General features: G+C 62.1%; 54 protein-coding genes and 1 pseudogene (2 of these 55 running past the window's edge). 29 read left to right on the top strand and 26 right to left on the bottom strand.

The genetic code is table 11. The annotated features are described in order from the left end of the window. The 8 genes from NMG46_RS07220 to NMG46_RS07185 form a co-directional block, all read right to left on the bottom strand. Positions 1-594, bottom strand: the beginning of a protein-coding gene (locus NMG46_RS07220) for a Tex family protein (protein ID WP_254817001.1). The gene continues 1,719 nt to the left of window position 1, outside the view; 594 of the gene's 2,313 nt are visible here — the first part of the coding sequence; it begins with the start codon at positions 592-594; its stop codon lies off the left edge, out of view. Positions 595-717: 123 nt separating this feature from the next. Continuing rightward, a complete protein-coding gene (locus tag NMG46_RS07215; protein WP_254817000.1) occupies positions 718-1,899 on the bottom strand; it encodes a serine hydrolase in 1,182 nt (393 codons plus the stop codon). A gap of 31 nt (positions 1,900-1,930) precedes the next feature. Next, entirely contained in the window at positions 1,931-3,127 is a 1,197-nt protein-coding gene (locus NMG46_RS07210; protein ID WP_254816999.1) for a serine hydrolase, read from the bottom strand. Positions 3,128-3,191: 64 nt separating this feature from the next. Further along, on the bottom strand, positions 3,192-4,226 hold the full coding sequence (locus NMG46_RS07205) for an extracellular solute-binding protein (RefSeq protein ID WP_254816998.1): 1,035 nt from the start codon (positions 4,224-4,226) through the stop codon (positions 3,192-3,194). Positions 4,227-4,249: 23 nt separating this feature from the next. Further along, positions 4,250-5,050, bottom strand: coding sequence for an ABC transporter permease (locus NMG46_RS07200; protein ID WP_254816997.1), 801 nt, complete (start codon positions 5,048-5,050; stop codon positions 4,250-4,252). Continuing rightward, positions 5,043-5,957: an ABC transporter permease gene (locus NMG46_RS07195; RefSeq protein WP_254816996.1), complete on the bottom strand. Its 915-nt coding sequence runs from the start codon at positions 5,955-5,957 to the stop codon at positions 5,043-5,045. The genes NMG46_RS07200 and NMG46_RS07195 overlap by 8 nt, the downstream gene beginning before the upstream one ends. Beyond that, entirely contained in the window at positions 5,957-7,051 is a 1,095-nt protein-coding gene (locus NMG46_RS07190; protein ID WP_254816995.1) for an ABC transporter ATP-binding protein, read from the bottom strand. Before NMG46_RS07190 ends, NMG46_RS07195 begins: the two co-directional genes overlap by 1 nt. 139 nt (positions 7,052-7,190) lie before the next feature. Continuing rightward, entirely contained in the window at positions 7,191-8,858 is a 1,668-nt protein-coding gene (locus NMG46_RS07185; protein WP_254816994.1) for an amidohydrolase, read from the bottom strand. 141 nt (positions 8,859-8,999) lie between these two features. Between NMG46_RS07185 and NMG46_RS07180 the strand changes: the two genes are divergently transcribed. The 7 genes from NMG46_RS07180 to NMG46_RS07150 all read left to right on the top strand — a co-directional run bounded on the left by NMG46_RS07180 (position 9,000) and on the right by NMG46_RS07150 (position 20,052). Then, positions 9,000-10,031, top strand: coding sequence for a histone deacetylase family protein (locus NMG46_RS07180; protein ID WP_254816993.1), 1,032 nt, complete (start codon positions 9,000-9,002; stop codon positions 10,029-10,031). A gap of 204 nt (positions 10,032-10,235) precedes the next feature. Continuing rightward, on the top strand, positions 10,236-11,879 hold the full coding sequence (locus NMG46_RS07175; protein ID WP_254816992.1) for an MFS transporter: 1,644 nt from the start codon (positions 10,236-10,238) through the stop codon (positions 11,877-11,879). Positions 11,880-12,016: 137 nt separating this feature from the next. Continuing rightward, positions 12,017-12,877: a xanthine dehydrogenase family protein subunit M gene (locus NMG46_RS07170; protein WP_254816991.1), complete on the top strand. Its 861-nt coding sequence runs from the start codon at positions 12,017-12,019 to the stop codon at positions 12,875-12,877. Then, the gene (locus NMG46_RS07165) at positions 12,877-13,353 is read left to right on the top strand and encodes a (2Fe-2S)-binding protein (RefSeq protein WP_254816990.1); all 477 of its coding nucleotides are present in this window, start codon (positions 12,877-12,879) and stop codon (positions 13,351-13,353) included. The genes NMG46_RS07170 and NMG46_RS07165 overlap by 1 nt, the downstream gene beginning before the upstream one ends. A gap of 16 nt (positions 13,354-13,369) precedes the next feature. Further along, positions 13,370-15,634, top strand: a complete 2,265-nt coding sequence (locus NMG46_RS07160; protein WP_254817077.1) for a xanthine dehydrogenase family protein molybdopterin-binding subunit — start codon at positions 13,370-13,372, stop codon at positions 15,632-15,634. After that, positions 15,634-15,879 (top strand): MoaD/ThiS family protein, encoded by a 246-nt coding sequence (locus NMG46_RS07155; protein WP_023675441.1) that lies wholly within the window; start codon positions 15,634-15,636, stop codon positions 15,877-15,879. The genes NMG46_RS07160 and NMG46_RS07155 overlap by 1 nt, the downstream gene beginning before the upstream one ends. A gap of 465 nt (positions 15,880-16,344) precedes the next feature. Then, positions 16,345-20,052, top strand: coding sequence for an SIR2 family protein (locus tag NMG46_RS07150; RefSeq protein ID WP_254816989.1), 3,708 nt, complete (start codon positions 16,345-16,347; stop codon positions 20,050-20,052). A gap of 254 nt (positions 20,053-20,306) precedes the next feature. Here the strand turns inward: NMG46_RS07150 and NMG46_RS07145 are convergent, their stop codons facing one another. The 4 genes from NMG46_RS07145 to NMG46_RS07130 all read right to left on the bottom strand — a co-directional run bounded on the left by NMG46_RS07145 (position 20,307) and on the right by NMG46_RS07130 (position 24,065). Then, entirely contained in the window at positions 20,307-20,510 is a 204-nt protein-coding gene (locus tag NMG46_RS07145) for a hypothetical protein (RefSeq protein ID WP_254816988.1), read from the bottom strand. Further along, on the bottom strand, positions 20,503-21,585 hold the full coding sequence (locus NMG46_RS07140; RefSeq protein ID WP_254816987.1) for an aminopeptidase: 1,083 nt from the start codon (positions 21,583-21,585) through the stop codon (positions 20,503-20,505). Before NMG46_RS07140 ends, NMG46_RS07145 begins: the two co-directional genes overlap by 8 nt. A gap of 115 nt (positions 21,586-21,700) precedes the next feature. Next, positions 21,701-22,120 carry a DOPA 4,5-dioxygenase family protein gene (locus NMG46_RS07135; RefSeq protein ID WP_254816986.1) on the bottom strand — a complete coding sequence of 140 codons (420 nt, stop codon included), beginning with the start codon at positions 22,118-22,120 and terminating at the stop codon, positions 21,701-21,703. A 148-nt stretch (positions 22,121-22,268) separates the two neighbouring features. After that, positions 22,269-24,065 carry a chloride channel protein gene (locus NMG46_RS07130; RefSeq protein WP_254816985.1) on the bottom strand — a complete coding sequence of 599 codons (1,797 nt, stop codon included), beginning with the start codon at positions 24,063-24,065 and terminating at the stop codon, positions 22,269-22,271. A 259-nt stretch (positions 24,066-24,324) separates the two neighbouring features. Between NMG46_RS07130 and NMG46_RS07125 the strand changes: the two genes are divergently transcribed. Beyond that, positions 24,325-24,609 (top strand): SCP2 sterol-binding domain-containing protein, encoded by a 285-nt coding sequence (locus tag NMG46_RS07125; RefSeq protein ID WP_254816984.1) that lies wholly within the window; start codon positions 24,325-24,327, stop codon positions 24,607-24,609. 60 nt (positions 24,610-24,669) lie between these two features. Here NMG46_RS07125 and NMG46_RS07120 read toward each other — a convergent pair whose 3' ends face one another. Both NMG46_RS07120 and odc2 read right to left on the bottom strand, forming a co-directional pair. Then, complete coding sequence (locus NMG46_RS07120; RefSeq protein WP_254817076.1) at positions 24,670-25,233, bottom strand: GNAT family N-acetyltransferase; 564 nt, start codon at positions 25,231-25,233, stop codon at positions 24,670-24,672. A 264-nt stretch (positions 25,234-25,497) separates the two neighbouring features. Then, the gene (gene odc2, locus NMG46_RS07115) at positions 25,498-26,631 is read right to left on the bottom strand and encodes an ornithine/lysine decarboxylase (RefSeq protein WP_254816983.1); all 1,134 of its coding nucleotides are present in this window, start codon (positions 26,629-26,631) and stop codon (positions 25,498-25,500) included. A gap of 562 nt (positions 26,632-27,193) precedes the next feature. On the opposite strand from odc2, the gene NMG46_RS07110 reads away from it, so the two are divergent. The 4 genes from NMG46_RS07110 to NMG46_RS07095 all read left to right on the top strand — a co-directional run bounded on the left by NMG46_RS07110 (position 27,194) and on the right by NMG46_RS07095 (position 31,200). After that, complete coding sequence (locus NMG46_RS07110; RefSeq protein WP_254816982.1) at positions 27,194-28,393, top strand: amidase; 1,200 nt, start codon at positions 27,194-27,196, stop codon at positions 28,391-28,393. 1 nt (position 28,394) lies between these two features. Beyond that, positions 28,395-29,294, top strand: a complete 900-nt coding sequence (locus NMG46_RS07105) for a LysR family transcriptional regulator (protein WP_254816981.1) — start codon at positions 28,395-28,397, stop codon at positions 29,292-29,294. 86 nt (positions 29,295-29,380) lie between these two features. Then, a complete protein-coding gene (locus NMG46_RS07100) occupies positions 29,381-30,049 on the top strand; it encodes a DUF1007 family protein (protein WP_254816980.1) in 669 nt (222 codons plus the stop codon). Further along, positions 30,046-31,200 carry a nickel/cobalt transporter gene (locus NMG46_RS07095; protein WP_254817075.1) on the top strand — a complete coding sequence of 385 codons (1,155 nt, stop codon included), beginning with the start codon at positions 30,046-30,048 and terminating at the stop codon, positions 31,198-31,200. The genes NMG46_RS07100 and NMG46_RS07095 overlap by 4 nt, the downstream gene beginning before the upstream one ends. Positions 31,201-31,225: 25 nt before the next feature. Here the strand turns inward: NMG46_RS07095 and denD are convergent, their stop codons facing one another. The 4 genes from denD to NMG46_RS07075 form a co-directional block, all read right to left on the bottom strand. Then, on the bottom strand, positions 31,226-32,203 hold the full coding sequence (gene denD / locus NMG46_RS07090) for a D-erythronate dehydrogenase (RefSeq protein WP_254816979.1): 978 nt from the start codon (positions 32,201-32,203) through the stop codon (positions 31,226-31,228). A gap of 1 nt (position 32,204) precedes the next feature. Next, entirely contained in the window at positions 32,205-32,411 is a 207-nt protein-coding gene (locus NMG46_RS07085) for a hypothetical protein (RefSeq protein WP_254816978.1), read from the bottom strand. A gap of 62 nt (positions 32,412-32,473) precedes the next feature. After that, on the bottom strand, positions 32,474-33,457 hold the full coding sequence (locus NMG46_RS07080) for a cation diffusion facilitator family transporter (RefSeq protein ID WP_254816977.1): 984 nt from the start codon (positions 33,455-33,457) through the stop codon (positions 32,474-32,476). Positions 33,458-33,571: 114 nt separating this feature from the next. Continuing rightward, the gene (locus tag NMG46_RS07075) at positions 33,572-34,258 is read right to left on the bottom strand and encodes a GNAT family N-acetyltransferase (RefSeq protein WP_254816976.1); all 687 of its coding nucleotides are present in this window, start codon (positions 34,256-34,258) and stop codon (positions 33,572-33,574) included. Between the two features lie 82 nt (positions 34,259-34,340). Here NMG46_RS07075 and NMG46_RS07070 point away from each other — a divergent pair, with 82 nt between their 5' ends. Then, positions 34,341-35,525 (top strand): pyridoxal phosphate-dependent aminotransferase, encoded by a 1,185-nt coding sequence (locus tag NMG46_RS07070; protein WP_254816975.1) that lies wholly within the window; start codon positions 34,341-34,343, stop codon positions 35,523-35,525. Positions 35,526-35,547: 22 nt separating this feature from the next. Further along, positions 35,548-35,928, top strand: a complete 381-nt coding sequence (locus tag NMG46_RS07065) for a YciI family protein (RefSeq protein WP_254816974.1) — start codon at positions 35,548-35,550, stop codon at positions 35,926-35,928. Positions 35,929-35,951: 23 nt separating this feature from the next. Here NMG46_RS07065 and NMG46_RS07060 read toward each other — a convergent pair whose 3' ends face one another. Together NMG46_RS07060 and NMG46_RS07055 are read right to left on the bottom strand one after the other, a co-directional pair. Beyond that, the gene (locus NMG46_RS07060; protein ID WP_254816973.1) at positions 35,952-36,707 is read right to left on the bottom strand and encodes an SDR family oxidoreductase; all 756 of its coding nucleotides are present in this window, start codon (positions 36,705-36,707) and stop codon (positions 35,952-35,954) included. A gap of 221 nt (positions 36,708-36,928) precedes the next feature. Further along, positions 36,929-37,675: a tellurite resistance TerB family protein gene (locus NMG46_RS07055; protein WP_254816972.1), complete on the bottom strand. Its 747-nt coding sequence runs from the start codon at positions 37,673-37,675 to the stop codon at positions 36,929-36,931. 277 nt (positions 37,676-37,952) lie between these two features. Between NMG46_RS07055 and NMG46_RS07050 the strand changes: the two genes are divergently transcribed. Then, positions 37,953-38,099 carry a hypothetical protein gene (locus NMG46_RS07050; protein WP_254816971.1) on the top strand — a complete coding sequence of 49 codons (147 nt, stop codon included), beginning with the start codon at positions 37,953-37,955 and terminating at the stop codon, positions 38,097-38,099. A gap of 233 nt (positions 38,100-38,332) precedes the next feature. On the opposite strand, the gene NMG46_RS07045 is transcribed toward NMG46_RS07050, so the two are convergent. Then, positions 38,333-39,256, bottom strand: a complete 924-nt coding sequence (locus NMG46_RS07045; RefSeq protein ID WP_254816970.1) for a rhodanese-related sulfurtransferase — start codon at positions 39,254-39,256, stop codon at positions 38,333-38,335. Positions 39,257-39,419: 163 nt separating this feature from the next. Between NMG46_RS07045 and NMG46_RS07040 the strand changes: the two genes are divergently transcribed. The 14 genes and pseudogenes from NMG46_RS07040 (at position 39,420) to gspG (ending at position 54,091) form a co-directional block, all read left to right on the top strand. Beyond that, positions 39,420-40,058, top strand: coding sequence for a 2-dehydro-3-deoxy-phosphogluconate aldolase (locus NMG46_RS07040; RefSeq protein WP_254816969.1), 639 nt, complete (start codon positions 39,420-39,422; stop codon positions 40,056-40,058). Between the two features lie 315 nt (positions 40,059-40,373). Then, positions 40,374-41,858, top strand: a complete 1,485-nt coding sequence (locus NMG46_RS07035) for a site-specific integrase (RefSeq protein WP_254816968.1) — start codon at positions 40,374-40,376, stop codon at positions 41,856-41,858. A 329-nt stretch (positions 41,859-42,187) separates the two neighbouring features. Then, positions 42,188-42,673 carry a hypothetical protein gene (locus tag NMG46_RS07030; RefSeq protein ID WP_254816967.1) on the top strand — a complete coding sequence of 162 codons (486 nt, stop codon included), beginning with the start codon at positions 42,188-42,190 and terminating at the stop codon, positions 42,671-42,673. A 55-nt stretch (positions 42,674-42,728) separates the two neighbouring features. Beyond that, positions 42,729-42,995 carry an AlpA family transcriptional regulator gene (locus tag NMG46_RS07025; protein ID WP_254816966.1) on the top strand — a complete coding sequence of 89 codons (267 nt, stop codon included), beginning with the start codon at positions 42,729-42,731 and terminating at the stop codon, positions 42,993-42,995. Between the two features lie 86 nt (positions 42,996-43,081). Next, positions 43,082-43,381, top strand: coding sequence for a hypothetical protein (locus NMG46_RS07020; protein WP_254816965.1), 300 nt, complete (start codon positions 43,082-43,084; stop codon positions 43,379-43,381). Between the two features lie 243 nt (positions 43,382-43,624). Then, positions 43,625-45,730 carry an AAA family ATPase gene (locus NMG46_RS07015; RefSeq protein ID WP_254816964.1) on the top strand — a complete coding sequence of 702 codons (2,106 nt, stop codon included), beginning with the start codon at positions 43,625-43,627 and terminating at the stop codon, positions 45,728-45,730. A 427-nt stretch (positions 45,731-46,157) separates the two neighbouring features. Next, positions 46,158-46,970: a hypothetical protein gene (locus NMG46_RS07010; RefSeq protein WP_254816963.1), complete on the top strand. Its 813-nt coding sequence runs from the start codon at positions 46,158-46,160 to the stop codon at positions 46,968-46,970. Then, the gene (locus NMG46_RS07005; RefSeq protein ID WP_254816962.1) at positions 46,967-47,314 is read left to right on the top strand and encodes a hypothetical protein; all 348 of its coding nucleotides are present in this window, start codon (positions 46,967-46,969) and stop codon (positions 47,312-47,314) included. The genes NMG46_RS07010 and NMG46_RS07005 overlap by 4 nt, the downstream gene beginning before the upstream one ends. Further along, positions 47,311-48,846 (top strand): hypothetical protein, encoded by a 1,536-nt coding sequence (locus NMG46_RS07000; RefSeq protein WP_254816961.1) that lies wholly within the window; start codon positions 47,311-47,313, stop codon positions 48,844-48,846. The genes NMG46_RS07005 and NMG46_RS07000 overlap by 4 nt, the downstream gene beginning before the upstream one ends. 311 nt (positions 48,847-49,157) lie before the next feature. After that, positions 49,158-49,862: pseudogene (gene istA / locus NMG46_RS06995) on the top strand (IS21 family transposase); the annotation flags it as partial. Positions 49,863-50,127: 265 nt separating this feature from the next. Continuing rightward, positions 50,128-50,376, top strand: a complete 249-nt coding sequence (locus NMG46_RS06990) for a hypothetical protein (RefSeq protein WP_254816960.1) — start codon at positions 50,128-50,130, stop codon at positions 50,374-50,376. A 630-nt stretch (positions 50,377-51,006) separates the two neighbouring features. Further along, on the top strand, positions 51,007-53,136 hold the full coding sequence (gene gspD, locus NMG46_RS06985; protein ID WP_254816959.1) for a type II secretion system secretin GspD: 2,130 nt from the start codon (positions 51,007-51,009) through the stop codon (positions 53,134-53,136). 17 nt (positions 53,137-53,153) lie between these two features. After that, positions 53,154-53,633, top strand: coding sequence for an A24 family peptidase (locus NMG46_RS06980; RefSeq protein ID WP_254816958.1), 480 nt, complete (start codon positions 53,154-53,156; stop codon positions 53,631-53,633). After that, positions 53,633-54,091 (top strand): type II secretion system major pseudopilin GspG, encoded by a 459-nt coding sequence (gene gspG, locus NMG46_RS06975; RefSeq protein ID WP_254816957.1) that lies wholly within the window; start codon positions 53,633-53,635, stop codon positions 54,089-54,091. The genes NMG46_RS06980 and gspG overlap by 1 nt, the downstream gene beginning before the upstream one ends. Positions 54,092-54,115: 24 nt before the next feature. Here the strand turns inward: gspG and NMG46_RS06970 are convergent, their stop codons facing one another. The 5 genes in view from NMG46_RS06970 to NMG46_RS06950 are tightly spaced (each overlapping or abutting the next) and all read right to left on the bottom strand, a layout consistent with a single transcriptional unit that may run on beyond the window. Continuing rightward, on the bottom strand, positions 54,116-54,844 hold the full coding sequence (locus tag NMG46_RS06970) for a general secretion pathway protein GspJ (protein ID WP_254816956.1): 729 nt from the start codon (positions 54,842-54,844) through the stop codon (positions 54,116-54,118). Continuing rightward, entirely contained in the window at positions 54,841-55,209 is a 369-nt protein-coding gene (locus tag NMG46_RS06965) for a type II secretion system protein J (protein WP_254816955.1), read from the bottom strand. Before NMG46_RS06965 ends, NMG46_RS06970 begins: the two co-directional genes overlap by 4 nt. Next, positions 55,206-55,679, bottom strand: a complete 474-nt coding sequence (locus tag NMG46_RS06960; RefSeq protein WP_302894051.1) for a GspH/FimT family pseudopilin — start codon at positions 55,677-55,679, stop codon at positions 55,206-55,208. Before NMG46_RS06960 ends, NMG46_RS06965 begins: the two co-directional genes overlap by 4 nt. Then, positions 55,676-56,893 carry a type II secretion system F family protein gene (locus NMG46_RS06955; RefSeq protein WP_254816954.1) on the bottom strand — a complete coding sequence of 406 codons (1,218 nt, stop codon included), beginning with the start codon at positions 56,891-56,893 and terminating at the stop codon, positions 55,676-55,678. The genes NMG46_RS06960 and NMG46_RS06955 overlap by 4 nt, the downstream gene beginning before the upstream one ends. After that, positions 56,893-56,894: a 2-nt sliver of a GspE/PulE family protein gene (locus NMG46_RS06950; protein WP_254816953.1), read on the bottom strand. 1,642 nt of this gene lie beyond the right edge of the window; only 2 of the gene's 1,644 nt are visible here; its start codon lies beyond the right edge, outside the window — the gene reads right to left on this strand; its stop codon straddles the right edge of the window (only 2 of its three bases are visible, at positions 56,893-56,894). Before NMG46_RS06950 ends, NMG46_RS06955 begins: the two co-directional genes overlap by 1 nt.

The raw sequence follows: 56,894 nt of genomic DNA, 5'->3' as shown, positions 1-56,894 counted from the left end.
CTTGCCGTCGACGACGCGCGACCGCAGGAATGCGCGTTCCTTCATATAAGTCCGCAATCTGCCGACCAGGTCGGCATTCTCGGCGAACTGCTCGGACAGGATGTCGCGCGCACCCTCGAGCGCTGCCTTGGCGTCTGCCACGTCTTCGCTGATGTAGGCCAGCGCCAGCTCGGCGGGCATGGCCGTACGGTCGGCGAGAATAGCTTCCGCCAGCGGGCCCAGCCCACGCTCGCGCGCGATCTCAGCCTTGGTCCGGCGCTTCGGCTTGTAAGGCAGGTAGATATCTTCGAGTTCCGCCTTGGTCACGGCAGCAGCGATTTTCGCTTCAAGCTCCTCGGTCAGCTTGCCCTGCTCGCGGATCGAACCAAGGATGGTGTCGCGGCGCGCGTCGAGTTCGCGCAGATAGGCGAGCCGCTCGGCAAGATCGCGCAGCTGCGTGTCGTCGAGGCCGCCGGTGACCTCCTTGCGGTAACGCGCCACAAACGGGACTGTCGCGCCGTCGTCCAGCAAACCGATCGCCGCCGCAGCCTGTTCGGGCCGCGCGCCGATTTCGGCGGCTATGATGGTTGCGATGCGCTTGATGTCGGATGCCATGTCCTACCTGTCGTTGGTCGAAAAGAGCAGCGACCATAGGCGGAGACGCCCGCTGCGCCAACCGCAGCGTTTTCAACCCGCTGAAAGGTCCACAGGAAAGCTGCATAAGCGGTACGGATCGGATCAGACCATCCGGCTCAGCGCCTCGAAGAAAGAAATCAAATCCAGATCGAGCGGATCGTCGACCGGTACCGGCTGCGACGACATCTTTGCGATCACCATTTCAGCCATCGGATTGACGTAAAGCCACTGGCCGTGGATGCCGATGCCGCAGAAGGCGCCGCTTGCCGCGCCCGTCTGGTACCATTTGTTGCGATAGCGGCCACGCGGAAACAGGGACGCCATCGTACCGCGCCGCCATGCCTCGGCGTCACCGCCGGTTTCGGTCGTGTCGCGCATCCAGGCTTCCGGCACGACGCGGCGGCCATTGGCCACGCCGCCTTGCCGCATCATCTCGCCGACGCGCGCAAGGTCGCGCGGTGTCACCGAAATGCCGCCGGCGGTACGCGCCGTGCCTTCCATGTCGACTGTCACCGAGGCGTCGCCGACGGCGCCGAGCGGCTCCCATAATTTCTCGCGCATCAGATCGGCGAAACGCTGGCCTGACGCGCGTTCGAGCAGGATGCCGAGCAGGTCGGAATTGGGCGAAAGGTAGCGGAACGTCCGGCCATGCGGCTCGGTCAGGCCCTGCAGCGTCGTGAGGAAAGTGGCCAGGCTCTCGGTACCCCCGCCTGGATTCCACAGCATTGCACGGCGATAGCGGGCGAAGGCGCTTTCCGGATCGAGATAGGCCTCTTCGAAATCGAGGCTGACACTCATGTCGAGCACGTGCCGCACACGCGCATGGCCATAGGCCGAGCCGGCGGCTTCGGGCAGGTAGCGGCTTACCGGAGCCTGCGGATCGAAAATCCCCTCGCCTTCCAATATGCCAGCAACAATGGCGGTCAGCGACTTGCTGATCGAAAAGACGATGTGGCGCTCACCGAACTCCATATGCGGTGCAAACCAGTCGCCGACGAATTTGCCGGCTTTCATGATCGTCAGCGCGTCGGTGTCGGAGCGCGCGAGAAACGCCGCGACAGTCTCCGCGCCGCCTGCCAGAGTGACCCTTTCGCCAAGTAGCCCGCCGAAATCCTGCGCCGGCGCCTCGCTGCTGCCCGGCCTTGCCGTCACGGCAGCGCTCGGCACCAGCTCGCCGACATTCTGGAACGACCACCGGCTGAACGGGCTTTCCCGCCAATTGCCGAGCAGCACTTGGTTTCGGGCAAAGCCATACCTGGTCTCGAACGCGGTCTTGCCGGTCATAGCGTTTCCTTCAGTATCTTTTGGCCGAGTTTCAGGCGAGCGCCGCGGCGATGGCGTGCACCGCTTTCAGCGTCGCCACAGAATAGGCGACGTTAGTGAAATCCGGATAGCTCGAAAGCTTGACCACGACCATTTTCGTATCCCAGTCGATGTGGATCAGCTGCCCGAACACGCCACGGCACATCAGCGCCCGCGACCGCGGATCCTCGATCCAGAACTGGTTGCGATAGCTGCCTTCCGGCAGGCTGGGGCTGAAGTCCGGCCCATGCCTGCCATTGCGCGTCGCCTCGATCCACTCGGCCGGCACGACGCCGCCGCCATTGTCGAGGATCAGCTGGCCGAAGCGGCCATAGTCGCGCAGCGTGGCGTTGAAGCCGCCATCGGCAACCGCATAACCGGCGCTATCGACGGTGAAGCAGGCACTTTCATCTGCGCCGAGCTTTTGCCAGAGCTCTTCCGAGACCAGCTGCGCCAGGCGCTTGCCGCTCACCCGTTCCATGATGAAGGCAAGCACGTCGGTCTCGATCGAGCGGTATTCGAAGGCAGCGCCGTGCGGCCGGCTCTTTTCCTTGAGCCCCAGGATCAGTTCGAACATATGCGATGGCCAGCGCAATTCCGGATCGCAGTCCGGCGGCACCGGCTTCCAGCCGGTGGCGACATCGACCTGGCCGATGTCGGAATAGGGGTCGGTGTATTCCTCGGAAAAGCGCACCCCGCTCGTCATGTCGAGCACATGCTGCACGCTGGCGCCCTCCCAGCCGGTCGCTTCCAGCTCCGGCAGATAGGTGGTCACCGGCAAACCCGGATCGATCAGTCCGCGTCCGACCAGAATGCCGAAGACCGATGCGGTGACCGACTTCGCCATCGACTGCGACAGATGCAGCGTGCGCTCGGTCATGCCGTTGAAGTAGCGCTCATAGGCGACCTTGCCGCCCTTCAGCACCAAGAAGCCGTCGGTGTAAGTCTCGTCAAGCAGTCCAGCCAGCGTCGTCGGCTGCCCCATGCTGTCGCCCACCGGCAGCACGTCGAGATCGACCTCGGCTCGCTCCAGCCTGTGGCGATGGCCATTGCCGCGCCAGACCTCGACGGTCGGCAGGATTTCGCGAATATGCTGGAACGCCCAGCGGTTCCATGGCGGCCGGTCCCAGTCGAGCTTCGGCGGCACCATCCGCGGCGGCGAACCCTGCATGATCGGCGGCGCCGGTTCGCTGTTGCGATAAGAAATCATAGGCAGTCCGATCGCCGGGAAAAGGCCCGGCGGCAATTGCCGCCGGGATTCGTCCGGATGTGGATTACTTCTGCAGTTCGGTCCAGATCTTGCTGTAGATGGCCTGCACTTCCTCTGAACACAATTTTTGCAGCTCGCCATGCGCCTTGACGTCTTCCGGGATGATGACTTCCGGCGCATCCTTCATATCGGCTGGCATGTACTTGTCGGAACCGGCAATGCCGTTGGCGTAGCGGTGGAAGGCGGACAGGCCGGCGGCGTTTTCCGGATCCATGATGAAGTTCTGGAACAGCTTGGCGTTCTCGACATTCTTTGCGTCCTTCAGGACCATGACATTGTCGCTCCAGAGGCCAAAACCTTCCTTGGGATAGAAATAGTGGATCTTGGGATTCGCCAGCCGCTGGCGCAGGGCTGAGCCGTTCCAGTCGCTGGTTGCCTTGAAATCGCCGGCGCCCATTTTCTCGATGGTATTGTATTCCATCGCGATCCAGTTCGGCTTGGCGGCAACCAGTGTGTCACGCACCTTTTTCAGCGTTTCCTTGTCGCTGGCGCATTGCGCGCCGCCGACATATTTGGTCGCCGCGAACATGACGTCGTTCATTTCCGGCACGACGTTGACCTTGCCCTTCAATTCGTCGGGTGTGTTGAAGATGATGCCCCAACTGTCCGACGGCCCCTTGTAGACATCGGTGTTCACCACGATGCCCACCGTGCCCCAGGCCCACGGCACGGAATATTTGCGGCCGGGATCGAAATCGGGATTGGCCCATTCTGGCGCCACGTTCTTGAAGTTCTCCATCTTGCCGGGATCGGTCTCCTGCACGAGGCCTTCCTTGATCCAGATCGGCACGAAGGTTTGCGAAGGCACCGCGATGTCGAAGCCGGTGCCGCCCTGGCGAACTTTGGCCAGCGCCGTATCGTTCGAATCGTAATCGGTGATGGTCACCTTGACGTTGTATTTCTGCTCGAACTTCTTGATCACGTCGGGGCTGGTGTAGTTGCCCCAGTTGTAGATGTTGAGCTCACCGTCGGCGCGAGCAAGGCTCGTCGAGGCGAGCAGCGCCAGCCCGATGGCGGTCGCCGTGGTCTTCCAGTTCATGGTCTTAGCTCCCATTTTCATGTCTAGTCCCGTTTCCTGCTGATGAAGAAAAACAACGTCACGATGGCGACCGACAAGAGCAGGAACACGGTCGATATCGCGTTGATCTCCGGCGTTATCCCTCGACGTATCTGGCCAAGCATGTAGGTCGGCAGCGTGTCCTGGCCGCCCGATTTCACGAACTCGGTGATGACAACATCGTCGAGCGAGATGACGAAGGCCAACATCAGTCCCGCCAGAATGCCGGGCCACAGCAGCGGCAACGTGATGCGCCTGAACGTCTGCCACGGCGTCGCATAGAGATCGGCGGCGGCGCGCTCCAGCATCAGGTCCATGTTCTCCAGCCGCGCCCGGATCGGCAGATAGGCAAAGGGAATGCAAAACGCCGTATGCGCGGCGATCAGATAGCCGAGCCCCGAATAGCCGGTGAATATCTTTATGCGCGAAAAAAAGATCAGCAACGCCACGCCAGTGACGATCTCGGGCACCATCAAAGGCTGGTTGATGGCGGCATATTTGAAGGTCAGGCCGGGATAGGGTGGCGTGCGCGTGGTAGCGAGCGCCGCCATGGTGGCGAAGACCGTGGCCAGGATCGCCGCCGTGGCGCCGATCTGAAAGGAGCGCAAGGTGGCGTCTATGACTTGCGTGTTCTGCCACGCCGACTGAAACCATTTGAGCGAAAAGCCGCCCCATTCCGACGTCGAGGTCGCGGCGTTGAAGGCATAGACGACGAGCACGACGATCGGCAGATAAAGCACGACGAAGCAGGTGGCGGCGATCGCGGTGAAGCCGGACTGATGCCTGATGGAGAAGCTGCTAGCCATGACGCATCTCCGATTGTCCGGCATTGCGCACATAGGCAAGCAGCGCCACCATGACGATGACCATCACGGCGATCGACAGCGCCGAGCCGAGCGGCCAGTTGCGGCCTTGCCCGAACTGCAATTCAATCAGGTTGGAAAGCATCATGTTCTTGCCGCCGCCCAATAGGCTCGGCGTGACATAGGCGCCCAGCGCCGGGATGAAGACGAGGATCGAGCCAGCGACGACGCCGGGCTTGACCAGCGGGAAAATGATGCGCCTGAGCACCTGGAAGCGCGTCGCATAAAGATCGTAGCCGGCTTCGACCAGCCGGAAGTCGAGCTTCTCCATGCTGGCATAGATCGGCAGCACCATCAGCGGCAGATAGACATAAGCCATGCCGATAAGGATCGCCGTGTCGGTGAAGAGTATCTGGATCGGCGTAATGCCGATCTTGAGCAGCACCGTGTTGATCAAACCCTCGTTGCGGATGATCTGCAGCACGGCGAAAGTGCGGATCAGCAGGTTGGTCCAGAACGGTATGGTGATCAGGAACAGCCAGAGATCGCGCGTCTTCTCGCTGCGCGTTGCCATGAAATAGGCGGTAGGAAAACCAAGGACGAGGGTCGCGAGCGTGGTCACGATGGCAAGCTTGATCGAGCGCCAAAAGATGGTGACATGGGCAGCGGCGAGCGACAGCGTGTCGTCGAAGATGTCGCGTTCCATGAACACCGAAATCCACGCCTCCGGCGAGAATTGCCACTTCACGTCGCCATAAGGCCCGGGTGTCAGGAACGAATAGACCAACACGATCAGCAATGGGCCGGTCGCTGCCAGGAAGATGATCAGCAGGGCCGGCGCCGACAGCAGCCAGCGGTCGCGGATGTCGCGCCGTTCGGCCGCCTTGGCGACTTCTTCCGCGCTCGCCATCAATCCCTCAGCACTTGCGCGGCGTCGTTGCCGATCGAGACGCCGACCTTGTCGCCCCGCTCGAAACCGCAGCCTGCGCTGCGCGTGTTCTGCTGGCGCACGGTGAAGGGTTCGCCGCTGTCAAGTTGGACATGAATATGCGTGTCGGTACCGAAATAGACGATGTTTTCGACGGTTCCGGAAAGATCGCCCTTGCCGCCGGTCAGCTTTGCGTGTTCCGGCCTGACCACCAGGGTGGCATTCGCCTTCGGCTGGAAGCCCTCGGCCACCGTCGCGTCGATCGTCGCGCCGGACTTTAGTGTCGCGCGCGCCTTGCCGTTGCCGATGCCGGTGATGGCCGCGGTCAGGAAATTGGTTTCGCCGATGAAGTCGGCGACGAAGCGCTCGGCCGGCTTGTCATAGATGTCCCAGGGCGTGCCGATTTGCAGTATCTTGCCGGCCGACATCACGGCGATGCGGTCAGACATGGTCAGCGCTTCTTCCTGGTCGTGGGTGACGAAGATGAAGGTGATGCCGGTCTGGTGCTGCAGCCGTTTCAGTTCGATCTGCATTTCCTTGCGCAGCTTGTAGTCGAGCGCCGACAATGGCTCGTCGAGCAACAGCACTTTTGGCTGCGGCGCCAGCGCGCGCGCCAGTGCCACGCGCTGCTGCTGGCCGCCGGAGATCTGGCTGGTGCGGCGGGCGCTCAGCGCTTCCATCTTGACCAGCTTCAGCATCTCGGCGACGCGCGCCTTGATTTCGGTCTTCGGCTTGCCCAGCATCTCAAGGCCGAAGCCGATATTCTCGGCCACCGTCATGTGCGGGAACAGCGCATAGGACTGGAAGACGGTGTTGACCGGCCGCTTGAACGGCGGCAGCGGCGCGATGTCCTGGCCGTGCAGCAGGATTTCGCCTTCGCTGGGGAAGTCGAAGCCGGCGATCAGCCGCAGCAGCGTTGTCTTTCCGCAGCCCGACGGTCCTAGCAGCGTGAAGAACTCGTTCTCGCGGATCGACACCGAAACCGTGTCGAGGGCGGCGACTTGTGCGTCCCCGATACCGAACACCTTGCGGACGCCGCGAACCTCGATTGCACTCTTACCCGGTTGATCCGGCACGCATTACCCCATTCTCATGTCCGCTCTTGATGGCGGATCCAGTTCCCATTCGATTGTCAGCATATGCCGGTCGGCTTGGCAACCATGCATCTGGGCCTCGGTTCAGAACGCAAGCCCCATGCCACAGTCAGCGCCATCATCAAACCTGATAAGTGATCTTGCCGCCGCAGATGGTGCTGACCGGATGCAGCTTGTGCAGGGAAGCCGGTTCAGTTGCCTCGATATCGGCCGACAGCACCACCAGATCGGCCAGATAGCCTGGTTTCAGCCGGCCCTTACGGTGCTCCATGAATTCGGCATAGGCGCCTTCGACCGTGTAGCCGGCAAGCGCCTCGATCAGCGAGAAGCTCTGGTCGGGGTCGCCTTCTGCCCACGGTTTGCGCAGCATCGCCGCCTGAATGCCCAGGATCGGGTCGACCCGCGACACCGGCCAGTCGGAAGCGAAAACGACATGCGCGCCCGCCTGCTTCAGCGTCCGCCAGGCATAGCTGAGCGGCCATCTTTCGCGGCCGATGCGCGAAAGCGTCGGTTCCAGCGGGAAGTCCATTGCGCCGGGCGGGTGCGGCGGCTGCATCGAGGCGATGACGCCAAGTTCGGCGAAGCGTGGCACGTCGGCGCCGGTGATGACCTCGATGTGCTCGACGCGGTGCCGGCTGTCGCGCCTGCCGTTCTTCCGCCGCGCCGCCTCGTAACCGTCGAGGACCGCGCGCACCGCGCCGTCGCCTATCGAATGCACGGCGATCTGCAGGCCGCGTCGGTCGGCCTCCAGCGCCACCTCGGCGAAATGCTCCGGCGTGAACAGCGGCTCACCGCGCCAGCCCGGCCGGTCGGCATAGTCATCGACCATGACCGCGGTCCAGCCTTCCAGCACGCCGTCGTAAAACATCTTGACCATGCCGGACGACAGCCATTCCGATCGGTAGGCGGAGGCCATCCTCGACGCTTTTTCCAGCCTGTCGAGCGTCATGAAGTTCTTGAAATGAAAAGGTATCTTGGTGCGACAGAGCAGCCGCCCTTCCTGCTCCAAACCGGCAAGCAGCTCGAGCTGGTAGAGGTTGCCGTCCATGTTCTGGATCGAGGTGATGCCGTGGCGGGCGCACCATTCCAGCCCGCGACGCATCAGGTCGCGATCGGCCGCGACTTCGGCGGCGGAAGGATAAGGGTCGGGCTCGCCGCCTGTCGCAAGGCCGAGCCGCACGCGGTTCTGCCCGGAAAGCTCGAGGATCGGCCCGAACGCCTCGCCCTCGCGCAATTCGCCGGCCGCAAGGCCGTCGGCGCCCATGACGATCTCGTTGCCGGGCCCGAGTTGCCTGCCGTGCAGGATGCCGGCCAGCTCCAGCGCCTTGGTATTGGCCCACATCGTGTGGTGATCGGAAGCCGACATCGCGAACGGCCGATCGGGGATGATGCGGTCGAGATGGTGGCGGGTGACCGGCTCTTCCCTGGAAAGGATGGTGTAGTCGACGCCGGCCCCAAGCAGCAGCTTGGCGTACGGTCGTGCCGCCGCGTAGGCGCGGATCGCTTCGCTCAGCGCATCGAAGCCATGCACGCCCTGAAGGTGCAGATTGTCGAGTTCGGCCGCGCCGCCGAAAAGATGCATATGCGCTTCGATGAAGCCCGGCACCACCGACCCGCCTTGCGCATCGATGACCTTCGTGGCCGGCCCTTTCAGCGCCTCGACCGTCCGGCGATCGCCGACCGCCAGGATGTTGCCGTCCTTTATCGCCACCGCCTCGGCCGTCGGATTGCCTTCGTCCATGGTCAGCACACGGGCATTGGTGACGATCAGGTCGGCATTTGAACTCATGATTACCCGCGGTTCGGTTGCGCTGCCGGCAGGCTAGACGACCGGCTGCCGGGCCAGCAAGCCATGGCTGGTTGGCCCAGCGCCTTGTGAAGGGCCATGCGGGACGGTTAGGGTCGCCGAGTCTCACCACGGAACAATTTCATGAAGACTGTTTTTTCGCCTCTCCATGCCGGCCATTCCGGCAATGTCGAATTGATCGCTGGCGCCATTGTGCCCGCATTTGAAAAGCCTTCGCGCGCCGAGTTCATCAGGGCGCGGGTGGAGAGCGAAAAACTCGGTCCGATCCTGCCGCCGGAAATCCACGACCTCGCCGCCGCCAGGAAGGTGCATGCCAGCGACTACATCGATTTCCTGCCGACCGTGTGGCCGCTCTGGGAAGCATCGGGCCGCAGCGGTTCGGCCATTCCCTTCACCTGGCCGACGCGCGGCCTGCGCGGCGACGTGCGCCCGAAAGGCATCGATGCGCTGCTCGGCTTCTACTCTTTCGACGGCGGCGCGACGTTCGTCAAAGGCACATGGGACGCGATCAAGTCGTCCTATGACGTCGCGCTGACCGCCGCCGCGTTGGTCAAGGCCGGTGAGCCTTCCGCCTTCGCGCTCTGCCGCCCGCCGGGGCACCATGCCGGCGCAGCCTTCATGGGCGGCTACTGTTTCATCAACAACGCCGCCGTCGCAGCGCAGTGGTTTCGCGACCATGGCGCCGCGCGCGTGTCGATCCTCGACGTCGATTATCACCACGGCAACGGCACCCAGGAGATCTTCTACCGCCGCGGTGACGTTCAGGTGCTGAACCTGCATGGCGATCCGATGACCGAATATCCCTTCTTCCTCGGCCATGCCGACGAGCGCGGCGAGGGCGACGGCGAAGGCTTCAACGACAATTATCCGATGCCCTTCGGCACCGGCTGGGAGGTGTGGAACGCCTCACTCGAGGACGCCTGCACGAGGCTTTCGGCTTATGCTCCTGACGTCGTCGTGGTTTCGCTCGGCGTCGACACCTTCGAGAAGGACCCGATCAGCCAGTTCAAGCTGAAAACGGGCGACTATCCCAGGATCGGCCGCCGCATCGCCAGGCTCGGCCTGCCGACGCTGTTCGTCATGGAAGGCGGCTACGCCGTCGAGGAGATCGGCATCAACGCCGTCGGCGTGCTGACCGGCTTCGAGGACCGCTAGAGGCGCTGCCGGTGCCCGCAACTCATATGGCGCACTCGGCGCGGCGAGCGCCACGGCGGGCCGGCGCTATCGTGTTGTTGGACCATGATGTTTTTCCAGAATGCGTTCGCCCTTTGCGAAATGATGTTCTATTTTTTGAATCCATGGCTTTGAGGGGCCGAATTCATCGGAAGAACAAACGCATTTGAGCCCGGGAAAGCATTTATGAGGGACGACACACCGGAAAGCGAAAGCGCCTCGGCGCTGGCGCCGTTCCGGCACGGCATCTTCCGGGCGGTGTGGTCCGCCAGCCTCGTCTCCAATTTCGGCGGCCTCATCCAGGGCGTCGGCGCCGCCTGGATGATGACGACGATCGCCACCTCGTCCTACCAGGTGGCATTGGTCCAGGCCTCGACCACCTTGCCGATCATGCTGTTTGCGCTGCTGGCCGGCGCTATCGCCGACAGCTTCAACCGGCGCAAAATCATGCTGATCGCGCAGATCTTCATGCTCGTCGTCTCGGCTCTTCTGACCGTCTTCACCTATCTCGACCTGATGACGCCGTGGACGCTGCTCGCCTTCACCTTCCTGATCGACAGCGGCACCGCGCTCAACAGCCCGTCCTGGCAGGCCTCGGTCGGCGACATGGTGCCTCGCACCAAGGTGCCGGCGGCGATCGCGCTCAACTCGATGGGCTTCAACCTGACGCGCAGCGTCGGCCCGGCGATCGGTGGTATCATCGTTGCCGCGGCAGGTGCCGCCGCAGCCTTCGCCGTCAACACGCTGAGCTATGTCGGCCTCATCGTCGTGCTGGCCCGCTGGAAGCCGGAACTGCCGGCATCGACCTTGCCGCGCGAGACGCTGGGCGCGGCAATGGGCGCCGGCCTGCGCTACGTCGCCATGTCGCCTAACATCGGCAAGGTGCTGGTCAGGAGCTCCGCTTTCGGCTTCAGCGCCGGCGCGGTCCTGGCATTGCTGCCGCTGGTCGCGCGTGACGTCGTCAAGGGTGATGCCCTGAGCTACGGCATCATGCTCGGCGCCTTCGGCATCGGCGCCGTCGGCGGCGCGCTGATCAGCGTCAGGCTGCGGCAGCTGCTGTCCAGCGAAACCATGGTGCGCACGGCATTCGCCGGTTTCGCCGTCTGCGCCTTCAACGCCGCCGTCAGCAATCATGCCTGGCAGACGTCGCTCGGCCTGCTGGTCGGCGGCGCCTGCTGGGTGACGGCGCTGTCGCACTTCAACGTCACCGTACAGATGTCGACGCCACGCTGGGTGGTCGGCCGCGTGCTTTCGGTCTACCAGACCGCGACCTTCGGCGGCATCGCGCTCGGCAGCTGGGTCTGGGGCGTCGTCGCCGACGCGCATGGCGCCGAAGTCGCCCTGATGGCGGCCAGCGTCGCCATGCTGGCGGGAGGTGCCATCGGCCTGCTGCTGCCGCTGCCGCAGCAGGCGGTGCTCAACCTCGATCCGCTCAATCGCTTCCAGGAGCCGCATCTGGCGCTTGATCTCAAGCCGCGCAGCGGTCCAATCGCCATCATGATCGAATATGTCATCCGCAACGAGGACGTGCCGGAATTCCTCGCCACCATGGCCGAGCGCGGCCGCATCCGCCGCCGTGACGGCGCCCGCAACTGGACATTGGCGCGCGATCTCGAAAATCCGTCGATATGGATCGAGCACTACCACACGCCGACCTGGGTCGAATATATCCGCCACAATCGGCGCGCCACCTACGCGGACGCCGTCATCGGCGAGCGTATAAGGGCGCTGCACAGCGGCGACGAGCCGCCGCGCGTCCGCCGCATGATCGAGCGCCCGACGACCGCCGGCACGGCGCTGGTCATGCCGAAGGGGCCGATCGAGCATTAGTGGCTGGCGGTGCGTCCAGTTGGACGAGCAAAATGAAATTGCGGCGCCTGGCCCAATCCGCGAATGCACGAACAGGATGGCCATTGTCGAGAGACGGTTATATCAGTTGATGTGACTATGATCAGCAAGGGGAGACGATGCGTTACATACGTCCGCTTTCAATTGAAGACGCCGCCGGCCTGTTGGCCGACTCAGCCGGCACGGCCGCCATCCTCGCCGGAGGCAGTGACCTCTTGGTGAGAATGAAGGGCGGCTTTATCGAACCCGACCTGATCGTCGACATCAAGGCGATCGACGGGCTTGGCGAGATCAGGGAAACAGCCGAGGGCTTCAGCATCGGCGCGGCGGTCCCCTGCGCCGTGCTGGGCGAGAACACGGCCCTGCAGAAGGCATGGCCCGGCGTCGTCGAAGCGGCCAAGCTGATCGGCTCGAAGCAGGTGCAGGGACGCTGCACCATCGTCGGCAATCTGTGCAACGCCTCGCCGGCCGCCGACAGCGTGCCGGCGCTGGTGGCCGCAGGCGCCAAGGCGGTGGTCGTCGGCCCGAGAACCAGGCGCACGATTGCCGTGGAAGCGGTGCCGACTGGGCCGGGCAAGACGTCGCTGGCCAAGGGCGAGATCATCGAGGCAATCCTGCTCGACAAACGTTTGCCGCGTTCGGGCGATGCCTATCTGCGTTTCATTCCGCGCACCGAGATGGACATCGCGGTGGTGAGCGCCGGCGTGAACCTGACGCTCGACGAGCAAGGTCGCGTCAAATCCGCCCGCCTGGCGCTGGGCGCCGTGGCGCCGACGGTCGTTCTGGTCGAGGAGGCCGCCGAGGTTCTCATCGGCTCCAAGCTGGACGAAGCCACGCTGGAAAGGCTCGCCAAGGTCTGCTCGGGCGCCTGCCGTCCGATTGACGACAAGCGAGGCACTATCGAATTCAGACGGAAAGTTGCGGGTGTGCTGGCCAGACGGGCCGCCACGACCGCCTATGCACGTGCAGGAGGCAAGTGATGGCCGGTGTAGCAGTATCAACGACAATCAACGGCGACAATGTCGAGTTCCTTTGCCAGCCGGACGAGACGCTGCTTGATGTCCTGCGCGATCGCCTGGGACTGACGGGCGCCAAGGAAGGCTGCGGCACCGGCGACTGCGGGGCCTGCAGCATCATCCTCGACGATCGGCTGGTGTGCTCGTGTCTGGTGCTCGGCGCTGAGGCCGAGGGCCGGCACCTCGAGACCATCGAGGGCATGGCGCATGGCGACAGGCTGCATCCGCTGCAGCAGAAATTCCTGGAGCACGCCGCACTTCAATGCGGCGTCTGCACGCCGGGCTTCCTCATGGCGGCCAAGGACCTTTTGGCCAAGAACCCCGATCCGACCGAGGAGGAGATCCGCTTCGGCCTCGCCGGGAACCTCTGCCGCTGCACCGGCTATGACAAGATCGTGCGTGCCGTCCAGGACGCCGCCAGCGTAATGAAACAAGCGTGATGAAGGGAGCATGACGATGAATTTCGATCCGCGTTACTCCGGACGCAATTTCACCTCTGTCGGCACGCGTCCCATTCGTCCCGACGGCGTCGACAAGGTGACGGGCCGCGCACGCTACGGCGCCGACTTCAACATGGCCGGGCAACTGGTCGGGCGCGTTCTCAGAAGCCCCCATGCGCATGCCACGATCAGGAAGATCGACACGTCGAAGGCGGAGAAGCTCGCCGGCGTCAAGGCGGTGATCACCGCGGCCGACCTGCCCGACCTGACCGACGGCGATGCCGCCATGTACGACATCCTCGACAACTGCATGGCGCGCAAGAAAGCGCTCTATGACGGCCATGCCGTGGCCGCGGTCGCTGCGGTCGATGCCCGCACGGCGAAGCAGGCACTGAAGCTGATCGAGGTCGACTACGAGGTGCTGCCGCATGTCACCGACGTCGACGAGGCGATGAAGCACTCCGCACCCCTGATCAACGACGCCATCTTCACCGAGGGCCTCGAGGAAAAGCCCGTCAAGCCTTCAAACGTCACCAAGCGCACCCAGTACGGCCATGGCGACATCCATGAAGGCTTTGGCCAGGCCGATTTCGTCGTCGAACGCTCCTTCAAGACCGAGCAGACGCACCAGGGTTATATCGAGCCGCATGCCTGCGTGGCCAATGTCAGCTCCGACGGCACCGCCGACCTCTGGGTCTGTACGCAGGGCCATTTTGTCTACCGCCAGCACTGTGCCCAGCTGCTTGGCATGGAAGCCTCGAAGCTGCGCGTCACCTCGTCGGAGATCGGCGGCGGTTTCGGTGGCAAGACCCATGTCTGGGCCGAGCCGGTGGCGCTGGCGCTGTCACGCAAGGCCGGGCGGCCGGTCAAGCTGGTCATGACGCGCGACGAGGTGTTCCGCGCCTCCGGCCCGACCAGCGCCACCTCGATCGATGTTCGGATCGGCGCCCGCAAGGACGGCACGATCACGGCGGCCGAGGCGACGCTGCGCTATTCCTGCGGCCCCTATGCCGGCATGTGGGCCGAGATCGGCGCCATGACCGCCTTTGCCTGCTACAAGCTCGAGAACGTCAAGACGGTCGGCTACGAAGTGCTGGTCAACCGGCCCAAGACCGCGGCCTATCGCGCGCCGTCGGCGCCGATGGCGGCGTTTGCGGTGGAAAGCGCGGTCGACGAGCTGGCCAAGGAGATCGGCATGGACCCGGTCGAGTTCCGGATCAGGAACGCGGCGCAGGAAGGCACCAGATCGTCCTACGGCCCGGTATATGGGCCGATCGGCATCGGGCCGACGCTGGAGGCGGCGAAGAACCATCCGCACATGAAGGCGCCGCTCGGCAAGAATCAGGGTCGCGGCATGGCCTGCGGCTTCTGGTTCAACTTCGGTGGCCAGACCTGCACCGACCTCAACATCGGCATGGATGGCTCGGTCTCGCTTGCTGTCGGCACGGTCGATGTGGGTGGTTCCCGCGCGTCGCTGTCGCTGGTGGCGGCGGAGGAGCTTGGTATCCCCTATGAGCAGATCAAGACGGTGGTCGCCGATACCTCCAGCCTCGGCTACAACGATATGACGGACGGCAGCCGCGGCACCTTCTCGTCTTCGATGGCGACGATCTCCGCCGCTCGCAACGCCATCAAGATCCTGCGAGAACGCGCCGCGCAGATGTGGGACATACCCGTCGACGACGTGGTCTGGGAAGAGGGTCACGCTATTGCCAAGGGCGCGACGCACGGCAACCTCTCGCCGCTGTCGCTGAAGGAGATCGCGGCCGCTTCCGGAAAGACAGGCGGACCCATCGCAGGCCATAGCGAGCTCGTCGCCGACGGCGCCGGCGTCTCCTTCGCCACCCATATCTGCGATATCGAGGTGGATCCCGAGACAGGCTCGACCAGGGTGCTGCGCTACACCGTCGTTCAGGACGCCGGCAAGGCGGTGCATCCGACCTATGTGGAGGGGCAGTACCAGGGCGGTGCCGCGCAAGGCATCGGCTGGGCGCTCAACGAGGAGTATATCTACGGCAAGGACGGGCGGCTGCAGAACCCCGGCTTCCTCGACTACCGCATCCCGGTATGCTCGGACTTGCCGATGATCGACACGCAGATCCTCGAAATCCCCAATCCTAACCATCCTTACGGGGTGCGCGGCGTCGGCGAGACCTCGATCGTGCCGCCGCTGGCGGCGATCGCCAATGCGGTGTCGAACGCCGCGGGCGTGCGCATGACGCATATCCCGATGTCGCCGCCGCGCATCCTGGCGGCGATCGAGGCGGAACGGGGAGGCTGATGGTCGAAGTAACGCTCTGGGGGTCGCTCGGCGCGATCGCCGGAGGCAAGAGCAAGGTCGAGATCGAGGCCAAGGATATTCGGGAGCTGTTCAGGAAACTGGCTGAACAGTATCCCGGCCTCGAGCCATACATCGATCGCGGCATCGCCGTCGCCATCGACGGGACGATCTATCGGGATACGTGGTCGAAGGAACTGCCGGAAGGGGCGGAGATTTTTTTGTTGCCGCGGTTGGCTGGGGGGTGAGTGAGGTCGTCGGCATTGCCTAGCATCAAGGTCTCAAACGTCGTTGATGGGGCCGACGGCGGAAGAGCGGCTTTTGGCAAATCGGCCGTGAATAGCGGAAATTGGATAAGGCGTCCCGGACACAAGGCGAGCTAACGGCGGCGCGCGCGTCATGTCCATCTCGCATGGCTACCTCAGCAGACTGCCTGTGTGTTGCGTGCTTCTCGGTGCGTCTTCGACGACGCCAAGCTGTCGCCCCCAATCAAAAACTACGCTTCTCTTGCGCGTACAACCAAACTTGCTGATCGCCAAAGCGCAGATCATGATACCCGAAACGTATAGGGTGGAGACTCGACTTTGCGATTCTTGGCTGACGGACCGTCAATCCCCGATGATCTCCTTTTAGCCCGAGATCAGGGCCGAGTGATCTTCTTCTGCGGAGCAGGAGTGTCGAGAGCGCGAGCGAATCTCCCGGATTTTTTTGGCTTGGCCCGCAGAGTAGTTTCCAAGCTTGGAGTTGATCAAAACAGCCCGGCTTACAAGCTTATCCAAGAAGCTGAGGAAATTGACCGGCGTGTTGGCATTTCAGGCGCCATATCCGCCGACCGCGTTTTCGGTCTTCTGGAAAGAGATTTCGCATCACGTGACATTGAAGAAGCTGTAGCCGCTGCACTGAAGCCGCCTTCACAATGCGATCTGACTGCACACAGGATTTTGCTCGACTTAGCGACCACGCCGGAAGGCGCGGTACAACTGGTTACGACGAACTTCGATAGGCTGTTCGATGACTGCGGGCGCGAACTTCAAGCATGGCAACCGCCAAGATTGCCAGACCCTCTGCGCCCAAATGATATCAATGGAATAGTATACCTGCATGGCCGAGCTACGCCGAATTATACCGGCGCTGAGGGCGACGGCTTTGTTCTCTCAAGTTCCGAATTTGGCCGAGCATACCTGTCGGACGGATGGGCAACAACATTCATTCGGGAAATACTTGGCCAGTATGTAGTCGTATTCGTTGGATATACGGCTGACGATCCGCCTGTTCAATATCTCCTTGAAGCTCTGCGTAGGGCGTCGGGGAAGCTTGAAAACGCTTATGCTTTTCAATCTGGCGACCACAACGACGCTGCTGCACGATGGCGACACAAGGGTGTGGAAGCCATCCCATATAGTGCGGATAATGTGCATGTTGCGCTATGGCAATCTCTTGAGGCCTGGGCCGAGCGTGCGCGCGATCCTGATGCTTGGTGTGCAAAGGTCATTGACGCATCCAAGAAGGGGCCGGCAGCAATTCAGCCGCATGAGCGGGGTCAAGTGGCACATGTCGTTTCCACCTATGAAGGCGTGAAGAAGTTCTGCGTCGGGGAAGTTCTTCCATCTGCTGAATGGCTTTGTGTGTTCGACAAATATCGCCGATTTGCGAAGCCGGGAAATTCAGGTTCGTTTGGTCGCAAAGGACCCTACGTTGACCCGTTCGATCTATACGGCCTCGATTCGGACACCACGCCGACCAAACCAGACCCTGAAGATCATTATGCCAAGCGCGAGGCGCCATCCGATGCGTGGGATGCTTTCGAGCTTAATCGCCTTGATCGATTACCGATCCGAGATGAAAACCTTGCTGCGCTTCGGGGACACTGGGCAAACCACTCCCCGCGTCTTGTCCCGCGAATAGGTCAGCTGGGAGTATGGCTCGCAAAGGTCTGCGACCAGCCGGCCGCTGTGTGGTGGGCTGCTCATCAGCTGTCACTTCACCAGAGCATTCAAGAACACATCTCATGGGAGCTAGAGAGAAGCAATCGATCCATCCATCAGGGCATTCGTAACGCTTGGCGATCGCTGTTTGAAGCTTGGAACTACATCGAAGACTTCCACAGAGATTGGTATGCATTGCAAGCTGTCATTAAGGCAGGCGGGTGGAGTAATGCTGTCGTTCGGCGGTTCGGGGAGGTGCTTCGCCCTCGCTTTTCTGCGGAGCCGGATTTCTGGGGTGGCCCAAAGCCGCCTGAAGCGGAGGCCGATAAGGTGAATGGCAGTCGCTTGCTGCGAATGGACGTCAAATATCCTGAAACGCACGGAGCAGTTACGGTACCGGACGAGTGGTGTGCCGCTGTCGTTAAGGTCCTACGACAGAATCTTGAGCTGGCTCTTGCACTTGAGCACGAAATAGGAGGTTACGGCCTCAGCAATATAAGCCCGATAGTTAAAGACAGCATCGAAGGCGTCGACTATCATCGAACGCACGGCCTTTCTGCTGCGGTTATCCGACTTACGGAGCTTTTTTCGCAACTGCTCAACACCAATGAATCAGCCGCCAAGCACGAATTTTTGTCATGGCCTACGGACGATGACACCATCTTCGCGCGACTACGGATATGGGCGTCAGGGAAACGAAGCATAGTCTCGGATAATGATTTCGGACAAATCATAGCGTCTTTGAGCGATGCCGTATTCTGGAATAGCTATCACCAGCGGGACCTTTTGCTCGTTATTGCGGGGCGATGGAAGAAGCTCAGCGGTACGTCACGCAAATTAATCGAACAAAAGCTGGTGAAGGGCCCGAAGCGATGGCGGCGCGAGAAGGTTGCCGCCTTCGAAAGCAGGCGAGCTCGGTCGATTCTGAACCGCATTCAGTGGCTTCAAAAATCGGGATGCAAGCTTTCTGCCGGCACCCGTGGGCAAGCGAAGCTGCTCCGCGCTGCTCTGCCCGACTGGAAAGAGGATTATGGCGCGAAGGCTGCTGATTCGTTGGAAAGTCGGGCAGGACGGGTTCGGACTAACACCAGTCATGAGGAACTGGCGGAAACGCCCCTTTCACTAGTGCTGCTGCAAGCCAAGGAACGTAGCGGTCGATCAGACGATTTTCTCGTCGAGAATGATCCTTTTGCCGGTCTCGCCGCTCAACGCCCTGAACGCGCTTTTGCTGCTCTGACCTATGCAGCTAAACGAGGTGATTTCCCAGAATGGGCATGGCGACGGTTCCTCAATTCAGAGGCACGGAAGAATGACAAGGCAAGATTAGCCTGGTTGATCGCCGAACGACTAGCTCGTTATCCAAATGAGCAGCTTGCAACGATCCTCCGCCCTGCGGCCGATTGGCTTCAAGATGCCAGTGCGAAACTGAGCATAGAATGCCTTCCTGTTTTCGACCGCATTTTGAGGAAGCTGGTCGGCGTGCTCGGTGAATCGCCGAACGAGGGACGTTCGAGTATCGTGCGCGGTTCCAAGGAACCAGACTGGACTATGGAAGCGATCAATTCTCCTACGGGTAAGATCGCGGAGGCGCTTCTTAACGACCCCCGCAAGGACAATCTGAATCGAAACCAAGGCTTTCCTTCCGAATGGCTTGCTCACGCTGAGGCCCTGTTGGCGCTTCCAAACGACTTGCGCAGACATGCGATTGTGATCTTGTTTCACAACCTCAACTGGTTTTTCGCTGTCGATCCGAAATGGGCAGAGCAACACTTGTTGCCTGCGCTTCATGGTAACGACACGGATGACCGCGATGCAGCATGGTCGGGCTTCTTGTGGGGGGCGATAACTCCAAATCGAGAACTCTATATGCGCCTCAAGAACGACATGCTGGAGTTCGCCGCAAATCCTCTCCCGTCGCGCCGTTCATATGTTGAAATCATCGCAGGTATGATCCTAGCCGGGTGGGGAACTGTCGACGATGACACCGGTGAGCGTTGTATTTCCAATGACGAGATGCGGAGCTTGCTCTTAACGGTCGATGATGAATTTCGATCACGGGTTCTGTGGCAGGCTCAACGATGGTCTGACGAGAAGAACGAAGACACACACGAGCGATGGGAAGGACAGCTTTCTGAACTGCTTCAGATTTGGCCGCGCCAGTTGTCAGCAAGATCGTCCAACACGTCAGCTCGCCTTTGCGAGTTAGCTTTCTCCAGCGGCGAGCAATTTCCCGCCATAGCTGCACTTGTTCTGCCGCTGCTTAGCAGGATCGAGCGTGACCATTTGATGCTGCCAGAGCTTCGGCGATCCGGAGACAGCATAGTGGACCGGTACCCGGAACAAGGCCTGGCGCTTCTTCATGCGGTTCTGCCGGACAACGCGTTGGCATGGCCCTATGGGATCGACGGGATATTGCAGCGCATTGGGGAAGCGGACACCACGTTAAATGCCGATGACAGGCTAATATCCCTTAAGCGCCGCTGGGACGCTAGGTGATGACCTACGAACAGTCCTTCTTGATAGAACCGAATTGTCGTTCGCTTCTAGGCGAACATATAGCCAGACCACGTTCAGTCTGAATGGACGGTCTGGCGTCCCCTATGACAATTGTGTGAGCGGATGACCGCTTTCGGGACGACGAGTGTGCAACCTGAACGACCGGAATTGGGCGCAAAGCGGCCGGTCATGCCAGCCTGAACTGCACTGCAGGCACACGCGATTTCCGACGCCGAACCTCACATGCCGAAGGGCTACCCCGCCCCCCTACGCCCCAGCGTCGGCTGCGTATTCACCTCCAGCGCCTCTTCCGCCTCATCGTCCTCGCCGAGAACCTCGCCGTTCACCCCGCCGGCCGGCCCGATCCAGATCGGGTCGACCAGACGGTCGCGCTTAGGGTTGGTGGTGTTGGCGTGGATGAGGACGTTCAGCCCGCCGTGCCTGTTCCAGTCAATCACAGCTTTTCACCGCCTTCAGCGCTTCGGCGCGGGACGGTTTGTCCGCGATCCGTCGAACGGAAGCGTAGAACCTTGGATAATCGCCGGAACACAGGTCGAACAAGCGGAGAAACGCCGGAACCTGTTCGCTATACACAGAAGTCGCAGCAAGCTTTGCGTTGTTGATCGGCTGTTCAAACCAGGCGTCGTAGCCCCGGTATCCGGCCCAGCGCCTGTCGCGCATGTGCCGGTAGCGCGTCCGCAGCGTGTCGATCGCCGCTGCCTTGGCGGCCGCCATCTGCTGCGGCGTACGGGGACTTCCATAGACCTGGGCCAGCTCGTCGCGCGTTTTCGAAACCAGTTTGAGAAAATCGGCGCTGCGCTTGCGAGCGGCTTCGTAGCGGCGCAATCCGGCCCGATCGCCGGCGGCGCGGAGCCATTTCCTTGTGCCGGTGGTTTCGACGGCAACCGCGAAAGCCTCGTTGAACGCGGAATCGCCCTCCACATAGAGGCGCTGATGGGCCAGTTCATGGAAGACAAGGCTTGCGAGATAGGTGTCGTCCTGACCAAGCATGGTGCTGAGCAGCGGGTCGCTGGACCAGCCCAGCGTGGAATAGGCGGTGATGCCTGTGACGTAGACGTCCAGCCCCTGTCTCTGAAGCGCGACAGCGCTGTCCGTCGCGGATTTCCGGGAGAAGTAACCCCGGTACGGAACGCAGCCGAAAACCGGAAAGCACCATGTTTTCGGCGCGAGCGAGAATTGCGGCGCGGCAAAAACGGCCCAGGTCACAGCGTCCCGGTGGATGTCGACGTAGCTGCGGTAGCTGCTGTTATCAGGCAGAGCCAGTTCATCTGTCGCGAATTGTCTTATGGCGCTCGCCGACGTCAGCTTGCTGCGCAATGCCCTGGGCGTCGAAGGATCACGGATCAGTCTTCCAATATTCTTGCGCGCCGCCATGATCCGTACATGACCCTCCAGCGACTGCGCGTAGTAGGAAATGCTTGTGCAGCCGGCCACTCCGAACGCCATGGTCAGCGCGGCCAGTATTCGAAGAACGCGCCTCACAGTTTGCCCACCGCTTGCTTGTCTGCCCATAGTGCAAATGTCTCGCTCCCCTCTCAAACAGGCATACCAATTTTCGTCAATATCTGCGGGGGCAGCGGATCGGACCTTCGACTTCGGCGGCATTGGCAAATGCGGTCAATCGCCCCTACACGTCCACCGTCGGCTGCGTATTCACCTCCAGCGCCTCCTCCGCCTCATCCTCCTCGCCAAGCACCTCGCCCTTCACTCCCAACGGCCGCCCTATCCAGATCGGGTCGACCAGATGGTCGCGCTTGGGGTTGGTGGTGTTGGGGTGGATGAGGATGCTCAGGCCGCCGTGGTTCAGCATCAGCCATGGAACCAGCGTAGCGAAAATTCCGGTGGCAAACGAGACCTGGTACATGGCCTGCTGATGCGGGCCGACCGGCTCGTCGCGCCAATTGCCCAGGCGCACGCGGAAACGCTCGCCGATGCGCAGGCGCAGCCATTCGGCATGCTGCCGCTCGGCCTGCCCGTCATAGTAGATATGCGCGTGATAGCTGACAATTTCCGAAAGCGGCCTTGGACTGACGGCGTCTTCGTTCACCTTGATGCTCTCCTTCGATGATTACCGGCAGACCCGAAGCATGGAAGGTCGACCTTGTCGAGGCTGCGTTGATGCCGCCTCTTGCAGGGGGAAACCGGGACAACCGTCTCACCACCATTGATGACCAAGACTTGGCCTGTCACGTGCGCTACCCCTCGCCGGACAGATCGCGCCGCGCCTTGTCGAGTTCTTCGGCATAGCGGCGCATCAGATGGCCTTCGGTCAGCAGCCCGACCACCTTGCGGTCGGTGAAATCCTCGACCACCGCCAATTCCTCGGCGCCGGCGCGCTGAAAAGTCTCGGCGGCCGATTGCACGTTCATGCTCGGCACCAGCACCGCGTCCTTGAACTTGGCGAAGGACTTAACCGGCATCTCGTCATCCGACAAATGGCTGTGCAATTCGGCGACGATCAGCACGCCGACATAATGCAGGTCGGCGTCGACCGCGATGACGCGCTGCGAGGCACCGAGCGGCACCTGCTTGCGGAATTGTGCAAGCGTCGTCGAGACGTCGATGGTGCGGACATCCTTGCGCATCATCGAGCCGACAGTCAGGCTGCGCATCCAGCCGACATCATGCGCGCTGCGGATGGTTTCGCCGCGCAGGTGAAAACGCCATGTCGAGAAGGAATAGCCGAAAGTTTCGCGCACCAGGATCGCCGCCATCAGCGAGGACGCCAGGACCACGCCGGTCAGCGTCAGGTCACGGGTCGATTCCAGCGCCAGGAAGGTCATCGTCAACGGGCCGCCGACGACGCCTACGGCGAGCGAGGTCATGCCGACGACGGCGGCGACGGCCGGGTCGATGCCGGTCGCCGGCGAGACGAATGCCATAGCGCCGGCAAACATCTTGCCGAGCAGCGCGCCGAGGAACAGCGAGGCAAAGAACAGGCCGCCTCGGAAGCCGGAGCCGAGCGAGATCGCCGACGCCGCCAGCTTCAGCACAAAGACGCTGGCCACCACGGCCAGCCCGTAATTCATCGCGAATTCGCGGTGCAGCGCGCCATGGCCGCTGGACAGGACCTGTGGGGTGACCAGGCCCATCAGCCCGACCATCACGCCGCCGATGGCTGGGCGCAGCGAGGCGTCGATCGACAGCCGCGCAAAGACGCGCTCGATCATGCTCACCAGATGCATGATGGCGATGGAAGCGCCGCCGCCCAGAAGCCCGAGCAGCATGAACGGCAAATACTGGCTGACGGTGAGCGCCGGCAGACCGGTGAGCTCCAGCGGAAACGGCACGCCGCCGAACACCTCGGCAGTCAGCGAGGCTGAGATCGCGGCGGCCATTACCGGCGCGACATTGGCGACCGAGTAGATGCCGATGACCAGCTCGAAACCGTAGAAGGCGCCGGTCAGCGGCGCGTCGAAGGCGGCGGCGATCGCGCCGGCGGCACCGCAGCCGACCAGGATGCGGACATCGTTGCGGCGCAGCCTGAACAAGCGCGCCAGCCGCGACGCCAGGCCCGAACCCACCTGCGTATAGCCGGCCTCGAGCCCGACCGAAGCGCCGAAGCCGCTCGAGATCATCGTCTGCCCGGCGATGATGAAGGTGTCGGTCAGCGACATGCGGCCGCCGTAAAGCGCATTGGCTTCGATCGGATCGACCGGCGTGCGGAATTTTCGCTTTCTCAGCCAGATCACCGTCAGCCCGAGCAGGATGCCGCCGGCCGCCGGTATCAGCGCCTGCTCCGGCTTTTGCAGCGAAAACATCGCCGAAAGCCGACCGCCGGGCTGAACGCCGAACATAAGCCCATGCAGGACCTGCACCAGTCCGCTCATGCCGGTGACCAGCGCACCCGCCATCATCCCGACCAGGGCCGCCAGAATGACCACGGCAATGCCGCGTGCCTCGAGCAGCGGGATAGATCTGATCAGCACCGCGCGCAACCGGCGGGCATAGACTTGCGGTTCGTTTCTGGGCGGTTCTTTTCTGGAAAGCACCGGGCGGCTCGCCGATATCCAAGGGGGAGTGGTGCCTGATACGCCCGGCAACATCGCATGGCAACATGCCGGCCGCCAAGGTGTCATGCCCGCGTGATGCTGCGGCGATAAACCCCATCTTCATCTCGGGGAGCCGCGTTGACGTAAACGTCAACCCGAAGCTATATGCGCCGGCGACCGTGGCTGCAAAACCAGGCAAGCGGCTTCGCCCAGGTCGAAGCGCCGGCGCGACAAACGCAACGAGACGAGGAGAACCGCCATGAGCGTTCAGGAGATTGCCGACAAGATCAGCGCGCGCGTGGCGAGCGCCGGGTTCGATCGCTCCGTGAAATTCGACACCGGCAGCGACGGCGTCATCGTCATCGACGGCGCCGATGTCTCGACCACCGATGCGCCGGCCGATTGCACCATAAAGCTGTCGCTCGACGATCTGGACTCGCTGATCTCAGGCGATCTCAACCCGACCATGGCTTTCATGTCCGGCAAGATAAAGGTCGAAGGCGACATGAGCGTCGCCATGGCGCTGAGCCAGCTGATCGGCTGATCCACTCCGGTCCGGGATGAAAACAAGCCGCCGTGCAATGGGCGGCTTGTTTCTGCTCCGTCACGCAGCGAGCGGCAGCCGCTGTGCCTTCAGCTTGCGCCCGGCCGCCTTTAGCGTGCCTTGGGCGCCGTCGAGCGCGCCTTCCACCAGTTCCAGCGCCAGCAAGCGGTGCCGTTCGTAAGGTCCAGGCATGGCCAGAGGGCCGGTCTTCGCGGCCGAAAACCCGAAGCGCTCGTAGTAGGGCGCGTCGCCGACCAACAGGATCGCCGCATGGCCAAGGCGCGCGGCCTCAGCGACCGCGTGGTGCATCAGCGCCGAGCCAATCCCGGCATTCTTGAGCGCCGGGTCGACCGCAAGCGGGCCGAGCAGCAACGCTGCCGTGCCGCCTTCGCCCAGCACCACGTCCCACAGCCGTACCGTGCCGGCAACAGTGCCCGACGCGTCGCGCGCGACAAAGGCCAGGCCCTCCGACGGCCGGCGGCCGCGCCGCAGCTTTTCCGACGACTTCTTCCGGCGCTTCGGCCCCATGGCGCGATCGAGCAAAGCCTCGCGCGATGCAATATCTGCCGCAGTTTCGGCGACGATCGCAAAAGCGCCGGTTATCTCCCCCCTTGAGGGGGAGATGTCGCCGCGGGCGACAGAGGGGGTCGGCACGTCCTGACGCGACACTCTATCGTGGACGAAGAACGTCGGCGCTTCACGCGCGGCGACCCCCTCTGGCCACTTCGTAGCCATCTCCCCCTCGAGGGGGGAGATTCCCGCGGCGCCTTCAACGACGAAATCTACAATGTCCATTTCCGCGATCCTTCACGAGCGGAGATCTGTTCCACAGGCGAACCCGGGCGGGCGACAGGCGCCCACCTCGGGGTGATCTGAGGGCCGAAGCCTTCAGATCACGTAGGATCGGAGAGGCTCGAAGCCGTTGAAGGCGACCGAGGCGTAGGTCGTGGTGTAAGCGCCGGTGCCCTCGATCAGCACCTCGTCGCCGATGGTCAGCGACAAGGGCAGCGGATACGGCGTCTTTTCATACATCACGTCGGCCGAATCGCAGGTCGGGCCGGCGAGCACGCAAGGCGCGGTCTCGCTGCCGTCATGCGCGGTGACGATCGGATAGCGGATCGCCTCGTCCATCGTCTCGGCGAGACCGCCGAACTTGCCGATGTCGAGGAACACCCAGCGCACATTGTCGTTGTCGGCCTTCTTCGAGATCAGTACGACCTCCGATTTGATCACTCCGGCATTGCCGACCATGCCGCGGCCCGGCTCGATGATCGTCTCGGGGATGGCGTTGCCGAAATGCTTCCTGAGCGCCGAGAAGATCGCCTGGCCATAGGCCTGCGCCACCGGCACATCCCTGAGATAGCGGGTCGGGAAGCCGCCGCCCATATTGACCATCTTCAGCACGATGCCTTCGTCGGCCAGCGTCGCGAACACCTTCTTGGCATCGGCCAGCGCGCGATCCCAGGCAGTCAGGTCGGTCTGCTGCGAGCCGACATGGAACGACACGCCATGGGCGTCGAGGCCGAGCGCCTTGGCATGGCGCAGCACGTCGACCGCCATCGCCGGCACACAGCCGAACTTGCGCGACAGCGGCCATTCGGCGCCCTCGCCGTCGGTCAGGACGCGGCAGAACACACGGGCGCCGGGAGCAGCGCGTGCGATCTTCTCGACTTCCTCGACGCAGTCCACCGCAAACAGCTTGATGCCGAGCTGGTAGGCGCGCTGGATGTCGCGCTCCTTCTTGATGGTGTTGCCGAAGGAGATGCGGTCCGCCGGCGCACCGGCGTCCATCGCCATCTCGACTTCGGCAACGGAAGCGGTGTCGAAGGACGAGCCCATCGCAGCAAGCAGGCGCAGGATTTCCGGCGCCGGATTTGCTTTCACCGCATAGTAGATCTTGGAATCGGGAAGCGCCTTCTCGAAGGCGCGGAAATTGTCGCGCACGACATCGAGGTCGACGACGAGGCACGGGCCGTTCGGACGTCGGGTGGCGAGAAAGTCAAGGATGCGCTGGGTAGCCATCGGGTCTCTCCATCAGCGCCTTTCGGCGCGCACAAAGGCTTGCGGACGCGGGCTCTCGACCTCGCGAACACGCGTGGACAAAGGCGGGACGTCAAATCCATGGAACCAGCCGGTGGAGACCCCGGAACCATGAAGCGCCGTCTCGCGGCGGTGAACCTTGGCCTTGCCCGGCCTCGGTTCGCTTTGTCTGCCTTGGCTTGGATGGGAGACCCGTCCGCACTGCCGGCAATGAAGGTGTGCCTCTTCAGTAACCCCGGTCTTTGGACGACCGGCAGAACACCAGAAAGGCCCGCACCGTCGTTGCTTCAAGGTGTCCTCGGTTGGCGGTTGGCCGCTAAACCGACTGGAGGGGTTGGCTCCAGTTACCTTACCGATTGCCCTCACCATTCGAGGATCGGCGGACACCCACAGGCACGTGCGACTTTGGGCAAGCGCGATATAAGATCGAAAGATTTCACAATCAATAAAAATCGTATGGCAGGTTGTAAAATTTGTGGCATCGAACAATGCTGCGGCAACCAGAAAAAAAACGCTGCGGCAAGCACATCCGGATATCGAACGCATGACAGGCACTCGCGGCCCGCCGAACGCTTTTCTCGACCTTGATCCAATCCCTGTAGCCAATGCGCAATCCGGCCCGCTTGCCGGCTTGCGGCTGGCCGTCAAGGACATCTTCGACGTCGCCGGCTACCGCACCGGCTGCGGCAATCCGCAGAAATACCGGGACGCTTCACCGGCGATGGCGACCGCGCCGGCCGTCCAGGCGCTGCTTGATTCGGGTGCGCGTTTCGTCGGCAAGACGCAGACCGACGAACTCGCATTTTCCCTGCTGGGGCTGAACGCGCATTTCCCGTCGCCGGTCAACCCGGCAGCACCCGACCGCGTCACCGGCGGCTCGTCCTCCGGTTCTGCCGCGGCAGTTGCCGGCGGGCTGGCCGACATCGCCACCGGATCGGACACCGGCGGCTCGATCCGTGCGCCGGCAAGCTTCTGCGGCCTGATCGGCCTCAGGACGACGCATGGCCGCATCTCGCTCGACGGCGCCATGCCGCTGGCGCCTTCGCTGGACACGTTCGGCTGGTTCGCAAGCGACATCGTCATCTACGAAGAGGTCGGCACGCTGCTGCTCGGCGACGATCCGCATTCCCACGAACTGGCACGCCCGCTTGCCTTCGATGCGCTGGACGGCCTTGTGCTCGGCCCGCACGAGGCCGATGAATATCGCGCCATGGTCCGCGGTGTCGCTTCGGTGCTGGGTGCGCCGCGCACCGTCGGCCCGCTGTCGCATTCCACCGACGATCTCTATTGGTGCTTCCGCAAGCTGCAAGGCTATGAAGCCTGGCAAAGTCACGGCGCCTGGATCGCCGGCGGCGAGCGCATGCTGGGACCCGGGGTCAAGGAGCGTTTCGAGCACGGCGCGACCATCGACGCGGCAATCGCACAACGTGAAACGGAACGTCGCGTTTCGTTTCGCCTCGAGCTTGCCGGCCTACTTGGCGATGACGGCGTTCTTGTGCTGCCGACCGCTCCGGGTGCCGCGCCGCTCAAGGCCGCGTCATTCGACGATTTGCAGGCCTATCGCGAACGCGCGCTGAGATTGCTGTGTCTTTCCGGCCTGTCTGGCTTTCCGCAAATCACGCTGCCGCTCGGCAAGGTCGACGGGGCGCCGTTCGGGCTTTCGCTGCTCGGTCCGAAGAACAGCGACCGGCAGTTGATTGCGCTGGCCGCCCGCATCCTTTCAGCCCACCAAGGAGGCGCATGACATGGATACGCTGACCCGCATGCGCGCCTTCATCGACGTGGTCGAGGCCGAAGGCTTTTCGGCGGCGGCACGCAAGATCGGCCGCTCCAAGGCGCTGCTGTCAAAATATGTGCGCGAGCTGGAGGACGAGCTCGGCGCGCTGCTGCTCAATCGGACCACCAGGCAGTTCTCCCTGACCGAGGCGGGCCACACCTATTACCGGCGCGCCTCGGAGATCGTGCGCGAGGTCGACAGCCTTGCCGATGCGGTGCGCGAATCCTCTGGCGACGTGCGCGGCAGGATCAAGCTGTCGGCGCCGCGCACTTTCGCCGACGCGCCGATCGGCCAGTCGCTGATCGACTTCGCCAAGCAGCATCCCGATATCATACTCGACGTTCAACTCGACGACCGTTTCGTCGATCTGGTCGAGGAGGGCTTCGATCTGGCGGTGCGCATTTCGCGGCTGGAAAATTCCTCGTTGATCGCCAGGCGCCTGGCGCCGTTTTCGGTGCGGCTTTGCGCGTCTCCCGAGCTGATCGCCAAGCACGGCATGCCGGTCAGGCCGCAGGATCTGGCCCGTGTGCCCTGCATTATCGACACCAATGGCCGCTGGCTGACCAACTGGCCTTTCAAGGGCGACAGCGGCGATACGGTGAGCGTTTCGGTCTCCGGCCCGATGGAGGTCAACAGCCCGATGACGGCAAGGGCGGCGGCCGTGGCGGGCTTGGGGTTTTCCATCCTGCCGGATTTCATCGCCGCGCCCGACATCGAAAACGGCAAGCTGGTGACTGCGCTGGATGACCGCATCCTGCCTGGCGGCGGCATTTTCGCCGTCTATCCGCACCGGCGCTATCTGCCTGCGAAAGTTCGCGTTTTCGTCGACTTCCTGGTGCAGTGGTTCAAGGCGCTGGACAATGCATGAGCTTTCAGCCGCCTTGCGGTCCCATTTTCGCCCGCTTTCTGGTAACTGTCGGCAATTCACCGAAGCCGATTGAATCGCGACCGAGAATGCACCTGAAACAGCAAGCCATCATGCTGGCTTCGGCCTTGACCGCGACGTTTGCCGCCGTCGGACCGGCTGAGGTGCACCCCCACGTCTTCGCCGAAGCCCGCCTCGAAGTGGTCCTGGGCCCGGATCACCAAACTGTGAAGGCATTGCGCCATGTCTGGCGGTTCGACGATTTGTTTTCGAGCACGGTGATGATGGAGTTCGACAAGAATTCCGACCTGAAGCTCGACGACAAGGAGCTGAAGGATGTTGCCGACACCGTCCACGCCTCACTTGCCGAATTCAACTACTTCCAGCTCGTCACCGTCGACGGCAAGGACGTGGCAATGACCCCGCCGCCGCATCTGATGGCCAATTTCGATAATGACCAGCTGATCATCCTGTTTGAATCCGAACCGAAGGTGCCGATCAAACTTAGCGGCAAGATAGATATCGGCGTCTACGATCCGACCTTCTACACCGCGATCGATTTCACCGAGGATGCCAATCTGCAGGTCGATGGCTTGCCGCCGGCCTGCACCAGCAAGGTTGTCCGCCCCAACCCGGACGAGGCGATCGCCGAGAACCAGAAGACCCTGACCGAGGCCTTCTTCAACGATCCGACAGGCACCGACATGAGCAAGATCTTTGCCACCAAGCTTGAACTGACCTGTCAGCCGGAAGGATAGATCCAGTGGCGAAACCGTCCCTGCGTTTGGCATTCGGTCTTCTGGCCGCCGCCTTTGTGATGACGCACTTTCTCGGCTCCGCCCACGCCCAGAGTTCGCTGGGCATCGGCACCAATGACGGCATGGCTCCAACCGCCACCGGCCCGTTCGCCCACATCCTGATGTGGATCAATCTGCGCCAGCAGGAATTCTATCATGCGCTTGCCGGCGCGATGAAGGCGATGCGCCAGGATGGCAGCAGGCTGTGGCTGCTCATCGGCCTGTCCTTTGCCTATGGCATTTTCCACGCCGCCGGCCCCGGTCACGGCAAGGCGGTGATCTCGTCCTACATGGTGGCCAATGAGGTGGCGCTCAAGCGCGGCATCATGCTGTCCTTCGTCTCGGCCCTGCTGCAGGCGCTGACCGCGATCGTGGTGATGCTGCTCGCCTATTTCGTGTTGCGCGGCACCGCGATATCGATGACCGACGCCGCATGGTTCCTCGAAATCATGAGCTATGTCTTCGTCACCCTGTTCGGCGCCTGGCTGCTTTGGCGCAAGGCCGGCCCGGCCATCCTTCGCCTGTTCGGCGCAAGCCCCGGCTACAGCCTCTCGGCTGCCCAGGCCGGCCATTCACATGCCGGCCATTCACATTCCGCGCATGCCCATGCGGCACATTCCCACGCGCTTCATGCGCATGACGATCACGACCATGCGCATGACCATCATGACCACGGCGCTCACCACCACGCCCATGCTGCGCACGATCACCACAGCCATGCGGCGGGCGAGGTCTGCGAGACCTGCGGCCACTCGCATGCGCCCGACCCGGCGCTGCTTTCCGGCGATCGCTTCGATTGGCGCACGGCCTGGTCGGCTGTCGCTGCCGTCGGCATCCGCCCCTGCTCCGGCGCGCTGATCGTGCTGAGCTTCGCCTTGCTGAACGGGCTATGGTTCGGCGGCATCCTGTCGGTGCTGGCCATGGCCCTCGGCACCGCAATCACCGTCTCGGCTCTGGCGACGCTTGCGGTGACCGCGAAGAACTGGGCGGTGTATTTTGCCGGCGACGGCCGCATGGGCAACCGCATCCATTCCTTCGTCGAGATCGGCGGCGCCGCCTTCGTCTTCCTGTTCGGACTGCTGCTGCTCTCGGCCAGCCTGACTGGCGCCTGACCTCGTTGCGTCCGATCGGGGCGCTTTAACTACGGATATTGCCCCCCAACTCGTCCTCGATATGGACGCGTATGATCTCGTCGAAGCTCGTTTCGGCGGCAAAGCCAAGCTCCTTCGAGCGCCGCGCCTCGAAGCGGGTCGGCCAGCCCTTGACGATACCCCAGATCGTCTCGTCGGGCTCCTCGCGGATCAGTTTCACCGCCTTGGCGCCGGCGACACGTTCCAGCGCTTCGATCTGCTCGCCGACGCTGACGGCGACGCCCGGCATCGTCAGGTTGCGGCGCGGTCCGACGGGGGCGCCGTCGATCTGAGCCGCATGGATCAGGAAATTCACCGCCGAACGCGGGCTGGCGTGTGTGTGGACGACGGAGCGCGGCACCGGCAGGATCGCTTCATGGCCGCTCAGCGGCTCGCGGATGATGCCGGAGAAGAACCCCGAGGCCGCCTTGTTCGGCTTTCCCGGCCTGACGCAGATGGTCGGCAGCCTGATGCCGATGCCGTCGAAGAAACCGCGCCGCGTATAGTCGGCAAGCAGCGCCTCGCCGATCAGCTTCTGCGTGCCGTAGGAGGTCAGCGGCGTCGGGTGGAACTCGTCCGGAATGACGTCGGGAAACGGTGCGCCGAACACGGCGATCGACGAGGTGAAGACGACGCGCGGCGCAAACCCCGCCAGCCTTATGGCGTCGAACAGCGCCCTTGTGCCGTCGAGATTGACGCGGTAGCCGAGATCGAAATTGGCCTCCGCCTCGCCCGACACCACGCCGGCGAGATGAAAGATCACGTCGGGGCGCAGCGCGACCAGATTTGCGGTCGCTCCCGGTGCGGCAAGGTCGCCGGTGTGGGGGGTAATGCCGACACCTTCGAGCACCGGCGCTTGCGGCGGCACGATATCGTGAAGATCGAGCGCGGCGATCTTGCGGCCGCCGAGCGCCCCGTCCTTGGCCAACCTGGCGATGAGTTTGCGGCCGACCATGCCTGCCGCGCCTGTAATCAGAATGCGCATGTCACTTTCCCTTTTTGCGCTGGCTGCGGCTACGCAGCCAGAACACGACGAAGATTGCCACCATGAAGATCGCCGCGACGACGCCGGCAAGAACCGTCGAGATCTTGCCGACCGCCAGCATCACTGTTGGAAGATTATAGGCTGCGATGCCGAACAGCAGCAAAACCCAGGCGGCGCCGATCGCCGCATTGCGAGTGTCGCGGTCCATCACGCGGCGCCAGGGCGGCGAGAGTTCATGTCGATCGTTGCCAATGCCCGGAACTCCCGAAGTCAGTGATAATGGCCGCGGTGCGGTGCCGTGTCATGCGCATGCTCGTGCTCGTCATCATGCTCATGTCTGTCTGCACATTGACCGAATTCCGGTTCGACCGTGGCATGGGCTATGCCATGTTCCGCCGCAAGCCGCTTCTTGATCGCGCTTACCGCCATATGCGCGTCGACGCCGTCATTGAGGCAGGCATGCAACGTCGCCATGTTGCTGGAGCCGTCGAGCGACCAGACATGCATGTGATGCACCTCGCGCACGCCCTTGATCGAACCTTCGATGTCCCTCGCGATCAGGTCGCGGTCGAGGCTTGCAGGCACGCCTTCGAGCAGGACGTGGGCAGCCTGGCGCATCAGCGACCAGGCCGTGGACAGGATCAGCAGCGAGACCAGGACCGACAGGATCGGATCGATAGGTGTCCAGCCCGTCGCCAGGATCACCAGCGCCGCGACGATCGCCGCCGCCGAGCCAAGCAGGTCGCCGAGCACGTGCAGGATGGCGCCGCGCATATTCAGGCTGCCGCGGTCACCGCCATGCAGCACGTAGAACGAGCCGAGATTGACCAGCAGGCCGGCGATCGCGACGACCAGCATCGGCCCGCCGAGCACCGGAGCCGGCGCTAGCAAGCGGCCCCAAGCCTCGTAGACGATCCACAGCGCAATGGCGAAGATGGCGATGCCGTTGGTGTAGGCGACCAGCGTCTTGACCCGGCCGAAGCCGTAGGTGAGGCGCACGGTAGCCGGCCGGCTCGCAAGATGAAAGGCATACCAGGCCAGGCCGAGCGCGACGCAATCGGCAAGCATATGGCCGGCATCCGCCAGCAGCGCCAATGAGCCGGTGAAGATGGCGCCCAGCGTCTCCGCAACCATGAAGCCGGCGGTCAGGCAAGCAGCGATCAGCACGCGCTTCTTGTCGGTCGAGCCGTGCACATGACCTGCGCCATGGCTGTGATCGTGGCCCTGCGCAGCATGGTCGTGGGTATGCGCCATCTATGAGCTCCTGCTAGAGCCTGATCCATCCCGGCAGACTCGGGACGGAGGCTCTGTCTTCATGTTTGACCATGATCTTATCCGAAAACCGGCGTCTACTTTTCGGGATCATGGTCAGGCGCCGAACTCAGCGCGAAAATCCTCGAGCCGTCGCTTCTGCCGGCCGTCGCCCTCGAAATTGGCCGGATCGAGCCATGCCTCATAGGCTCTGCGCAATGCCGGCCACTCCTTGTCGATGATCGAGTACCACGCGGTATCGCGGTTTTCGCCCTTTACCACAAGATGCTGGCGGAAAATGCCCTCGAACTTGAAGCCGAAACGTTCCGCCGCGCGCTTCGACGGCTCGTTGCGATTGTTGCATTTCCATTCATAGCGGCGATAGCCAAGCTCGTCGAAGACATACTTCATGAACAGGAACTGCGCTTCCGTCGCCGCCGGCTTTCGCGAGATCAACGGGCCCCAATAGATGTTGCCGATCTCGATGACGCCGTAGGCGGCGTCGATGCGCATCAGCGTCTGGCGCCCGGCAACCTTGCCGCTGGCCTTGTCGATGACTGTGAAGAACAGCGGGTCCTCGCTGGCTTCGGCCTTGTCCAGCCATGGCTGGAAGGCGGCGCGGGTCTGCGGCGGGTAGTCGGGCAGCCAGGCGAAGCGGCCATCTATGTCGGGCACCGAAGATGCTTCAAACAAGCCGTCGCCGTGCTTTTCAGCGTTGAGCGGTTCAAGCCTGACAGTTCGTCCCTCCAGCACCTTGCGTTCCGGCCGCGGGCGCGGTTGCCAATTCTTGAGATTTTCCGACACGCGAAGCTCCGATCCGTTGACTTTTTCGGGCGGACGCTCACAAAAACGCACGCTCGCTGAAAGAACCACACGGACGGGAAAAATGCTCCACACGATTTCGGCCTTCGACCGCCTCGGCGAGGAAAATGCGTTCGCGGTGCTGGCGCGCGCCACGGCACTTGCCCATCAAGGCCGCGACATCGTCAATCTCGGCATCGGCCAGCCCGACTTCAAGACGCCGCAGCATATCGTCGAGGCGGCGATCAAGGCGCTGCGCGACGGCCATCACGGCTATACGCCGGCCAACGGCCTGCTGGCGACGCGCGAAGCGGTGGTACGCCGCACACTGGCCACCACCGGCGTCGAAGTCTCGCCGGAAGCGGTGATGATACTGCCCGGCGGCAAGCCGACAATGTTCGCGGCGATCCTGATGTTCGGCGAGCCGGGCGCCGAAATTCTCTATCCTGATCCCGGCTTTCCGATCTACCGCTCGATGATCGAGTTCACTGGCGCTGCCCCCATCCCGGTGCCGATGCGCGAGGAGAACGGCTTTGCCTTTTCGGCTGCGGAGACACTGGCGCTGATCACCCCGAAGACCAGGCTGCTGATCCTCAACTCGCCCGCCAACCCGACCGGCGGCGTCACCCCCCGAGCCGAGATCGAGAAGCTGGTCAGGGGCCTGGAAGCACACCCGGACGTCGCCATCCTCTCCGACGAGATCTACGACGTGATGACCTATGACGGCGAGACGCACTGCTCGCTGCTCACCTTCCCCGAAATCCGTAATCGGCTGATCGTCCTCAACGGCTGGTCGAAGACCTGGGCGATGACCGGCTGGCGCATGGGCTGGTCGATCTGGCCGAACGGCGACAAGGGCGCGCATCTCTATGACAAGGTGCGCAAGCTGGCGGTCAATTGCTGGTCCTGCGTCAACGCGCCGAGCCAGTATGCCGGCATAGCCGCCATTGACGGCCCGCAGGACGACGTCGACAAGATGATGCGCGCCTTCGACCGCCGCAGGAAGGTCGTGGTTGAGGGGTTGAATGCCTTGCCGGGCGTTTCATGCATCACGCCGAAAGGCGCCTTCTATGCCTTCCCTAATGTTTCCAAGACCGGCTGGAAGGCCAAGAAGCTCGCCTCGGCGCTGCTCGAGGATGCCGGCGTGGCGCTGATCGGCGGCCCCGATTTCGGCATTCTCGGCGAAGGCTATGTCAGGCTGTCCTACGCGAATTCCGAAGAGAACATCCTGCGCGCGCTGGAGCGGATCGAGGCGTTCCTGGCGAAGTGAGGACGACGAAAGGAGACGCCAGATGTTCTATGCCATTCTTGCCTATCACGAGGAAGAAGCGATCACGGCGCTGACGCCTGAGCAGGATGCGGCGCTGATGACCGATCTTCTCCAGATCAACGATCGGCTCTACCGTCAAGGCACCCTTGGGCCTGCGGCCCGGCTCGGCGCGACACAAGACGCCTGCACCTTGCGCGGGCCAGGCACCGGAATGGTTATCGACGGCCCCTTCGCCGAGACCAAGGAACAATTGCTGGGACTCTATGTCGTCGACTGCGCCAACCGTGACGCCGCTATCGACATTGCGCGCGACCTTCGCCGCGTCAATCCGACCGCCGTCTACGAAATCCGCCCGATTTCGCTATATTTACCCGGCGTGCCGCTTCCGGTCACCCGGCCCTGATTTAGGACCGGGTCGAGACTAATTTAGCCTCGCCCGACAAATGGCATCTTCGTCGCCATCACGGTCATGAACAGCACGTTGGCGTCGAGCGGCAGGCTGGCCATATGAAGGACCGCATCGGCGACGCGCTCGACATCCATCACCGCTTCGGCGGCAATGGTGCCGTTGGCTTGCGGCACGCCGACCGTCATCGCTTGCGCCATGTCGGTCAGCGCGTTGCCGATGTCGATCTGGCCGCAAGCAATGTCGAAGGGCCTGCCATCCAGCGCCAGCGTCTTGGTCAGCCCGGTGATGGCGTGCTTGGTCGCCGTATAGGGCACCGAGCCCGGCCGTGGCGCATAGGCCGATACCGAGCCGTTGTTGATGATGCGGCCGCCCATCGGCTGCTGCCTACGCATGGCGCCGAACGCGGCGCGAGCACACAGGAACGAGCCGGTGAGATTGACCCCGACGATGTCGTTCCACACTTCGACCGGGATGTCGTCGATCAATGTCGATTTGTAGCTCGTGCCGGCATTGTTGAAGAGCAGGTCGACGCGCCCGAAAGCCGCAGCCACCGTCTCGAACAGATCGTCGACCTGATCGGCCTTTCTGATGTCGCAGGCGAAGGCCAATGCCTTGGCCTGCGTCGGCCCGGCCGCGGCGATCGCATCCTCCAGCACTGGCTTGCGACGACCGCAGAAGACCGTATTCCAGCCGGCCTTGAGCAGCGCTGTGGCGACGCTCTTGCCGATGCCCGTGCCGGCGCCGGTGACGATGGCGGTTTTATAGTCGGTCATGGCTGTACTCCCTGAAAGGGATGAGGCATCGCAAATGACGGGAACCATGGCAAGGCGGCCCAAAGCCTGTGCTCACAAAAAGGGCGGCCGTTGGCGACCGCCCCTGATCCGAACCGGGCCTGGGAGGAGGAAAGCCGATCCGACTGCCTGAAATCATGCGCTTCCTCGGTTAACGAGAAGCTAACGCCAACGGCGCCGAGTTCCAAGGCTTCCTCTTCGAGCTACCAGCGCGAGCCTGCGACCGGCTTGGTTGTGCTGCCCGCTGCCGGCACCTTCGCCGCCGTCACCGTCGCCTCGACATGGTCGACCAGCGCATCCGGCAGGCCGAGACGGCCGGCAAGCAGGTCGAGATAACCGCGTTCGGCCCGCGTGTCCGGATCGATGGCAAGACGCGAGGCGGTGTAGAGTTCCAGCTTTTGCGCATCGGTCTTGGCCCCTGCGATCAGCACATCCAGATCGAGCGGCGCCTCCAGTTCCGACATCAGGAATTTCTCCGCTTCGGCGCCGACGCCGGCGAGGCTGAGCTTGCCGGCGATCTTCTGCCGCTCTTCGTCATCGACGTGGCCGTCGGCCTTCGCCGCCGAGATCATCGCCCTGACCAGCGTCAGCGTGAATTCGTCTTCGCCCTGCGGCGCTTGCGACGGATGGAAGGCGGTATCGGCCGGCGGCGGCAGCAATTCCGGTTCGCCTGCAGCTTGCGTCTCGGCCGGCGCGTTGCCGTTCTTGTAGTTCTGGTAGGCCTTGTAGGCGAGGCCGCCGATCGCAGCCAACCCACCAAGCTTCACCGCCGCACCGGTGACCTGACGGCCTGGGCCGGTTCCGAGCAGCACCGCGGCCAGCGCACCGGCTGCAAGCGGATTGTCCTTGGCCATCTGCACCGCCTGCCCGGCCTTGTCGCGGACGGTCGATCCGGTGCCAGGAATTTGCGAGCCGAGCAGATCATCGAGGAGCTTCTTGGGATCGAACATCTATGCCTCCAGAATTGGCCCGGCCGAAGGTGCGCGGGCAGGTTTGGACGTCGAAGACCTAGGTCCCGCAGTTTGACATTACAATGACGGGTGCATCCTTTTACCCGCTGCCACGCATGACCCCGCACCGACATCTGCTGGGATTTCACGCGGAACTCAAAGTGCTGCAGCCTCCTGCCGCGCCCAAAAAAACACCCGGCGCTGGGGACATGGGATGTGTCGAAACCGCCCTCGACTTCGGGTAGTGTCGCGGCACGTCGCTTGGAAGGAGCCTGGCATGACCGATGAGACAGACCGCCAGCCGGCACGCGACCCCCAGGAACTGGAGCGCCTGCTGATTTCACGGCAATGGATCGGAGACATTGACGGCATGGCGCGCTTTTTGAGCCGCATGCAGTCATCGACAGCGGTGGCGGACAGCTGACGTTCGGCCGCGAAGCCATCCGGGCGCTGTTCGCGGAGATCACCGCAACCGGCCGAAAATTTCAATCCGGAGATCAGCGTCCGGCTGTCATTAATGGCGACCTGGCGCTCACCTCGACCCGGCTTCCCGACGGCACGATCACCACCGAGGTCGCGCGCCGGCAGAACGACGGGACATGGCTGTGGGTCATCGATCGTTTCTCTGTTGCTTGCCGTGAAGTTGCTTCACGTGAGCTAACTTCCGATGTGGCGGTCGCCGCGTGCTTGCGCCAACTCGACCTGGCGCTGGCGCTCGGCGTAACGGGCGCGATCTTCGTCCGAGCGGGCATCGAAGCAATGCGGGCATGAAACGCCGGTAGCATATCTCGGCGACAGCCGGTCTTCTGCGGCTAGCGGATGCCGACAGGAGCGGCAGAGTTCGGCCTCGCCTTCGACCAGCCCGTGCGATACCGAAACGCGCTCGTCGAAGACGAAGCATTCGCCTTGCCAGAGGCTCTGCTCGGCGGGCACGTCCTCGAGATATTTCAGAATACCGCCCTTGAGGTGGAACACATCCTCGAAGCCTAGCGACTTCACATAGGCCGTCGCCTTCTCGCAGCGTATGCCGCCGGTGCAGAACATGGCGATCTTGCGCCCGTCGAGCTCGTGCCGATGCTGCTCGACCCAGGCCGGGAATTCGCGGAAGCTGTTGGTGGCGGGATCGACAGCGCCCTTGAAGGTGCCGAGCGACACCTCGTAGGCGTTGCGCGTGTCGATGACGATGGTACCCGTATCCGAGATCAGTGCATTCCAGTCGGCCGGCGCGACATAGGTGCCTGCACCTGCCGGATCGATATTGCCCACGCCCATGGTGACGATCTCGCGCTTCAAACGCACCTTCATGCGGTGGAACGGCATCGTTGCGGCGCTGCTGAATTTGATCTCGAGGCCGGCGAGACCGTCGATGGATTCGAGATGATCGATGAGCGCGGCGATTGCCGTTTCACTGCCGGCGACCGTGCCGTTGATGCCCTCACGCGCCAACAGCAGCGTGCCTTTGATGCCGCGTGCGCAGCAGAAGGCGGCGAGCGGCGCGCGCAGCGCCTCGAAGGTGTCGAGCCGGGCGAAGCGGTAAAGCGCGGCAACGCGGAAGGCTTGGCTGGGCAGTGTCATCACCAAGCCACTAAACGCTCACGACAGCCGGATCAAGGCAGAGCCTGGAGTGGTCTGACCGCGGAGGTTTCGAACACCACGCGTGACATCGCGACACGCCGCGTTTCGTGGACAGAAAAATCGCCTTCTGCTAACCGGTCGACTTGATCAACAGAGGAGATGAAGACGAATGCCCAGCACGACCGAAAAGCTCCTGTCGCTCCTCAACGGCCAGCCGGTCATACCGGTGCTGAAGATCGCCAATCTTGCCGACGCGGTGCCGCTGGCCCGGGCGCTGGCCCGCGGCGGCCTGCCGGCGATCGAGATTACGCTGCGCACCGCCGACGCGCTGGAGGCGATCCGCCGGGTGGCGGGCGAGGTCGAAGACGCCGTCGTCGGCGCCGGCACCATCCTGGACGCCCGGCAGTTCGGCGAGGCGGCGGCCGCCGGTTCGAAGTTCATCGTCAGCCCCGGCATCACCCGCGAGCTTCTCGCGGCAGCCAAGGACAGCGACGTGCCGTTGCTGCCCGGCGCCATCACGCCGGGAGAGGTCATGGCCGCGCGCGAAGCCGGCCTGCGCTTTCTGAAATTCTTCCCGGCCGAACAGTCGGGCGGCATTGCCTCGCTCAAGGCTTTCGCCTCGCCGCTTGCCGACGTGAAATTCTGCCCGACCGGCGGTATCACCGGCAAGAACGCCGCCGACTATCTCAGCCTGCCCAACGTCATCTGCGTCGGCGGTTCCTGGGTGGCGCCGGACGATCTGGTCAAGGCCGGCAAATGGGACGAGATCGAAGCCTTGGCACGCGCGGCAAGCAAGCTCGGGCGCTAGCATCTTCTGCATCAAAGTCGCCGCCGATTTTTGGCCGATCTGGTTCCCCGGCTGGTTCCCGCTCATGGACTCGAACCACGATTCACGCCTTCAAAGGGCTGGTTTGTCTGCTATTTGACTAACCACCCGTCAGCCCCCCGGCTAGCCCGCATTAGCCGCCACGTGCCCTCGTAAACTATTGAACACCCTAGATAATTTTCCACGCATAGCTCGGCTGGCCTTAGCCGTCCGGTAATAAGGGCTAGCGCTAGCACGCCCCGGCATATTATATTTATATTAAGCGCGGCAGGCGCTGGGCCGAGCTAGGAGATATGAGTGGCAAGGACAGTTCGAGACGCAAAGCTGGAAACGCGGGCTGCGCGCGACCGCCTCAAGGTGGGCGCGCTACACTGCCGTACGCTGGTGCCGGGGAAGCTGGCTCTACTCTACAAGCAGCAGAAGGCGGGCACCCCCGGCGCATGGACCGCGCGGCGTTATGTCGGCAAGTCGGATGAATGTACCAGCGGCTACAAGTTCGAGCGGATCGGTACCGCGGACGACCGTCAGGACGCAAACGGCGTCGACGTGTTCAGCTTCGCACAGGCACAGGCCGCTGCCCATGGTTGGCGGGATGAAGCGAACAAGCCGAAGCGGGTGCATTTGACGCTCACCGTAGCGCAGGCTGTTGAGCCCTATCGTGCCGATCGCAATGCGCGTGACTCGAAGCGCCGGGGGCGTGCTGTCAATTCGGATGCAAGCCGCAGGCTGCGGCGCTACCTCCTGGGGCAACCGGCACGGGGCAAGGGTAAGGCGATTCCGCCTGCGCCGCTGGCCGGGATTGCACTTTCTGCCCTGGAGGAGAAACACCTACGGGCTTGGCGCTCAGCCCTACCGGCAACCTTAAAGACAACCACGGTGCTTCGGTTGGTCAACGATCTTAAAGCGGCGCTTAATGCCGCCTATGAGGACAACCGCGTGGCGCTGCCGGCGTCCTTCGCGGCAGTCGTCAAGCAGGGCCTGAAGACGCCCAAGCATGATGACGACGACGATACCTCCGACCCGGTCGCGCGTGAGAGCCAAATACTTTCGGACCGAGCCATCGGTCATCTGATCCAGATCGCACGCGAAGTCGATGCCGAACAGGGCTGGGAAGGTGATGTATTCCGGATGGTGCTTGTACTGGCGGCAACCGGAGCGCGTTTCAGTCAATTGGCGCGACTCAAGGTAGCCGATTGCCAGATGGCTGCCGGGCGGCTGATGGTGCCGGTTAGCCGCAAGGGTCGAGGCGGCAAGTTCGGCTCAATCCCGGTTCCGGTGGGAGAAGACGTGCTGGACGCACTGAGGCCGGTGGTAAAAGGTCGCCCCGGCGACGCCGCACTGCTGGAGCGCTGGCACCAGAAGCAAATCCCCGGCAGCATTCGGTGGGAGCGCGTTCGGCGTGGGCCATGGCAGGCTTCGAGCGAGTTGCCATGGCAGGAGATTCGCAAGCGCGCCGGAATGCCCGATATTATCCAGTATGCCTTTCGACACTCCAGCATCGTGCGGGGCATCCGGCAGAATTTGCCGATCCGTCTGGTGGCGGCGCTGCATGACACCAGCATCGTGATGATCGAGCAGCACTACAGCCGGTTTATTGTAAGCGGACTAGAGGAAATGGCACGGCAGGCAATCGTGCCTCTTGTCCCGGCTATTAAGGCCGACTCCAAGGTTGTGCCCATCAAGCCAGCCGGTAGCGAGCGCTTTGCCGTCAGCCTGGAGGACGTCGTGCCTCTCGAGCGCGACGAGGAATACATGCCGCCGCAAGTTAAAGGCGGGGCTTAAGCGGGCGCCAACCGGCCCGTAGCGCCGCCTAGCAGTCCCACAGGGTCGGTCGCCGGGCGGCGGCGGGTACTAGCGGCACCCGGCCCCGTGTGCGAACAAGAGGCGACAGGAGGTAGCTTGCAGCGCGGGGTTGGCGATGCTAATCTCGATTCACTCTAGGAGACGGTAAGCCACTTCAGACGGTCATCGACCGTTGTGCCTGAAAAGCACGTGGCCGAGAATCCCGCACGAGCCAGTGGCCCGGGAGCGATCAGCGGAAGTTAACCCGCGCTCGCCCGGCCTTTTTCTTTCAGGTCTGTGACGAGCGCCCACCACCAAGGAGGCTCGTCATGACAAACAAGACTATTCCCCAAATTTACCAAGATACGCCGGATGCGGGTGCTGCTCGCGCCGACGGCTTCAAGCCGAATCTCAACTACGGCCCTCGGAAGTCGACCAAGGGCCGCACGGTCTTCACATGGAAGCATCACGGCCCAGGACGGGTCGCGCTTGTGCTCATTGGTCTGATCGGCGATGCGATGGCGGCCGGAGATTTGGAAAGTGTGCGCAACTTTCAGGCGCACGGTGTCACTGCCGATCACCTTTATAGGGAGCTGTATCGCGTCTTTCCAGAATTTGGCGACTACTATTGTCAGCATCGTGGCGCGATACTTACCCCTTCGATTGTCTATAATCGCTTTATGTTGGTCGAGGATGTGTCTGCACTTCTCAAATCTGGAAAGACCATAACAGTCGCAGAACAGAGAAACTTGTCATCTCCCGTACTCAACGTGCTACTTAGTGTAACTAGCTGTACTTTACTCAAACCGGGTTAAGCGTTATAGTTACTCTATCAATGCGACAGTATAGATGAGATAAGGGAGAGTACAGATGCACAAGAAAATCGATGAGCTACTCGGCGGGTACAGAATCCCCGAAGTATGCCAGACGGTCGGCATCACAACGCCAACCTACTACAAACTTCGGGCACAGGGGCTCGGCCCTCGCGAGATGCGGTTCGGCGCGGCCGTGCGGATAAGCGCCGAGGCGCTGCGCGACTGGATTCGAGAACGCGAGGACTCCACCGGCGAGGAGGCCATGAAGATGCGGGAGATAATGAAAGAGCGGTCGATCCGCGCGACCAGCGCCATGAAATAAAATGAAAAGACCCGCCCCCAAAGATTTCGCCGTCGGAAGGAGCAGGTCTTATCAGGTTCCATCAGTTTAACCAGAAGGAGCAACCAATGTCCGTAAACTTTACCCTGCCGCGAGACGACAGTAAAGCCCCGTCCTCCATCCAGCTGCCTGTGATCGAGAAGATCACCGTCTTGCTGGATTGGTGCTATGAGCCGGGCATCACATGGAAAGTCACGCTTGCCGATCATGGAAGCATTTGCCTGCCTGTGCGTGAGGTTCTGGAATACAGAAAATTTCGTGTCCGCTGTGCCGAAGAACTGCGCGTTGTCTTCGGCGAGATGAAGGCCGACCTTTGGGCCGAGCAGATCAATGCGGCCCTGCCCCTGTCTGAGACTTTGCGATGGTAAAAACGAGGCCGCCATGGAGTAAACATGGGCGGCCCCTCGCAGCGAGGAAGTTCACGCCGAGAGACACAGCAATCTTGGGAAATTGCCATGCATGGCCAGTATAGATTAAAAGTAGAATAAGTAGTTCTGGCCCGCCTAAACCTTGCTGCGGAGAGAGAGAGAGAGAGAGAGAGAGAGAGAGAGTGATTGTTTAATTTCAAACCGCGAGCCGACGACCTCGCTCAGCCCTCAGTGAGGATTGTTATGAACAACATGGAAGCGGACATGGGCCGCGTGCTTCAGGTGGAACGAGATCGGCTGCGCGCGCTATACGCCGGGATGAAGGATTGTCACGGCTGGTACGACCACACGAAGGCCAAGCCGAACCCTGAGAAGAACGGCAAGATCGAGCTCAAGGACATAGCCGAGACGCGAGATAGGCCGCCGACGCCCGACCTATGGGACAGGCACCTGCAGGGCACGTATCCGGTCGGCATTTATCCGAGACGCGACGATGGTATGTGCCTCTGGGGAATGATCGACATCGACCAGTATGGCCCCGGCGCGCTCGTTGCCGAGATCGCCGCCAGAAGGGTCAAGGTTGCCGGGATGCCGCTCGTCGTCTGCCGCTCCAAAAGCGGCGGAGCGCACGTATACCTCTTCCTGACGGACTGGACTCCCTCCATGCAAGTCGGCAAGGCGCTGCGAGTGCTGGCTGAGAAGATCGGTTATCGCGACGTGAAGGAGGTCTATCCGCCCACGACGGGAGGTCAGGGAAACTGGCTGACAATGCCGTACTTTGGGTGTTGGAGCGAGGAAGGGCCGACGCGCTACGGCGTGACTGCCGGGGGCAAGGGTATGATGCTGGGGACCTTTCTGAATATCGCCGAGGCGTCGAGGGTCAATCAGGCTAAGTTGGCCGAACTGCTGCGTGCCCCGGCCCGAACGGAAGACGGACCGACGCAGGACGAGGCGCGACGACAACTCGAATGGCGGGCAGGATTGGTGTGTGGTGCCGCTCCCCTCGACGCCAACAACCAGCTATCGCCGGCAGCATTCGACATGGGCAAATGGTGCCGGGATACCGGCTTGCCGGAGGAGGAAGCGCGAGCCGAAATGCTACGCGCGTGGATGGTCCGCAAGGGGAATGATCGCGGGGCCGAGGCCGAGTTCAATGACGTGTGGCAGCGTCAGTTCAAGGCCGGCCAGAAGATGGGCGAACCGGCGACGCGTGGCGAGAGAAAGCAGAAAAAGATAGCCCTCGTTACGAACCTTGCCGATGTGATCGCGAGAAAGATCGACTGGTGCTGGAAGCCCTATCTGGCTCGCGGGGTGGTAACGATGTTCTCGGGGCCCGGCGGACAAGGCAAGTCGCAGGTGACGCTAGACCTCGCCGCACGGCTGACCAAGGTGGGCGTGTGGCCCGACGGCACTCCGATCCCGCAGGAGCAGATGGGCCGGGTGCTGCTCCTGTCTGCCGAGGACGGCAAGGCCACCACGATCAAGCCGCGCCTTGTCGCAATGGGCGGGGACCCGAGCCGCGTGGACATTCTCGACGGCAAGGAGGACGAGGACGGGAACGAGAAGGATATCGACTTCGACCATGACACGGACGTAGTGGATTGGCAGCTGGCGCAGCACGATGACTACGCGTTGGTGATCGTCGATCCAGTGACCGCATATGCCGGGAAGACCAACACCCACATGACTTCGGTGGTGCGCAGTCTCATCAGGCCGCTGCAGAAGATGGCCGAGAAGCACAACGTGGCGGTCCTGTGCATCGGGCACCCGCCCAAGGGAAGAGGCCGCGCCGCCGCCGACTCATTCTCCGGCAGCAAGGCTTACATCGATGCCGCGCGCGTGGCATGGGTCGCCGACGTAGAGCACAACGAAGTCGAGGACGAGGACGGGAAGATAAGGAACGAAGAGACTGGTCGGGTGTTCTTCGCAATCAGCAAGACAAACATCGGACCGGGTGGGCCGGAGTACACTTGGGCCTTTAGGAAGGAGATTGTGTGTCTCGGTGAGAATGACGAGATCGAAGTGTCGCGCATCGAGTGGCTGGGGAAGGTCCGCCGGACAGCCGACCAGGTGGTCGGTTACCGCGACGAAGTCGGGGAAGCGAGGCCGGGGCCGAAGCCGGACGAGAGGGAGAGGGCTGAGAAGTTCCTGCTGGATATTCTTGCGGACGGGCCGAAGCTCCGGAAGGAAATAGAAGTAGCGGCGAAGGAGGCCAAGATCACGCTACCGACGCTCGCGAATGCGCGAAAGGCACTCGGCAATCGTTTAGTAATAGAGCAGGAAAAGCACGGCGCGCGGAGGTCATGGTGGCGGCGGGAGGACGCGCCGATGCAGGAGGACCTGTTTTAGAGGGTGCCGGGGTATGGGGTGGTTAGCTTAGACTAGCTACGGCGTAAACCGTTGAGGCAACTTTATAAGGTTATACCTAAGATATTTACCTTATATACCTCGTAAACCTTATTAAGCTGCCTCTCCAACCGTATACCCTCCCCGGCAGCAAAAGAGCTTTATAAGGTTTATAAGGATTGTAGGTTTGTTTTACTAAGGGTAACCTTATAAAGCTGCTTGTAGGATTCCTGGCCATCAACGATCTCCGATTCCACGTGCTTTCCGTACAGCGCGACAACCCACAAATACGCCTTACTACAGCGTACCCAATGAGCCCGAGCTAGCCACCATTAGCTAACAAAAATAAGGCGTTAGCTCAACACGCGCGCTATAATAGGACCGCGGCACTTAATATGGCTGAGTATATGGCCCCCCGCTGGAAGTTTAGATGAACCCAGGTTCAAGCTCCAAGATTAAGCCGCTTCTCGACGTCATGCACCGGACTCGCGTGACCAACGGTAAGCAGCTGTTCCCCGGCGTCGACCACCGAACGCTGTGGCCAATGCGCATGCGTGATGTCCTAGCCCTGTTCGTTTCCGACCTCGGCGGCGCCGAGAACTGCTCCGAGGCCGAGAAGGCGATCCTGCGCCGCGCCGCCGCTCTGGTCGTCGAACTGGAGCGCATCGAGGTCTGGTTCGCCGAGAACGACCGAGGCGAAGGTAAGATCAGCGCTCCGAAGCTCGACCTGTACCAACGCATGAGCAACACCCTCCGCCGCCTGCTGGAGGTGACTGGGCTGGAGCGCCGGACCAAGGACATCACGCCGACACTCACCGGCTATCTAGAAGACATCGTGGACGACCGCAACGATGCAAAGGCCGCTCGCATCGAGGCCTGCGCTGGCGACGATGCCGACGCCGACATGGAGATGGAGGCAGCCGCAGCCGCAAGCGGCGTCGGTCGTCTGTCCCCTGTCGCTCGGCTCCGGTTCGTCCCTGAGTGCCCCAAGCGTAAGGGCACCGTCAGCTACATCCGCTGGACTCAGTACTCCAAGGCTCGCACTGTTCGCGACTTCTACACTCTCGGCGGGACGACACCCGACCTAAGATGGGACATCCGTCGCGGCTACGCAAAGCTGCTCCTGCCCGATCCTGCGGATGTCGCCCGCGAGGAAGGTCGACGCTATCAGCACGTCCGCACCACCGAGCGCACCCGGCGTGCGCGCTACCGGCAGGATGAGCATCAGGAGACCGGCCCATGAAACCAATCGGCACATCCGTCATCCCTCCGAGCTACGCGTTCAGCGGCATCGTCACCGCCATCAGGGGCGCGCCCGCGGAACGCCACGTCGTGACCACCATCGCCATCCTCCCGCAGACGACGTTCAGCGAGAATGAACTGGTCTTGCAGGGGTCTCCGTACCCTGTGCCGGTGGGCAGCAGCGCCTACACTTACGCCCAGCCCTGCACCGTGCTGGGCAACTGCTTCCTCCCCGACACATACCAGCTACAGGCCGACCTCGTGCTGCCTTCCGGGGTCGGTATCACCCACCCCGCCGTCCCGGCTCATCATGTCTACCTCTGGAACACGAAGCGGAAGCGATGAGCATCACCAGCAAGATGAGCATCCTCCAGGCCTGTGCCGACCCCAACCTGTTCAGTCAATGGTTCCGGAAACGCGATAGTTGGGCCGCTTGGTTCGACGCTCTAGCCGCCATCTTCGCGCTGCCCATGACTGACGACCAGCTGGCCACCTACCGCCGACACACGGGTCGCGCCGACCCACCAACCAACCCCGCGCGGGAAGTCTGGCTCATCTGCGGGAGACGAGCTGGCAAGTCCTTTGTGCTGGCCTTGATCGCTGTCTATCTTGCTGCCTTCCATGACTACCGCCGCCACCTGCAACCGGGCGAGCGCGCCACGATCCTCATCGTCGCCCACGACCAGCGGCAGGCTCGTGTCATTTTCCGCTATATCCGCGGATTCTTGACCTACATCCCCCTGCTCAAGGGAATGGTCGAACGCGAAATGCAGACCAGCTTCGATCTGAACAACGCCACGACTATCGAAATTAGCACGGCTTCTTACCGCACCGTGCGCGGCTACACTCTGGTGGCCGTTCTGGCCGACGAGATTGCCTTCTGGCCAACCGACGATGCTGCCGAGCCCGACCACGAAATCTTGAATGCTGTGCGGCCAGGTATGGCAACTATACCCAACTCCATCTTGCTCTGCGCAAGCTCGCCATACGCCCGCCGAGGTGAGTTGTGGGAGGCCCACCGCAAGCACTTTGGGCAACCCGGGAACGTGCTGGTGTGGAAGGCCACAACGCGGGAGATGAACCCGTCCGTTCCGCAGTCATTCATCGACACAGAACTGGAACGCGACCCAGCCGCAGCAGCAGCCGAGTACCTAGCCGAATTCCGCACAGACGTGGAATCCTACATCAGCCGTGAAGCCATCGACGCCACCACAGCCGATGCCCGCGAACGCCCCCCGGTGCCCGGGGTGGGCTACACGGCCTTTGTCGATCCGTCAGGGGGTGCAGCAGACTCCTTCACGCTCGCCATCAGTCATCGTGAGCCTGACCGCACCATCCTCGACGCCATCCGCGAGGTGACCCCGCCCTTCAGCCCGGAGGGTGTGGTGGCGGAGTACGCCGCCCTGCTGCACCGATACGGCATCCGCAAGGTCGTAGGTGACCGCTATGCGGGTGAATGGCCACGCGAGCAGTTCCGCAAATACGGCGTCCTGTACGAGCCCAGCGCTAGGACGAAGTCTGATCTCTACAGAGACCTGCTGCCGGCCATCAATTCCGGTGAGGTCGAACTGTTGCAGCATCCGCGCTTGCAGCACCAGCTGGCGTCACTCGAGAGGCGCACGGCGCGAGGTGGTAGAGACAGCATAGACCATCCACCGGGCAGCCACGATGACGTGGCCAATGCCGTGGCCGGGGCGCTGGTTCTGGCTGTCGCGACCGAACGCCGCGGCGGGAGGCTGGGCACAGTGACAGCCACGGGACAGATCGTCTGGCGGGCGAAGCCTCCGGCAGGGCGCGCGTGGGTTCGACGCTGGCGCAATGATTCCGGCAAATCCATGACTGAGGAGCAGGTCCGCGCCCAGCAGCCGACCAAGTAGGAGTAGGAGACAACCAAGCGCCGGCGCGCGTAGTTGATTTTGAAAGCGACGGTCAAGGCTTGCCTGGATGGTCGCGTATTTTGCAACCCGGCTTTCAGCGTTTAGAAGCGACTGGCTGTTATCTGGGAAGTACTGGCGTAAATTCAGAAAAACTTCTCGGCTGAAAAGAAGTGCAAGGTGCAACTGGCCAGGTACTGGAGAACAATCCAGGGAGCGAAAAAGGACTGGTGCATTGGGCAGGCTTTCCGCTGAGATTTCCCGCCCTTCCAAGTATTATCCAACTACATCGCCAACGACACGTCCGCAAGATTGGGGCTGTCAGGGCAGCGGAAGCCGGCGTGACCATGCGCGAACTCGAAGCTTTATTGTAAGCGATGACCGGCGCCTTTTACCCGGCGCAGATTTTTGTCGCGGTGCTGGGTGCCTCGAATCTGACCTTCGCCTTTGCCAGCTCCAGCCAAAAGCTGCCGGACTGGATCGAGTGCCAGGTGCGATCGCTCGCCTTCTTCGGCGGCGTCACCAGAGCGATCGTGTGCGACAACCTGAAGGCCGGTGTGGCCAAGGCGCTGTGGTTCGAGCCGACGCTGAACGCGACCTTTGCCGCCATGGCCGAGCATTACGACACCACCATTTTGCCGACCCGAAGCCGCAAGCCGCGCGACAAGGCCAAGGTCGAAGGTGCGGTGCTGATCGTCGAGCGCTGGATTCTGGCCCGGCTGAGGAATCGCTCTTTCTTCTCGCTGGCTGAGCTCAATGCGGCGATCGCCGAGCTGCTCGAGGAGTTGAACAACCGGCCGATGCGCCAAAGCCGCGGCGAACTGTTCGAGGAGATCGAGCGAGCAGCCCTGAAGCCGTTGGCGGCGGCACCGTTCGAATACGCCGAGCGGAAGTCGGCGAAGGTCCATCCTGACTACCGTGTCGAGGTCGACAAGACCTTCTACTCGGTGCCGCACCGGCTGATCGGGCGCACCGTCGAGGTGCGGCTCACTTATCGAGTGGTCGAGATCTTCCACGATCCACCGAACACCTTTTGGTGTGTACTGGAACCGTCGATTACAATGCATCTTGGTGTCGTTTGGTAAGCAAGATGCGCGCCAAAGATTCATTGCAAAAGGAGGATGGCGATGCCGTCAGTTACCGCGACTACTTTCGCAGACCCGGCCGATGTTGCCGCGTACAAGAAGTGCATAGCCTCGGGTAAAAGCGAGCAGGCATGCTTAAAAGTTGGTGACAATTCGTATCGGCCTTTGGAGCGATGACACGACAGACCCCGGTAAGCCAATGTGTGCACTGCCGCGCGACGTTTGGGAGGCTAAATGGGGCAAGGGCGATGCGGCCCGCGGCAAGAAAGTTGCGGTCACATATAGGGGGAAGACCGTACTGGGCGAGCTCCGGGATACCTTGCCGACGACGGCAAGCATCAAAAACGGTGCCGGAATCGATTTGAACCCAGGCTTTGTCAATGCTTTTGGGTTGAACTACGAGTTCAAACTGCCAGGCTTTGACTGGGAATGGGCGAACGAATCGTAGGTAGTTTGACCTGTCTCGTAGCATTGCAGCTTCCGACTGGTACTCGAATTCTATTGGCCATCGAACCCGGACAAACCTTCTCCCAAGAGGAGTTGAGTCTCATCTTGGGCGCGCGCCTTCGATGGGTCCCCTCTGGCCCGAGTTGCGAAGACTGCCCAATCGGGCGGCACAACGGAACAAAACATACACAAACTGCTTCCTAAGACAAGGTTTAGGCCTTTGCTTTCGTTTCAAGATCCGAAGGTATCGGCGCTATGACAACGATGTTCCGCTTTGCGAGTTCACGGATTGCGAACTTGGCGATCTCTTTGCACGAAGCGCGATCGATGCGGAATCTACGGCTGAATTCGATCTAGCGGGTCCATAGGAAGATATCGAGGCACCAACTATTCGGGCCGAACCATTCAGGGGCTGGCCATTCAGCTGTCAACCTCTGGATGCGGCCCTTATCCAAGTGGAGGACGCTTGCCGCCCTGCTTCTCAAATTAAGCAGCAGATCGTTCCATTGGAGCGGAAGCCTTTTAGCGGCGCGTGGTCAGTCAACCCTGTGGATAGACCCTTAATGACGCCAGCAATTCCAACGCCAGACCCCAAGAAGCCCTAGACTAGAAACCTAGGGGAATCGGGCGGATGTCTATCAATCTGAGTAATTGCGTCGTGCTGTGCGTTCTGCTCGCGTGCGCGGGCTGCACAACTCCGTCCGGCAAGGATTTTTTCACCGAAACCGTCGACAGCCTGCACGCCAAAAGCTCGCCGTTGCGGGCTGGATACACCGGGTCCCATCCTTTGACCTCGGCGGCAGGCGAGGCGCAGCGTTTTACCGGCGCCGAGTACCAGGGCTCGGGCAGTTTCGTATCGTCCGGTGCGCCGCTCGCCCAGGTGACGGCCAATGGTTCCGGTCAATTCGAGCTCAATCTGGTCAATGCCCCTGTCGCGCAAGCGGCGAAAGCGGTACTTGGCGACGCACTTCACCTGAACTACATCGTGGACCCGCGCGTGCAGGGGACGGTGACGCTTCAGACATCCCAACCTGTGTCACAGGACGCACTGGTCGATATTCTGGAATCGGCACTTGCCGTCAACAGCGCCGGCATCACCAAACGAGCCGGCACTTACCAGATCGTTCCGCTTTCCGACATCATGTCCAGCACGCCGTCGGTCAGCGTGCCGTCGGTTTCGCCTTCCGGACCCGGCATCAAGGTGCAGGTGCTGCAGCTGCAATACATCGCGGCTGACGAAATGAAGACCATTCTCGAGCCGATCACCCGGCAAGGCTCAGTGCTCAGAGTCGATTCCACCCGCAACCTGATCACGGTCGCCGGCAACAACAGCGACCTCGATGCCATTCGCGAAGCGGTTTCGGTGTTCGACGTTGACTGGATGCGCGGCATGTCGGTCGCGCTCCATCCTCTGAAAACCTCAAAGCCGGAAGCCGTTGCCTCCGAGCTCGATTCGATCTTCGGCACCAAGAATGGCCCTGGCGCCAAGGTCATCCAGTTCATCCCGAACGATAGGCTGAATTCGGTGCTGGTGATCACGTCGCGTCCAGCCTATCTCAGCCGCGCCGCGGTGTGGATCAGCAAGCTCGACAAGCTGGCCGAGACAAATGAAGACCAGCTGTTCGTCTATGAAATCCAGAACCGTCCAGCCAAGGAACTGGCCGCGGTGCTGAGCTCCGTTCTCGGCACTTCGGTCAAGACCGAGGGCGAGGCGAACGGCGCGAATGTTTCTCCCGATATGACACCGATCGCCTTGCAGTCGGATGGCGTGACGCCCGCGCCATTGACCGGCCCGTCCCCGTCGCTGGCTTTGGAACCAGACGAACACTCGCCCACCCATGCCAAGGTCGTCGCCGATGTCGAGAACAATGCGCTGCTGATCCAGACCACGGCTCGCGACTATCAGCGTATCCAGCAGATTTTGACCAAGCTCGACATCTTGCCGACGCAAGTCATGCTGGAGGCGGTGATTGCCGAAGTCACGCTGAACGATGAGCTGAAGTTCGGCCTGCGCTGGTTCTTCGAAAACAATGGCATGAAGATCTCGCTGTCCGACGTGGCCAGCGGTTTCACCGGCGCGACCTTCCCCGGTTTTGGCTGGACCTACGCGACCGACAACATCCAGGTCACGCTGAATGCGCTCGCCAGTATTACCGACGTCAATGTGATATCGGCGCCGACCATCATGGCGCTGAACAACCAGAAGGCAATTTTGCAGGTCGGCGACCAGGTGCCGATCATCACGCAGCAGGCCGTGGGGACATCGACGGCGGACGCGCCGATCGTCAATTCGGTTGAGATGAAGGATACCGGCGTCATACTCACGGTCACGCCGCGCATCAACAATGCCGGCCGTGTCATGCTCGATATCCAGCAGGAGGTCAGCAACGTCACCAAGACGACCAGCTCCGGCATAGATTCGCCGACCATCCAGCAGCGCAAGATCCAGACGCGCGTGCTCGTCAATGACGGCGAGAGCCTGGCGCTCGGCGGCCTCATTCAGGAACGCAACAATGTCGACCGCAGCCAGGTGCCGATCCTCGGCGATATTCCAATCTTCGGCAACGCGTTCAAACACAAGACAGACAGCGTTGGGCGGACCGAGCTGATCATTTTCATTCGTCCGCGCGTTATCCGCGACATCAGCGAGGCGCGCCAGGTCACGGACGAATTCCGCGGCAAAATCAGTCTGCAGACGCCGATCCAGCAGCGCCGCGGCGGAACCCGACTGCAACAGAATCTTAAACGACTGAAGTACTGATCATGGCCGCGCACCTTTTGATCCTGCTGGCCGCAACGATCGCTCTGACGGCAATTCTTGTCGCCATTTCAGTGGCGGACTTCCGGAGGTTGATCATTCCCAATGAACTCAATCTGGCGCTGGCCGGAACGGGCCTTGCGTTCCAGATGACCACGCAAGCGGGTCAGTTTCTGATCCAAATCCTGTTCGCCGTCGCAACCCTTGCTGCTGTCTGGCTTATTCGGGGCGGCCATTTCGCAATGACCGGCCGGATCGGTCTCGGGCTCGGCGACGTCAAAATGCTTGGCGCCGCGGCATGCTGGATCAGCCCGCTGCTTCTGCCGGTCATGCTGTTCATAGCGAGCGCAAGCGCTCTGCTGTTCATCGGTGGTCAGGTGGTCGCGGTGGGACCGGCGGCGGCGCGGGCTCGTGTCCCTTTCGGACCGTTCATCGGTGCGGGCCTTGGCTGCACATGGGTACTGGAACAATTTGCAGGTTGGAACATGGGACTACTCTGATGACTTCTTTCCGTTTTATTCGAGCAAGCAGGAAATGCCGCCGTGAGTCCGAAAATCGCGAAAGCGGCTTTACGCTGGTCGAGCTTTTGGTGGTGCTTGCTATCATCGCACTGATCGCCACGCTCGCTGCCCCGCAGGTCCTGCGGTATCTCGGTTCGGCCAGGACGAACGCGGCCAAAGCGCAGATTCGCAATATCGAGAGCGCCCTCGAACTCTATTATGTCGACAACGCAAAATATCCGACTGCCGAGGAAGGCTTATCCGCGCTCGTCAGGGCGCCTGCCGGCGAAGAGCGCTGGAACGGGCCATACCTCAAAGGGACCACGGGGCTGAACGATCCCTGGGGAAAGCCTTATTCCTACGAAGTGAAGGCCGATGCGAGCGGCGTTCTGATCCGCACCTTCGGCCGCGATGGCAAGCCCGAAGGGAGCGGCGAGGATCAGGACATCACCAACTGACCATGCGTTCCCAATGGGAGATCGTCAGTTCGTGGACCGCGCCTGCGTATCTGCCAACTCCAGCCGTGCAAAGCCTGCGGACGAATAGGTGGCACCGTCCCGATCGACCGAGATGGTGAACCGCACGGCGGTCGGTAGGCGCCGCTGGGCGCTCCATTTGTCCGACCATGACGAAGGTCCTGCCGAGTTGTCGAGATACTCGAATTTTATGGCGGTGACACCGGCAATCAGCCGTACCGGTTCACTCGCGGTCGAGCTGCCGGTTTCGTTACCGCGTCGTGGTTTTTGGAAGATCGCCAAGAAATTTTCGGCTCGGCTGTCCTCGCTTCCAAGGGAAACGGAGATTTCCCGCAACGCCGAGGAGCTGAAGCCGATCGCCTGAACGCCGTTGAATTCGATCCGGGCCGGCTCGCCGCTGAGATAGATCACATTGTCCGGCGACGATTTTGACAGCGGCAGCGCCTCTGCATGGCTGATTGCCGTTTCGAGAAACCGCGAAGCGGCATCGACTTCCATCTGCATCTCGATTGCCTTCTCGATGCGCATCATCGTGCGGGCCTGCCCGAGAAAAACAATCATCAGCGATGAGATCACGCCGACCAGAGCGAGCCCGACCAAAACGTCGATGAGCGCAAATCCCTCGACCGACGCCGATGACGCGCGAATTCCACCAAGGCGACGCGGTTCGAGGCTGGATTTGAGGAAGAGAAACCCTGGGAGCCATCGTCCGCAATTATGGGACAGGCGGCTCATTGAGAGTTCGTATCCTGCCCGGGAACGAATGTTAGAAACGGCGCGCCACCGCCGCCGCCGGACCCCTCGATGACGATCGCCGTCAGCTTCGCCTTCGAGACCTCGATAGTGTGGGTTTTCAGGCTCCAGCTGGGCTGCGTCATGTCCATGTCGGCCGACCCGCCACGGGCTTGGTAATTAGCCAGCATCGCACGTATCGCACGAGCGGCTTCGACCTGCTCCTTGGCAACCGCGATGCTGCGGCTCGCCGTCACGATCGACTGGCTCGCAATGCCGAGCACAAGCGCCAGGATCGTCATCGCGACGATCATCTCCAGGATCGAAAAACCGTCTTCACCGGAATCTGGGTTTGCCTGCGAGATCATGGCAGTTTCCGCCGCGTCGCAAGCCCGGTCAGCCAGTTCACCTCGATACGCAAAGTCTGGCCTTTTCGCTGCAGATCGATGTCCAGCCCGGAAGCGCTGCCGTCCGGCAGGAACGTCAAAGTCGCATGGCGATCGGCAGCGACCGTTTCCAGTCCTGTGGTTACCGTCATCTCGACGTCATCGGGCAGGACGAGTGTGTCGCGATCGTCGAAACGGATCGCGCCGGCACGAGGATCGAGGATGATCTGTTTCGGCCGAGCAGTGGCGATTGCTGCCGTGCGCGACAGACGCAGTCGCGTGGTGATCTCGCTTGTCAAACTTTCCAGGGTCTTGGTTCGATAATTTCTGGCGATGCCTGGAGCCGCAATGGCCGCGACGACGGCCATGATTCCCAGGACCACCAGCATCTCGACCAGAGTGAACCCGGCCCTCGTGTTCTCTCGTTGACAGGTGGGAGGCGCGCTCGTCATTTCAGCGCCAGATCGTTGATGCTGAGGATTGTGGTCATCACCGAAATGACCAGGCTGCCGACGAGAAACCCAAGCGAAATCGTCAAGGCCGGCGTCAGCAGTTTCAGCACAGTGTCGATCCGCCGTGCCAGCGTGGCCTGAAGCATCTTTCCAGCGCGATCGAGCACGACTGGGAGTGCGTTGGCGTCTTCGCCGAGCGAGATCAGTGACATCGTCGCATTGTCGAAAATCCCGGCCTTGACGATTGCGCTATGAAGGCGGGCGCCATTGGCGACGTCATCTTCGATCGCGGTAAAACTTGCCCATAGTGAACTCTGCCGGGAGACATTCGCCGACAGGCCAAGCGCTTCGGTCATCGGCACGCCATTGCCGAGAAGGAGGGACAAAGTCTCAAGGTAGCGTGCTATCACCGTGTCCTTGACCAGCGGGCCGATCAACGGAATTCTCAGCAGCCAGCGCGAGAACAACGCCTGCGCCCCCACCGACCTCGAAAGAAAGAGGTAGAAGAGCAAAGCGACGGTTGCCGCGAGCGGGAACACGAAGGGATAGTCGGTAAGAACGGTTCCGAGCCCGGAAAGCAGCTTCATGGTGAACGGTTTTGCTGCAGACGAGCCTTCGAAGATCGGCTCCAGTGCGGGCACAAGCACCGTCGCCAGAATGACCAGAGCCCCGCTCATCACCACCAACAGAAAGGCGGGATAAGTCAATGCTTCCATAATGGCTGCACGACGCTTTGCCTTTGCTTCGAACGTATCGGCCAGCCTTTGGCAAATGAATGCCATCTTGCCGCTGCGTTCGCCGCTGGCGAGCAAGGCCGCCACGTCGGATGTGATCCCCGGCAGGCTGGCAAAGGCTTCCGCAATCGGGCGGCCGCCGGTCGTGAGGTCGAGCACAGACTGCAGCTGTTGCCGCCGCGCCTGATTGCTTTCGCCAGAAATCACCGCGCTCAAGGCGCGATCGACGGTGAAGCCGGCATTCAAAAGCACCGACAGCTCGGAAAACAGGCGGCTGAGATCGACCCGTCGCGCAAACGTCAGCGCACCGCGTCCGGGCAGCCGAACGAATTGCTTTGCTCTGTCGACGGGTGCGAGGTGATAGGATCGGCGCCCCTGTTGCGCCAGTTTGCGGGCAGCATCCTGTTTGGTCGACGCCTCGAGAACGCCGGCTTCGCGAGTTCCATCGACAAGATAGGCGCGATAGGCAAAGGCCGGCATC

The organism is Mesorhizobium sp. LMG 17147, assembly GCF_024297145.1.
Lineage (GTDB): Bacteria > Pseudomonadota > Alphaproteobacteria > Rhizobiales > Rhizobiaceae > Mesorhizobium.
Note: the sequence above shows the minus strand (reverse complement) of the source record. Positions and strands in the feature narration are given on the sequence as shown.

What these genes read in the sequence shown, in the direction of transcription:
- NMG46_RS07215 (WP_254817000.1), bottom strand. Translation starts at nt 1,899, where the DNA reads ATGACCGGCAAGACCGCGTTCGAGACCAGGTATGGCTTTGCCCGAAAC.
- NMG46_RS07210 (WP_254816999.1), bottom strand. Translation starts at nt 3,127, where the DNA reads ATGATTTCTTATCGCAACAGCGAACCGGCGCCGCCGATCATGCAGGGT.
- NMG46_RS07205 (WP_254816998.1), bottom strand. Translation starts at nt 4,226, where the DNA reads ATGAACTGGAAGACCACGGCGACCGCCATCGGGCTGGCGCTGCTCGCC.
- NMG46_RS07200 (WP_254816997.1), bottom strand. Translation starts at nt 5,050, where the DNA reads ATGGCTAGCAGCTTCTCCATCAGGCATCAGTCCGGCTTCACCGCGATC.
- NMG46_RS07195 (WP_254816996.1), bottom strand. Translation starts at nt 5,957, where the DNA reads ATGGCGAGCGCGGAAGAAGTCGCCAAGGCGGCCGAACGGCGCGACATC.
- NMG46_RS07185 (WP_254816994.1), bottom strand. Translation starts at nt 8,858, where the DNA reads ATGAGTTCAAATGCCGACCTGATCGTCACCAATGCCCGTGTGCTGACC.
- NMG46_RS07180 (WP_254816993.1), top strand. Translation starts at nt 9,000, where the DNA reads ATGAAGACTGTTTTTTCGCCTCTCCATGCCGGCCATTCCGGCAATGTC.
- NMG46_RS07175 (WP_254816992.1), top strand. Translation starts at nt 10,236, where the DNA reads ATGAGGGACGACACACCGGAAAGCGAAAGCGCCTCGGCGCTGGCGCCG.
- NMG46_RS07170 (WP_254816991.1), top strand. Translation starts at nt 12,017, where the DNA reads ATGCGTTACATACGTCCGCTTTCAATTGAAGACGCCGCCGGCCTGTTG.
- NMG46_RS07165 (WP_254816990.1), top strand. Translation starts at nt 12,877, where the DNA reads ATGGCCGGTGTAGCAGTATCAACGACAATCAACGGCGACAATGTCGAG.
- NMG46_RS07160 (WP_254817077.1), top strand. Translation starts at nt 13,370, where the DNA reads ATGAATTTCGATCCGCGTTACTCCGGACGCAATTTCACCTCTGTCGGC.
- NMG46_RS07155 (WP_023675441.1), top strand. Translation starts at nt 15,634, where the DNA reads ATGGTCGAAGTAACGCTCTGGGGGTCGCTCGGCGCGATCGCCGGAGGC.
- NMG46_RS07140 (WP_254816987.1), bottom strand. Translation starts at nt 21,585, where the DNA reads ATGGGCAGACAAGCAAGCGGTGGGCAAACTGTGAGGCGCGTTCTTCGA.
- NMG46_RS07125 (WP_254816984.1), top strand. Translation starts at nt 24,325, where the DNA reads ATGAGCGTTCAGGAGATTGCCGACAAGATCAGCGCGCGCGTGGCGAGC.
- odc2 (WP_254816983.1), bottom strand. Translation starts at nt 26,631, where the DNA reads ATGGCTACCCAGCGCATCCTTGACTTTCTCGCCACCCGACGTCCGAAC.
- NMG46_RS07110 (WP_254816982.1), top strand. Translation starts at nt 27,194, where the DNA reads ATGACAGGCACTCGCGGCCCGCCGAACGCTTTTCTCGACCTTGATCCA.
- NMG46_RS07105 (WP_254816981.1), top strand. Translation starts at nt 28,395, where the DNA reads ATGGATACGCTGACCCGCATGCGCGCCTTCATCGACGTGGTCGAGGCC.
- NMG46_RS07100 (WP_254816980.1), top strand. Translation starts at nt 29,381, where the DNA reads ATGCACCTGAAACAGCAAGCCATCATGCTGGCTTCGGCCTTGACCGCG.
- denD (WP_254816979.1), bottom strand. Translation starts at nt 32,203, where the DNA reads ATGCGCATTCTGATTACAGGCGCGGCAGGCATGGTCGGCCGCAAACTC.
- NMG46_RS07085 (WP_254816978.1), bottom strand. Translation starts at nt 32,411, where the DNA reads ATGGACCGCGACACTCGCAATGCGGCGATCGGCGCCGCCTGGGTTTTG.
- NMG46_RS07080 (WP_254816977.1), bottom strand. Translation starts at nt 33,457, where the DNA reads ATGGCGCATACCCACGACCATGCTGCGCAGGGCCACGATCACAGCCAT.
- NMG46_RS07070 (WP_254816975.1), top strand. Translation starts at nt 34,341, where the DNA reads ATGCTCCACACGATTTCGGCCTTCGACCGCCTCGGCGAGGAAAATGCG.
- NMG46_RS07065 (WP_254816974.1), top strand. Translation starts at nt 35,548, where the DNA reads ATGTTCTATGCCATTCTTGCCTATCACGAGGAAGAAGCGATCACGGCG.
- NMG46_RS07060 (WP_254816973.1), bottom strand. Translation starts at nt 36,707, where the DNA reads ATGACCGACTATAAAACCGCCATCGTCACCGGCGCCGGCACGGGCATC.
- NMG46_RS07055 (WP_254816972.1), bottom strand. Translation starts at nt 37,675, where the DNA reads ATGTTCGATCCCAAGAAGCTCCTCGATGATCTGCTCGGCTCGCAAATT.
- NMG46_RS07050 (WP_254816971.1), top strand. Translation starts at nt 37,953, where the DNA reads ATGACCGATGAGACAGACCGCCAGCCGGCACGCGACCCCCAGGAACTG.
- NMG46_RS07040 (WP_254816969.1), top strand. Translation starts at nt 39,420, where the DNA reads ATGCCCAGCACGACCGAAAAGCTCCTGTCGCTCCTCAACGGCCAGCCG.
- NMG46_RS07030 (WP_254816967.1), top strand. Translation starts at nt 42,188, where the DNA reads ATGACAAACAAGACTATTCCCCAAATTTACCAAGATACGCCGGATGCG.
- NMG46_RS07025 (WP_254816966.1), top strand. Translation starts at nt 42,729, where the DNA reads ATGCACAAGAAAATCGATGAGCTACTCGGCGGGTACAGAATCCCCGAA.
- NMG46_RS07020 (WP_254816965.1), top strand. Translation starts at nt 43,082, where the DNA reads ATGTCCGTAAACTTTACCCTGCCGCGAGACGACAGTAAAGCCCCGTCC.
- NMG46_RS07015 (WP_254816964.1), top strand. Translation starts at nt 43,625, where the DNA reads ATGAACAACATGGAAGCGGACATGGGCCGCGTGCTTCAGGTGGAACGA.
- NMG46_RS07010 (WP_254816963.1), top strand. Translation starts at nt 46,158, where the DNA reads ATGAACCCAGGTTCAAGCTCCAAGATTAAGCCGCTTCTCGACGTCATG.
- NMG46_RS07005 (WP_254816962.1), top strand. Translation starts at nt 46,967, where the DNA reads ATGAAACCAATCGGCACATCCGTCATCCCTCCGAGCTACGCGTTCAGC.
- NMG46_RS07000 (WP_254816961.1), top strand. Translation starts at nt 47,311, where the DNA reads ATGAGCATCACCAGCAAGATGAGCATCCTCCAGGCCTGTGCCGACCCC.
- NMG46_RS06990 (WP_254816960.1), top strand. Translation starts at nt 50,128, where the DNA reads ATGTGTGCACTGCCGCGCGACGTTTGGGAGGCTAAATGGGGCAAGGGC.
- gspD (WP_254816959.1), top strand. Translation starts at nt 51,007, where the DNA reads ATGTCTATCAATCTGAGTAATTGCGTCGTGCTGTGCGTTCTGCTCGCG.
- gspG (WP_254816957.1), top strand. Translation starts at nt 53,633, where the DNA reads ATGACTTCTTTCCGTTTTATTCGAGCAAGCAGGAAATGCCGCCGTGAG.
- NMG46_RS06970 (WP_254816956.1), bottom strand. Translation starts at nt 54,844, where the DNA reads ATGAGCCGCCTGTCCCATAATTGCGGACGATGGCTCCCAGGGTTTCTC.
- NMG46_RS06965 (WP_254816955.1), bottom strand. Translation starts at nt 55,209, where the DNA reads ATGATCTCGCAGGCAAACCCAGATTCCGGTGAAGACGGTTTTTCGATC.
- NMG46_RS06960 (WP_302894051.1), bottom strand. Translation starts at nt 55,679, where the DNA reads ATGACGAGCGCGCCTCCCACCTGTCAACGAGAGAACACGAGGGCCGGG.
- NMG46_RS06955 (WP_254816954.1), bottom strand. Translation starts at nt 56,893, where the DNA reads ATGCCGGCCTTTGCCTATCGCGCCTATCTTGTCGATGGAACTCGCGAA.